52 protein-coding genes (2 of these 52 cut by a window edge) are annotated in these 56,831 nt (G+C 72.0%); 25 read left to right on the forward strand and 27 right to left on the reverse strand.

The features are described 5' to 3' along the window. Positions 1–348: the beginning of a class II fructose-bisphosphate aldolase gene (fbaA, locus tag ACSMXO_RS41875; RefSeq protein ID WP_346258059.1), read on the reverse strand. 681 nt of this gene lie to the left of the window's left edge; the window shows 348 of its 1,029 coding nt (coding positions 1–348); the start codon lies at positions 346–348; its stop codon lies off the left edge, out of view. A 221-nt stretch (positions 349–569) separates the two neighbouring features. Next, the gene (locus tag ACSMXO_RS41880) at positions 570–950 is read right to left on the reverse strand and encodes a phage holin family protein (RefSeq protein WP_346258060.1); all 381 of its coding nucleotides are present in this window, start codon (positions 948–950) and stop codon (positions 570–572) included. Positions 951–1,085: 135 nt separating this feature from the next. Between ACSMXO_RS41880 and ACSMXO_RS41885 the strand changes: the two genes are divergently transcribed. Next, the gene (locus ACSMXO_RS41885; RefSeq protein WP_346258061.1) at positions 1,086–1,301 is read left to right on the forward strand and encodes a hypothetical protein; all 216 of its coding nucleotides are present in this window, start codon (positions 1,086–1,088) and stop codon (positions 1,299–1,301) included. On the opposite strand, the gene ACSMXO_RS41890 is transcribed toward ACSMXO_RS41885, so the two are convergent. The 3 genes from ACSMXO_RS41890 to ACSMXO_RS41900 all read right to left on the reverse strand — a co-directional run bounded on the left by ACSMXO_RS41890 (position 1,292) and on the right by ACSMXO_RS41900 (position 4,713). Next, positions 1,292–2,866 carry a glycosyltransferase family 4 protein gene (locus ACSMXO_RS41890; protein ID WP_455419436.1) on the reverse strand — a complete coding sequence of 525 codons (1,575 nt, stop codon included), beginning with the start codon at positions 2,864–2,866 and terminating at the stop codon, positions 1,292–1,294. The two genes, ACSMXO_RS41885 and ACSMXO_RS41890, sit on opposite strands and share 10 nt — an antisense overlap. Positions 2,867–3,082: 216 nt before the next feature. Further along, entirely contained in the window at positions 3,083–4,231 is a 1,149-nt protein-coding gene (locus ACSMXO_RS41895) for an LCP family protein (protein ID WP_455416152.1), read from the reverse strand. A gap of 2 nt (positions 4,232–4,233) precedes the next feature. After that, positions 4,234–4,713, reverse strand: a complete 480-nt coding sequence (locus ACSMXO_RS41900; RefSeq protein WP_346258184.1) for a SigE family RNA polymerase sigma factor — start codon at positions 4,711–4,713, stop codon at positions 4,234–4,236. A 138-nt stretch (positions 4,714–4,851) separates the two neighbouring features. On the opposite strand from ACSMXO_RS41900, the gene ACSMXO_RS41905 reads away from it, so the two are divergent. The 4 genes from ACSMXO_RS41905 (at position 4,852) to ACSMXO_RS41920 (ending at position 10,137) form a co-directional block, all read left to right on the forward strand. Then, positions 4,852–4,977 (forward strand): hypothetical protein, encoded by a 126-nt coding sequence (locus tag ACSMXO_RS41905; RefSeq protein ID WP_455416153.1) that lies wholly within the window; start codon positions 4,852–4,854, stop codon positions 4,975–4,977. Between the two features lie 41 nt (positions 4,978–5,018). Next, on the forward strand, positions 5,019–6,602 hold the full coding sequence (locus tag ACSMXO_RS41910; protein WP_455419437.1) for a 3' terminal RNA ribose 2'-O-methyltransferase Hen1: 1,584 nt from the start codon (positions 5,019–5,021) through the stop codon (positions 6,600–6,602). Further along, on the forward strand, positions 6,599–9,214 hold the full coding sequence (locus tag ACSMXO_RS41915; RefSeq protein ID WP_455416154.1) for a polynucleotide kinase-phosphatase: 2,616 nt from the start codon (positions 6,599–6,601) through the stop codon (positions 9,212–9,214). Before ACSMXO_RS41910 ends, ACSMXO_RS41915 begins: the two co-directional genes overlap by 4 nt. A gap of 209 nt (positions 9,215–9,423) precedes the next feature. Then, positions 9,424–10,137, forward strand: coding sequence for a DedA family protein (locus tag ACSMXO_RS41920; protein ID WP_455416155.1), 714 nt, complete (start codon positions 9,424–9,426; stop codon positions 10,135–10,137). A gap of 105 nt (positions 10,138–10,242) precedes the next feature. Here the strand turns inward: ACSMXO_RS41920 and ACSMXO_RS41925 are convergent, their stop codons facing one another. From ACSMXO_RS41925 to ACSMXO_RS41960, 8 genes are all read right to left on the reverse strand, one after another. Next, positions 10,243–11,199 carry a class II aldolase/adducin family protein gene (locus ACSMXO_RS41925; protein WP_455416156.1) on the reverse strand — a complete coding sequence of 319 codons (957 nt, stop codon included), beginning with the start codon at positions 11,197–11,199 and terminating at the stop codon, positions 10,243–10,245. A gap of 94 nt (positions 11,200–11,293) precedes the next feature. Then, positions 11,294–11,671: an ArsR/SmtB family transcription factor gene (locus tag ACSMXO_RS41930; protein ID WP_007073957.1), complete on the reverse strand. Its 378-nt coding sequence runs from the start codon at positions 11,669–11,671 to the stop codon at positions 11,294–11,296. A gap of 57 nt (positions 11,672–11,728) precedes the next feature. Then, complete coding sequence (gene pyrE / locus ACSMXO_RS41935; RefSeq protein ID WP_318398966.1) at positions 11,729–12,268, reverse strand: orotate phosphoribosyltransferase; 540 nt, start codon at positions 12,266–12,268, stop codon at positions 11,729–11,731. Positions 12,269–12,450: 182 nt separating this feature from the next. Next, a complete protein-coding gene (locus ACSMXO_RS41940) occupies positions 12,451–13,254 on the reverse strand; it encodes an SDR family NAD(P)-dependent oxidoreductase (protein ID WP_455419438.1) in 804 nt (267 codons plus the stop codon). Positions 13,255–13,613: 359 nt separating this feature from the next. Then, complete coding sequence (locus ACSMXO_RS41945) at positions 13,614–14,354, reverse strand: hypothetical protein (RefSeq protein WP_346258066.1); 741 nt, start codon at positions 14,352–14,354, stop codon at positions 13,614–13,616. Positions 14,355–14,523: 169 nt separating this feature from the next. Next, positions 14,524–14,901, reverse strand: a complete 378-nt coding sequence (locus ACSMXO_RS41950; RefSeq protein WP_455416157.1) for a hypothetical protein — start codon at positions 14,899–14,901, stop codon at positions 14,524–14,526. 129 nt (positions 14,902–15,030) lie between these two features. Then, positions 15,031–17,622: an ATP-dependent chaperone ClpB gene (gene clpB, locus ACSMXO_RS41955; protein ID WP_455416158.1), complete on the reverse strand. Its 2,592-nt coding sequence runs from the start codon at positions 17,620–17,622 to the stop codon at positions 15,031–15,033. 151 nt (positions 17,623–17,773) lie between these two features. Next, positions 17,774–18,907: a hypothetical protein gene (locus ACSMXO_RS41960; RefSeq protein ID WP_455416159.1), complete on the reverse strand. Its 1,134-nt coding sequence runs from the start codon at positions 18,905–18,907 to the stop codon at positions 17,774–17,776. Between the two features lie 118 nt (positions 18,908–19,025). Here ACSMXO_RS41960 and ACSMXO_RS41965 point away from each other — a divergent pair, with 118 nt between their 5' ends. From ACSMXO_RS41965 to ACSMXO_RS41975, 3 genes are all read left to right on the forward strand, one after another. Beyond that, positions 19,026–19,526 carry a cation:proton antiporter regulatory subunit gene (locus ACSMXO_RS41965; protein ID WP_107262611.1) on the forward strand — a complete coding sequence of 167 codons (501 nt, stop codon included), beginning with the start codon at positions 19,026–19,028 and terminating at the stop codon, positions 19,524–19,526. 6 nt (positions 19,527–19,532) lie between these two features. Next, the gene (locus tag ACSMXO_RS41970) at positions 19,533–20,735 is read left to right on the forward strand and encodes a cation:proton antiporter (RefSeq protein WP_455416160.1); all 1,203 of its coding nucleotides are present in this window, start codon (positions 19,533–19,535) and stop codon (positions 20,733–20,735) included. A 200-nt stretch (positions 20,736–20,935) separates the two neighbouring features. Beyond that, a complete protein-coding gene (locus tag ACSMXO_RS41975; RefSeq protein WP_455416161.1) occupies positions 20,936–21,367 on the forward strand; it encodes a hypothetical protein in 432 nt (143 codons plus the stop codon). 360 nt (positions 21,368–21,727) lie between these two features. Here the strand turns inward: ACSMXO_RS41975 and ACSMXO_RS41980 are convergent, their stop codons facing one another. The 7 genes from ACSMXO_RS41980 to dnaK all read right to left on the reverse strand — a co-directional run bounded on the left by ACSMXO_RS41980 (position 21,728) and on the right by dnaK (position 29,237). Next, the gene (locus tag ACSMXO_RS41980; RefSeq protein ID WP_346258072.1) at positions 21,728–22,366 is read right to left on the reverse strand and encodes a DUF4360 domain-containing protein; all 639 of its coding nucleotides are present in this window, start codon (positions 22,364–22,366) and stop codon (positions 21,728–21,730) included. A gap of 188 nt (positions 22,367–22,554) precedes the next feature. After that, positions 22,555–23,199: a DUF4360 domain-containing protein gene (locus ACSMXO_RS41985; protein WP_346258073.1), complete on the reverse strand. Its 645-nt coding sequence runs from the start codon at positions 23,197–23,199 to the stop codon at positions 22,555–22,557. 249 nt (positions 23,200–23,448) lie between these two features. Continuing rightward, positions 23,449–23,994: a DUF4360 domain-containing protein gene (locus ACSMXO_RS41990; RefSeq protein ID WP_346258074.1), complete on the reverse strand. Its 546-nt coding sequence runs from the start codon at positions 23,992–23,994 to the stop codon at positions 23,449–23,451. A 504-nt stretch (positions 23,995–24,498) separates the two neighbouring features. Further along, positions 24,499–24,891 carry a heat shock protein transcriptional repressor HspR gene (locus ACSMXO_RS41995; RefSeq protein ID WP_346258187.1) on the reverse strand — a complete coding sequence of 131 codons (393 nt, stop codon included), beginning with the start codon at positions 24,889–24,891 and terminating at the stop codon, positions 24,499–24,501. 84 nt (positions 24,892–24,975) lie between these two features. Beyond that, complete coding sequence (dnaJ, locus tag ACSMXO_RS42000) at positions 24,976–26,163, reverse strand: molecular chaperone DnaJ (RefSeq protein ID WP_346258075.1); 1,188 nt, start codon at positions 26,161–26,163, stop codon at positions 24,976–24,978. Between the two features lie 140 nt (positions 26,164–26,303). After that, complete coding sequence (grpE, locus tag ACSMXO_RS42005; RefSeq protein WP_455416162.1) at positions 26,304–27,278, reverse strand: nucleotide exchange factor GrpE; 975 nt, start codon at positions 27,276–27,278, stop codon at positions 26,304–26,306. 81 nt (positions 27,279–27,359) lie between these two features. Next, positions 27,360–29,237: a molecular chaperone DnaK gene (gene dnaK / locus ACSMXO_RS42010; RefSeq protein WP_346258077.1), complete on the reverse strand. Its 1,878-nt coding sequence runs from the start codon at positions 29,235–29,237 to the stop codon at positions 27,360–27,362. A gap of 396 nt (positions 29,238–29,633) precedes the next feature. On the opposite strand from dnaK, the gene ACSMXO_RS42015 reads away from it, so the two are divergent. From ACSMXO_RS42015 to ACSMXO_RS42030, 4 genes are read left to right on the forward strand one after another with little or no spacing between them, the layout of a single operon-like run. Next, positions 29,634–31,562 (forward strand): ABC transporter, encoded by a 1,929-nt coding sequence (locus ACSMXO_RS42015; RefSeq protein ID WP_455416163.1) that lies wholly within the window; start codon positions 29,634–29,636, stop codon positions 31,560–31,562. Next, positions 31,559–33,274 (forward strand): GTPase, encoded by a 1,716-nt coding sequence (locus tag ACSMXO_RS42020; RefSeq protein WP_455416164.1) that lies wholly within the window; start codon positions 31,559–31,561, stop codon positions 33,272–33,274. Before ACSMXO_RS42015 ends, ACSMXO_RS42020 begins: the two co-directional genes overlap by 4 nt. Next, complete coding sequence (locus ACSMXO_RS42025; RefSeq protein WP_455416165.1) at positions 33,271–33,732, forward strand: hypothetical protein; 462 nt, start codon at positions 33,271–33,273, stop codon at positions 33,730–33,732. Before ACSMXO_RS42020 ends, ACSMXO_RS42025 begins: the two co-directional genes overlap by 4 nt. Positions 33,733–33,741: 9 nt before the next feature. Next, on the forward strand, positions 33,742–34,971 hold the full coding sequence (locus tag ACSMXO_RS42030; RefSeq protein ID WP_346258080.1) for a hypothetical protein: 1,230 nt from the start codon (positions 33,742–33,744) through the stop codon (positions 34,969–34,971). A gap of 6 nt (positions 34,972–34,977) precedes the next feature. On the opposite strand, the gene ACSMXO_RS42035 is transcribed toward ACSMXO_RS42030, so the two are convergent. Together ACSMXO_RS42035 and ACSMXO_RS42040 are read right to left on the reverse strand one after the other, a co-directional pair. Continuing rightward, on the reverse strand, positions 34,978–35,592 hold the full coding sequence (locus ACSMXO_RS42035) for a Uma2 family endonuclease (protein ID WP_455416166.1): 615 nt from the start codon (positions 35,590–35,592) through the stop codon (positions 34,978–34,980). Between the two features lie 154 nt (positions 35,593–35,746). Next, the gene (locus ACSMXO_RS42040) at positions 35,747–37,279 is read right to left on the reverse strand and encodes a M28 family metallopeptidase (RefSeq protein ID WP_455416167.1); all 1,533 of its coding nucleotides are present in this window, start codon (positions 37,277–37,279) and stop codon (positions 35,747–35,749) included. Positions 37,280–37,671: 392 nt separating this feature from the next. Between ACSMXO_RS42040 and ACSMXO_RS42045 the strand changes: the two genes are divergently transcribed. After that, positions 37,672–38,367, forward strand: coding sequence for an NUDIX hydrolase (locus ACSMXO_RS42045; protein WP_346258083.1), 696 nt, complete (start codon positions 37,672–37,674; stop codon positions 38,365–38,367). A 265-nt stretch (positions 38,368–38,632) separates the two neighbouring features. On the opposite strand, the gene ACSMXO_RS42050 is transcribed toward ACSMXO_RS42045, so the two are convergent. Next, positions 38,633–39,433, reverse strand: coding sequence for a hypothetical protein (locus tag ACSMXO_RS42050; RefSeq protein ID WP_455416168.1), 801 nt, complete (start codon positions 39,431–39,433; stop codon positions 38,633–38,635). 485 nt (positions 39,434–39,918) lie between these two features. Here ACSMXO_RS42050 and pdhA point away from each other — a divergent pair, with 485 nt between their 5' ends. The 5 genes from pdhA (at position 39,919) to ACSMXO_RS42075 (ending at position 47,225) form a co-directional block, all read left to right on the forward strand. After that, positions 39,919–41,103 carry a pyruvate dehydrogenase (acetyl-transferring) E1 component subunit alpha gene (gene pdhA, locus ACSMXO_RS42055; RefSeq protein ID WP_455416169.1) on the forward strand — a complete coding sequence of 395 codons (1,185 nt, stop codon included), beginning with the start codon at positions 39,919–39,921 and terminating at the stop codon, positions 41,101–41,103. Beyond that, entirely contained in the window at positions 41,103–42,092 is a 990-nt protein-coding gene (locus ACSMXO_RS42060; RefSeq protein ID WP_455416170.1) for an alpha-ketoacid dehydrogenase subunit beta, read from the forward strand. Before pdhA ends, ACSMXO_RS42060 begins: the two co-directional genes overlap by 1 nt. A 5-nt stretch (positions 42,093–42,097) precedes the next feature. Then, positions 42,098–43,573, forward strand: coding sequence for a dihydrolipoamide acetyltransferase family protein (locus ACSMXO_RS42065; protein ID WP_455416171.1), 1,476 nt, complete (start codon positions 42,098–42,100; stop codon positions 43,571–43,573). Between the two features lie 237 nt (positions 43,574–43,810). Then, positions 43,811–43,948, forward strand: coding sequence for a hypothetical protein (locus ACSMXO_RS42070; RefSeq protein ID WP_203867450.1), 138 nt, complete (start codon positions 43,811–43,813; stop codon positions 43,946–43,948). Between the two features lie 361 nt (positions 43,949–44,309). Continuing rightward, the gene (locus ACSMXO_RS42075; protein WP_455416172.1) at positions 44,310–47,225 is read left to right on the forward strand and encodes a hypothetical protein; all 2,916 of its coding nucleotides are present in this window, start codon (positions 44,310–44,312) and stop codon (positions 47,223–47,225) included. 95 nt (positions 47,226–47,320) lie between these two features. Here ACSMXO_RS42075 and ACSMXO_RS42080 read toward each other — a convergent pair whose 3' ends face one another. After that, positions 47,321–47,515 carry a winged helix-turn-helix domain-containing protein gene (locus ACSMXO_RS42080; RefSeq protein ID WP_239312855.1) on the reverse strand — a complete coding sequence of 65 codons (195 nt, stop codon included), beginning with the start codon at positions 47,513–47,515 and terminating at the stop codon, positions 47,321–47,323. Positions 47,516–47,868: 353 nt separating this feature from the next. On the opposite strand from ACSMXO_RS42080, the gene ACSMXO_RS42085 reads away from it, so the two are divergent. The 6 genes from ACSMXO_RS42085 to trhA all read left to right on the forward strand — a co-directional run bounded on the left by ACSMXO_RS42085 (position 47,869) and on the right by trhA (position 53,868). Further along, positions 47,869–48,900 (forward strand): ABC transporter substrate-binding protein, encoded by a 1,032-nt coding sequence (locus tag ACSMXO_RS42085; RefSeq protein WP_455416173.1) that lies wholly within the window; start codon positions 47,869–47,871, stop codon positions 48,898–48,900. Between the two features lie 11 nt (positions 48,901–48,911). Next, complete coding sequence (locus ACSMXO_RS42090) at positions 48,912–49,703, forward strand: ABC transporter permease (protein WP_346258090.1); 792 nt, start codon at positions 48,912–48,914, stop codon at positions 49,701–49,703. A gap of 18 nt (positions 49,704–49,721) precedes the next feature. Next, complete coding sequence (locus ACSMXO_RS42095; protein WP_346258091.1) at positions 49,722–50,507, forward strand: class I SAM-dependent methyltransferase; 786 nt, start codon at positions 49,722–49,724, stop codon at positions 50,505–50,507. 278 nt (positions 50,508–50,785) lie between these two features. Continuing rightward, positions 50,786–51,139, forward strand: coding sequence for a hypothetical protein (locus tag ACSMXO_RS42100; protein WP_455416174.1), 354 nt, complete (start codon positions 50,786–50,788; stop codon positions 51,137–51,139). Positions 51,140–51,273: 134 nt separating this feature from the next. Further along, complete coding sequence (locus ACSMXO_RS42105; RefSeq protein ID WP_455416175.1) at positions 51,274–53,112, forward strand: NHL domain-containing thioredoxin family protein; 1,839 nt, start codon at positions 51,274–51,276, stop codon at positions 53,110–53,112. Positions 53,113–53,190: 78 nt separating this feature from the next. Further along, a complete protein-coding gene (gene trhA / locus ACSMXO_RS42110) occupies positions 53,191–53,868 on the forward strand; it encodes a PAQR family membrane homeostasis protein TrhA (protein WP_346258094.1) in 678 nt (225 codons plus the stop codon). A 116-nt stretch (positions 53,869–53,984) separates the two neighbouring features. On the opposite strand, the gene ACSMXO_RS42115 is transcribed toward trhA, so the two are convergent. Continuing rightward, positions 53,985–54,251 carry a DUF6458 family protein gene (locus tag ACSMXO_RS42115; RefSeq protein WP_346258095.1) on the reverse strand — a complete coding sequence of 89 codons (267 nt, stop codon included), beginning with the start codon at positions 54,249–54,251 and terminating at the stop codon, positions 53,985–53,987. A gap of 317 nt (positions 54,252–54,568) precedes the next feature. Here ACSMXO_RS42115 and ACSMXO_RS42120 point away from each other — a divergent pair, with 317 nt between their 5' ends. Then, positions 54,569–55,114: a SixA phosphatase family protein gene (locus ACSMXO_RS42120; protein WP_455419439.1), complete on the forward strand. Its 546-nt coding sequence runs from the start codon at positions 54,569–54,571 to the stop codon at positions 55,112–55,114. Between the two features lie 76 nt (positions 55,115–55,190). Here ACSMXO_RS42120 and ACSMXO_RS42125 read toward each other — a convergent pair whose 3' ends face one another. Both ACSMXO_RS42125 and ACSMXO_RS42130 read right to left on the reverse strand, forming a co-directional pair. Further along, positions 55,191–55,460, reverse strand: a complete 270-nt coding sequence (locus ACSMXO_RS42125) for a DUF6458 family protein (protein WP_455416176.1) — start codon at positions 55,458–55,460, stop codon at positions 55,191–55,193. A 145-nt stretch (positions 55,461–55,605) separates the two neighbouring features. Next, positions 55,606–56,831 carry the 3' portion of an acyl-CoA dehydrogenase gene (locus ACSMXO_RS42130; RefSeq protein ID WP_455416177.1) on the reverse strand. Its footprint extends 664 nt past the window's final position, so only the last 1,226 of its 1,890 coding nucleotides appear in the window; the start codon falls outside the window, past its right edge — the gene reads right to left on this strand; it ends in the stop codon at positions 55,606–55,608.

Raw genomic sequence — 56,831 nt, forward strand, 5'->3', positions numbered from 1 at the left:
CCGCTCCTTGGAGATCGCCATCAGCGGGCGGACGAACTTGTCGAGCTTGTCCTTCGGGCAGTGGTCGGTGTGCAGTGCGATGTTGACCGGGTAGTTCTTGGCCACCTCGCGGGCGTACGCGGCGAAGGCCACCGCGCCGGTCACCATGTTCTTCACCGTCGGGCCGGAGAGGTATTCCGCGCCGCCGGTGGAGACCTGGATGATGCCGTCGCTCTCCGCGTCGGCGAAGCCGCGCAGCGCCGCGTTCAGGGTCTGCGAGGACGTCACGTTGATCGCCGGGTACGCATACCGGCCCGCCTTGGCGCGGTCCAGCATCTCGGCGTAGACCTCGGGGGAAGCGATGGGCATGTGAAACGCTCCTTACTAACCGCTCTCGGCCTGCTCGGCCGCTGTCTGGATGACCTCTTCCCACCTCCCCTCGCGGCCGGTGGTCGCGGGTGAGGGTCGATGCGCGGGCGCCGCGCGGTTCAGGTGGGAAAAGACTCGATGGGTGCGCCCGGACCGCGCTGTCCTCCGCCCCGAAGTATCCCGTAGTCCGCTCGCGCCAATTCAACCCACCCGGCCCCGGCTCAGCGTTCGGACCGGCCCGGCCACGCGACACCGATCAGCCAGCTCACCACCGCCATCACGATCGCCCCGTAGAAGGCCGGCCAGAAGCCGTCGATGTCGAACGGTAGGTCGAACACGTGCGCGATCCAGTCCGTGAGCAGGAAGAGCAGCGCATTGACGACAAGCGCGAAGAGTCCCAGGGTCAGCACGTAGAAAACGCAGCCGACGACGTGGATGATCGGCTTGAGCACCGCGTTGACCACCCCGAAGATGAACGCCACGACGAGTACGGTCAGCGCGTTCTCTCCGGCAGACCGCCCGGTCAGCTCGATACCGGGCACCACCAGGCTGGTGATCCACAGCGCCAACGCACCGATCACCAGCCTGATCAGGAAGCCCACCGCCTCATCGTGGCACGCGTTCCGGAGCCGGACGGGCGGTTTAGTCCGCTCCGGGACCGGGCACGGTGCTCCGGGTACGGACCACCCGATCAGCCCGTACGGTGGAACCAGCGGCACCAATCGGCAGGAGTAGACATGGGCCAGCCCGACGAGGACTTCGCTCCCGGCGACCACCTGACCCCGGATGAGCGCGACCCGGAGGCGCCGGCCGCGGACGCCGTGGAGCAGGCGACCGTCGCGGACCCGAACACCGAGGACCAGCCGGACGTCCAACGCGGGCTGGAGGTCGACGAGTGGGACGCCCTGGAGCAGGCCCGGGTCGTCGGCACCCCGGACGACGACTACCGCTGAGCCGCCGGCACCGGTAACTCTGCCGGACTGTCCGGGACCCCCGAGGGTGGGCTGGGGATTTCCGTCCCCCCGCCCGCCCCGGCGAGCAGCCGCCGGTAGATCCCGGTCAGGATCTCGGCCTGGGCCGCCCAGGTCCAGCCTTCCAGCAGCCCCGGCCGGTCGTACCCGGCCCGGTACCGCTCCCGGTCCGCCAGTACCGCCCGGACCGCCCGGGCGTAGTCGGCGACGTCCCGGGCCCGGAAGACCTCGCCCTGCCCGGTCGACCGGACCGTCTCCGCCATCGTCTTCACGTCGCTGACCACCAACGGCAGCCGGGCGTGCGCGTACTCGAAGAACTTGGTGATCAGCGCGATCTCGTGGTTGGGCCAGTGGTGAATCGGGATCGCCCCGACGTCCGCGCCGGACAGGAACGGCACCACCTGCCAGTGCTCGACGTACGGCAACACGTGCACCCGGTCGGCGACACCGATCCGGTGGGCGCGCGCGACGAGCTTGCGCACGTACTGGAGGTCGGGGTTCACCACCAGCGCGGTGTGCACCCCGGGCAGCTCGGGCAGGGCGTCGACCATGGTGCGCAGGCCACGCTGCTCGGCGGCGCTGCCGCTGTAGACCACCAGCGGAACGTCGGGCCCGATCCCGCAGCGCTGCCGCAGGTCCGGAACGGCACCGTCCGCCCCGTCCGGGGCGTGTTCGGCGGCGGGCGCGTTCAGCACCACCGCCGGCTGCTCGTCGAGGTGGTGCTCGGCGCGGAGCAGGTCGGCGAGCGCGTCGGAGACGGTGACCACGGCGTCGGCGTACGGGGCGTACTCGCGCTCGTGCGCCCGCATGGCGGGTAGCCAGCGGATGTGCGGCTGCCACGGCCGGATGCCCGGCAGGAACTCGTGGGCGTCCCAGACCAGCTTGACCGGCCGGCCGGCGGCCTGCGCCCTGGTCTTGGCCCGGGCACCCACCCCGAGCATCCGGAAGTCGTTGGCGTGGATCAGGTCCGGCGCCAGTTCGTCGACCACCGGCCCGTACGCCAGCTCGTAGTCCCAGAGCCCCGGTTCGAGCCGGCGCCAGGCCCCGTCGCCCATGGTCAACTGCCAGAACAGCGTGTACGCACGATCCCACGGGTTGCGGTAGCGACGGCCGTAGAGGCCCCGGTTGTGCATCTTCGTCCGGACCCAGACCCAGCGGCCGGCCAGGGCGGCCAGCACCAGCCGGAGCCGGAGCCAGAGTTCCGCCGCGCGGTCCCGCCGCCCCGCCCGGGCGGCCAGTTCGAGCTGGGCGCCCCGGAACCGCAGGTCCGCCCGCCAGGCGGCCACCTGCTGGGCCCGGTATTCGGCGATCCCGTTCGGCGGGTAGCCGAGCGGCCAGCGCAGCCAGGCGCGCCGGTACTGGTGACGCTTGCGGAACAGCGGCTCCGGCATCGGCAGCAGCCGGACCTGCGCCCGGCCGAGCTGCCAGCGCTGCGGCGCCCCGGTCGGCGAACGGCCGAGCAGGATCACCTCCCAGCCGGCGTCCGCCGCCGACCGGGCCTGCTTCTGCACCCGGGAGTCCCCGTTGACGCCGTTGTCGACCAGCATGACGATCCGGCCCGGCGAGTGGCGGCCTGCCCCGGCATCGTCAGGCGTCATCTCGGCTCCGTCCCACGCACCGCCCCACGGACCCGGCGAGTGTACGGGCCAACCCCGACGACCAGGGCGGGAACGACATGACGCGGAGGTGAACAGCGCGCGACAGGAACCGGACAGGTCGGGTCAGGTCGGGGTCGGTCGGATCGGATCGGATCGGTGAAAGGTTCAGGGGGTGACCCGTTCCGGGTGCTTGCCGATCCATTCGGCCAGGGCGTCCCGACGGAACGCGTCGAACAGGCTGCGGCTCTGGGCCGGGTCCAGGCTCTCGACCTCGCCCACCGGCCCGCGGTCCGGGTGGTACGTCCAGCCGATCCCCACCGCGTCCGCCGCGGCCACCGTCCGCAGCGTGCCGAACAGTTCCTGCAGGGTCATCCCGTCGAGGTCGAGGGTGAGGTCCCGGCCGAGCGCCCGGACGATCTCCGCGACCCGGACCGGGTTGAGCCCGTCAGCCGGATCGGTGACCTCGTGCAGCAGCGCCTCGGCGAACCGCTGCCCGTTCCGGTCCCGGTCGTGCGCCCCCTGGTCCAGCCGGTACCGCTGGCGGAGCAGGTCCTGCGCGGCGGCGCCGTCGAGCTGCTGGCAGCCGGCCGGGAAGACCCGGGCGGTGTGGTGGGACCGCACCTGCTGCGGCAGGCACACCCGGACCCCGCCGACCGCGTCGGTGAGCTGGCGCAGCCCGGCGTAGGTCAGCGTCGCGGTCGCGTCGAACCGGATCCCGGTCAGCGCGCTGACCGTCCGCTCGGTCAGCGCGGCGCCGGCCGCCAGGTCGGGCCGGCTCCCCGGCCGGTGACTGCCGAGGTAGAACGCGGCACTGAGCTTTCCGAATCCGTGCCCGGGCACCTCGACGCCGAGGTCCCGGGGCATCGAGACGAGATAGAGCCGGTTCCGGTCTGCCGGCACGTGCACCAGCAGCACGGTGTCCGCGCGGTGGCCGTTGCTCCGGCCGTCACCGCCGTCGACGCCGAGGACGAGGAAGTTCAGCGGCTCGGCCGGGCCGGTCGGCCGGGCCGCGAGCGGCGGCGGGGCGACCTCCGGCACCGGCGGCACCCCCACGGTACGGCCGAACGGCGGCACCGCGAGCACGCCGAGCATGGCGAGGGCGACCCCGGCGATCTGGGCGGCGCGCCGCCGGCGGCGTCGGCGTACCACTCGACGGTCGATCGCCGCCCGCAGCGGCCCGGGCTCCGGGGTCAGCGACTCGTACCGGGCGAACGCCGCCCGCAACTCCTGCTCGACCCGCCGTGGGTCCGGGCCGGCACCCGACTCGTCCGACCCCGGCGAGCCGTCGAACACCCGGATGTCGTCGTCGCTCATTCTCAGGCCTCCACGAATTCGGCACGTAGGGTGGCGAGGGCGCGCGAGATGGCCGACCGGACGGTCCCGACCGCGCAGCCGAGCACCTCGGCGATCTCGGCGTCCGGCAGGTCCTCGTAGTAGCGGAGCACCAGTGCGGCCCGCTGCCGGCGCGGCAGCCGGGACAGCCAGCTCCACACCTGGTCCCGGTCCACCGTGCTCTCGGCGTGGTCGGGGCGTACGGCCACCGCCTCGTCGGGCTCCGCGCGCAGCAGCACCCGCCGTACCCAGGAGCCGCGCTGCCAGTCGAGGTACTGGTTGGTCAGCATCCGGCGTACGTACCGTTCGGGCGCGTCGGCCCGGGCCACCCGACGCCAATTGAGCTGGACCCGCACCATCGTCTCCTGCACGAGATCCTGGGCGAGATGGGGATCGCCGGTCAGCATCACCGCGTAGCGCAGCAGCGCGGTGAGTCTGGAGTCGGCGAACTCCTCGTACGTCACGGACACCTCCGGGCCTCTCCTCCTCTATAGACGGAAGCGTGAGACGGGAAGATTGCCTGACTTGGAACTCAGCCGTTCGGCCGGATCCACCACTCGGGACACCCGGCGGCGCGTGCGGCGAGATCCGGTGGATGACCGGTGCCGAGTACGAGGACTCAAGGTCACCGGGAAGAACCCGGCCGACTGGCCGCGACCGGCGCCACCCGGACCGGCATCGTCGCCGGAGCCGGCATCCTGCTGCTCGCGGCCGTGCCGCCGTGGTAATCGACGCGACGGGCGGTCGGTGAACTGTCAGCATGGTCGACGTGTTGATCACCGTGACCACCACCCACCAGCCAGCCACCGACCTGGGCTACCTGCTCGTGAAGCACCCCGACCGGGTGCACACCTTCGAGATGCCCACAGGTACGGCGTACGTGGTGTACCCGGAGGCCGGCACCGCACGCTGCACCGCCGCCCTGCTGCTCGACATCGACCCGCTGGCGCTGCACGGCGGCCGGGCGCGGCGGGGCAAGGCCGGCCGGGGCGGCAACCCGACGCCGGACGGCTTCACCCTCGGCCAGTACGTCAACGACCGCGGGTACGCCGCCTCCAGCCTGCTCTCCTCGGCACTGTCCACCGTGTTCCGGTCGGCGCTGCGCGGGACCTCGAAGGACCGGCCCGAGCTGGCCGCCACCCCGATCCCGCTGGAGCTGCGGGTGCCGGCGCTGCGCTGCCGGGGCGGGGCCGAGCTGGCCGGCAGCCTCTTCGCCCCGCTGGGCTGGACGGTGAACGCCGTCCCGATCCCGCTGGACCCGACCCACCCCGACTGGGGTGACAGCCGGTACGTCGACCTCACCCTGACCGGCACGCTCCGGCTCGCCGACGCGCTCAACCACCTGTACGTGCTGCTGCCGGTGCTGGACGACGCCAAGCACTACTGGGTCGCGCCGGACGAGATCGACAAGCTGCTCCGGGCCGGCGCCGGCTGGCTGGCGGAGCATCCGGAACGAGGGCTGATCACCCGCCGCTACCTGGCCCACCGGCGGGCCCTGGCCGGCGCCGCGCTGGCCCGGCTGGCGGAGCAGCGGCTCGCGGACGAGCCGGGCGACCCGGACACCATCGTGGAGGCGCCCGACGGCGGTGCGGACGAGGAGGCCGGGCTGCCGGCCACCGTCGACCGGCAGCCGCTCGCGGCGCTGCGCCGGGCCGCCGTACTCGACGCGCTGGACCGCTCCGGCGCCACCCGGGTGCTCGACCTCGGCTGCGGTGCCGGCGCGCTCCTGACCGAGCTGGTCAAGAATCGCCGGTACACCGAGATCGTCGGCACCGACGTCTCGTCCCGGACGCTGGCGATGGCGGAGCGGCGGCTGCGGCTGGACCGGCTGCCGCCCCGGCAGCGCGACCGGATCAAGCTGTGGCAGTCCGCGTTGACCTACCGGGACGACCGGCTGCGCGGGTACGACGCCGCCGTGCTGATGGAGGTGGTCGAGCACCTCGACCCGCCGCGCCTGCCGGCGCTGGAGGCGGCCGTCTTCGGGCACGCCCGGCCGGAGACGGTGGTCGTGACGACCCCGAACGTCGAGTACAACGTGCGGTATCCGGGGCTGGCCGCCGGTGGGTTCCGGCACACCGACCACCGGTTCGAGTGGACCCGGGCCGAGTTCGCGGACTGGGCCGGTGCGGTCGGCGCCGGATACGGCTACGCGGTCACGATCAGCGGCGTCGGCGCCGACGACCCCGAGGTGGGCAGCCCGACCCAGCTCGCGGTCTTCGCCCGCACCGCGCCGTCGGGAGGGACACCGACCTGCCCGCCCGGCACGGCACCGCCACCGGCCGGCACCGGCCGCACGACCACCAGGAGTACGACCGGTGACAGCACCGGCGGTGACGGAGGAGACGACCGATGAGCACGCTGGACATTCCCGAACTGGCCCTGGTGGCTCTGGTCGGCGTCTCCGGTTCGGGCAAGTCGACCTTCGCCCGCCGGCACTTCGCGCCGACCCAGGTGCTCTCCTCGGACACCTTCCGGGCGATGGTGGCCGACGACGAGAACGACCAGTCCGCCTCCGGCGACGCGTTCGAGGTCCTGCACCACGTCGCCGGAAAGCGGCTGCGCGCCGGCCGGCTGACCGTGGTGGACGCCACCAACCTCCAGCAGCACGCCCGGGCCGGGCTGGTCACCGTCGCCCGGGAACACGACGTACTGCCGGTGGCGATCGTGCTGGACGTGCCCGAGCCGCTCTGCTGGGAGCGTACGCAGGCCCGCCCGGACCGGACGTTCGGCCGGCAGGTGCTCGGCCGGATGCAGCGGGACCTAAGGCGCAGTGTCGGGCGGCTGGAGCGGGAGGGCTTCCGCAAGGTGCACGTGCTGCGCGGCGTCGAGGAGATCGAGGCCGCCGAGATCCGCTACGAGAAGCTGTTCAACGACCGCCGGGAGCTGACCGGACCGTTCGACATCATCGGCGACGTGCACGGCTGCCGGGCCGAGCTGGAGGCGCTGCTGCTCCGGCTCGGCTGGACGCTGCACCGCGACGGGACCGGGCGGCCGGTGAACGCGACGCACCCGGAGGGTCGTACCGCGATCTTCGTGGGTGACCTCGTCGACCGCGGGCCGGACTCGCCCGGCGTACTCCGGCTGGTGATGGGGATGGTCGGTGCCGGCACCGCGCTCTGCGTGCCCGGCAACCACGAGCAGAAGCTGCTGCGCAAGCTGCGTGGCCGCAACGTCACGGTGTCGCACGGCCTGGCCGAGACGCTGGCCCAGCTCGACGGTGAGGAACCCGGGTTCGTCGCCGAGATCGCCGCGTTCGTCGACGGCCTGGTCAGCCACTACGTGCTGGACGGCGGCCGGCTGGTGGTCGCGCACGCCGGACTCAAGGCCGAATACCACGGTCGGGCGTCCGGCCGGGTCCGGGCGTTCGCGCTCTTCGGCGAGACCACCGGCGAGACCGACGAGTACGGCCTGCCGGTGCGCTACCCGTGGGCCCGGGACTACCGCGGCTCGGCCATGGTCGTCTACGGCCACACCCCCACCCCGGCTCCCGAGTGGGTCAACAACACCATCTGCATCGACACCGGCTGCGTCTTCGGCGGCACGTTGACCGCGCTGCGCTACCCGAGCCGGGAACTCGTCTCGGTACCGGCGGCGAAGGAGTACTACCCGCCGGTCCGGCCGCTGACCCCGACACCGGCTGCGCTGCCGTCGGGGGCCGCGGCCGCCTCGTCCGGCAGCACCGGCGCCGGCGAGCGGGACGACCTCGGGCTGGACCTGCGGGACGTCACCGGGCGCCGGCACCTCGACTACGGCTACGGCACGGTGACCGTACCGGCCGAAAACGCCGCCGCGGCGCTGGAGGTGATGAGCCGGTTCGCCGTCGACCCGCGCTGGCTGCCCTGGCTGCCGCCGACCATGGCGCCCTGCTCCACCTCGACCGTGCAGGGCTTCCTGGAGCATCCCGCGCAGGCGTTCGAGGACTACCGGCGGGCCGGGGTCGACCGGGTGGTCTGCGAGGAGAAGCACATGGGGTCCCGGGCGGTGGTGCTGGTCTGCCGGGACGAGGTCGACCCGGCGGCACCAGCGGGCACAGGCCGGTCCGGCCCGGCCCGGTTCGGCTCGGGCGACGGGGTGGTCTACACCCGCACCGGGCGGCCGTTCTTCGGCGGCACGCTCGACCGGGCGCTGCTGGCCCGGGTACGCGCCGCCGTCGGCGGTGCCGGGCTGTGGGCCGAACTCGACACCGACTGGCTGTTGCTCGACTGTGAACTGCTGCCCTGGTCGGCCAAGGCCGGCGCGCTGATCCGGGAGCAGTACGCCCCGGTCGGCGCGGCGGGCCGGGCCGCGCTGCCGGCCGTGCTGGACGCGCTGGACCGGGCGGCCGGCCGGGACCTGCCGGTCGCCGGCCTGCGGGACCGGATGGCCCGCCGCGCGACCGCCCTCGACCGCTACACCGAGGCGTACCGGAGCTACGTGCGGCCGACCGACGGCCTCGCCGGGGTGACCCTGGCGCCGTTCGCGGTACTCGCCAGCGAGGGCGTCTCGCACGCCGGCCAGGACCACGGCTGGCACCTGGCCCTGGCCGACCGGCTGCACAGCGCCGATCCGGAGCTGTTCACCCCGACCCGGCGCCGGGTGGTGGACCTCGGGGACTCCGCTGCGGAGAAGGCGGCGACGGACTGGTGGCTGGAGCTGACCGGGACCGGCGGCGAGGGGATGGTGGTGAAGCCGTACGCCGGGCTCGGTGCCCGGGACACCGAGGGCCGGCTGCTCCAGCCGGGCCTGAAGTGCCGCGGCCGGGAGTACCTGCGGATCATCTACGGCCCGGAGTACGCCGAACCGGACCAGTTGGCCGTGCTCCGGCAGCGGTCGCTGGGCCGCAAGCGCGGGCTGGCCCTGCGCGAGCACGGGTTGGGCCTGGCCGCGCTGGACCGGCTGGCCGACGGCGCCCCGCTGTGGCGGCGGCACGAGTTGGTCTTCGCGATCCTCGCCTGCGAGTCGGAACCGGTCGATCCCCGACTCTAGGGCGGTCCCCGCCCTGGTCGGCGGCCCGGGTCATTCCGGCGCCGACCAGGGCGCTCGTCCAGAAACCGCCGTCGACGTCCGGTCCGGGTACGGCCGGCGGGCGGCATCGCGCGGCGGCTGCCGGGAAGGTCCGCCTAGACTGCTGTGGTACCCGCCACCATGCTGGCGGCCCCTCACCGCGCCATGCCGAGAGTTCCGGAGGTCTCCTCGTGCCGACGCCCACCACCACGCTGGCCCTGGGTCCGGATTGGCTGGATCCGGAGTGGTTGATCTCCACCTTCGGGCTGCTCGGCATCCTGACCATCGTCTTCGCCGAGTCCGGACTGCTGATCGGCTTCTTCCTGCCCGGCGACTCGCTGCTGTTCACCGCCGGCCTGCTGACCGCCGACGGTGAATACATCACCTACCCGCTGTGGCTGGTCTGCCTGCTGATCACGATCGCGGCGATCGCCGGCGACCAGGTCGGGTACGCGTTCGGCAAGAAGGTCGGTCCCGCGCTGTTCCGCCGCCCCAACTCGCGGCTGTTCAAGCAGGAGAACCTGATCAAGGCGCATGAGTTCTTCGAGAAGTACGGCGCCCGATCGGTGGTACTTGCCCGGTTCGTGCCGATCGTCCGTACCTTCACCCCGATCGTCGCCGGGGTCAGCGGGATGCGCTACCGCACGTTCGTGGTCTACAACGTGATCGGCGGCATCCTCTGGGGCACCGGGGTCACGGTGCTCGGCTTCTTTCTCGGCCAGATCCCGTTCGTCAAGACGAACATCGAGCTGATCCTGATCGCCATCGTCTTCGTCTCGGTGATCCCGATCATCATCGAGCTGCTCCGGGCCCGGATGGCCGCCCGGCGCGGCACCACTGCGGCCGAGCGGGCCGAGCTGGAGCACGCGGCCCAGGAGACGCAGCGGCACCGCCAGGGCTACTAGTCAGCGGGATCGGCGGAGCCGGCAGCAGTCCGCCGACGACTGCCGGCAGCGGCGCGGCTGGCGACACACCGCGCGCGTCACCCCGATCCAGAGCCCGGACTCAGCTCAGACGGTGGTGGCGCCGCCCTCGATCCGGGCCAGGAACTCGGCGGGCAGCTCCGGCAGCTCGGCCAGCCGCCCGGCGGCGAGCGCCCGGTACGTCAGCCGGGCCGCCTCCTCAAGGTTGGCAGCCCGCTTGTGCGCCAGCTCCACGCTGTCGGCCAGCACCGAGCAGCCGTGCCGGCTCAACACCAGACAGTTGGTGCCGTCCCGGGTCGCGTCGGCGGCCAACTCGGCCAGTTCGGTGGTGCCGGGCAGCCGGAACGGCACCCGGGTGACCCGGCGCAGATAGAAGCCGTGGTCGGTGGTGACCAGCCGGACCTCTTCGCCGAGGGCGTCGAGCAGCAACACGGTCTGCGGGTGCAGGTGCACGATCGCGTTCACGTCCGGCCGGGCCCGATAGGTGGCGAGATGCAGCTCGACCTCGCTGGTCGGCGCGGCCGCCGGTCTCGTCGGGCCGCCCGCGGTCTCCGCGCGCGACGGGCCGCCCGCGCCCTGGGCGTGCGGGAGCGCGGAATGCCGCGTTGCGGTAGCACCGGCGCCGGAAGCGGGCACACCGGAGGACGCGGAGGCAGCACCGGCGACCGAGGCTGCGGTGTCCGGGCTCCGGGGTACGGGCAGCGCCGTACCGTCCGGGAGGGCGGCACCGTCCTGGAGTACCTGTCCGGCGGGCCGGCTCGGCTGTGCCGGGCCACCGTCGGCGGCCGGATCTCCAGAGCGGAGCGAAACGTCTGAGTGAGCCGGATAGTCCGTAAGGACGGAACCATCCGAGATGCGCACTCGGACGAAGGATGGACGGTCAAGCCGGTCCAGCCAGGTGCCACCAGCGGTCACCCAGCAGGAATCGCCGTCGGGCAACCGGGCGGACAGGTTGCCGCCGGAACCGACCACGAGACCGGTCCGGACGACGTCCTGCCCGACGTACGCGAGCTGATCCCGCAGGTCTCCCTGGAGATAGTTCACGCCGGAAGCCCGCCCCACCCCACCGCGTCAGCAGCGGTTGGACCGTCTGGCGCCGTCCTGCACAGGGCGGACGCCAGACGGGCCGGCCACTGATTCAGCGGGCCTTCTTCGTGGCCCGCTTACGCGGCGGGGTCAGCAGATCGGCGATCGTGGCGATCGCCGTCGGCACCAGGCGGTAGTAAGCCCACACGCCCCGCTTCTCCCGCTCCAGCAAGCCGGCTTCGGTGAGGATACGGAGGTGGTGGCTGACCGTCGGCTGGGAGAGACCAAGCGGCGCGGTGAGGTCACACACGCACGCTTCGCCCTCCGGTGCCGACTGGATCAGGCTGAGCAGTCGAAGCCGAGCGGGGTCGGCAAGGGCCTTGAGGACCCCCGCCAGCCGCTCAGCGTCGGCGCGCTCGATCGGCTCGCCGGCAAGCGGCGAGATCTGAGGCATAGTCATTTCGGCCAACGCAGTTCCCACGTATTCCATCCTTCCACCAGCAGCATCGACCCGCCTGCATATCAGCAGATCCGAATCGGCAAACTTTTAGGCCACTAGGCCGAGGTCAGCCAACGTATAGGCTGCCCGGTATGGCAATCCGGCGGCTCGTACGGCGTCGCCCGCACCACGATCAACAATAACCGCCACGCCCACGACCTCGGCTCCGGCCTCCCGTAACGCCTCCACTGCGGTCAGCACGCTGCTTCCCGTGGTGGAGGTGTCCTCCACCGCCAACACCCGGCGACCACTCACCTCCGGACCCTCGATCCGGCGCTGCAACCCGTGCGTCTTGCCGGCCTTGCGCACCACGAAAGCGTCGAGTCGACGCGACGTCGCCGAGGCGGCGTGCAGCATCGAGACGGCGATCGGGTCCGCACCCAACGTCAGGCCGCCAACCGCGTCGTAATCCCAGTCCGCCGTGAGGCTGAGCATGATCCGGCCGACCAACGGTGCCGCCGCGTGATGCAGGGTCACGCGCCGCAGATCGACGTACCAGTCCGCCTCACGACCAGAGGACAGCACCACCCGACCGTGCACGACGGCAAGGTCAGTGATGAATTTACGCAGGTCGTCGTGGTCCCCCATGGCCGGTAAGGGTACTGCGCCAAGGTGAGAGCCGAATGGCCGACCCGGCAGGACGGCCGTTCGCGTCGGTCTGACGGTGGCCGATGGGCCGGAAAATCGGCTACTCTCCGCACTGAATCTTGCCTACGTACGCCGCCGTCATCGCGGGCGTAGGAGCGCCGGTACCGCGTCGTGCAGCCGGATCACAACTCTCCGCGACCGGTCCGGCCCCGGGCATCCTTGGCCACCGCCCGCCAGATCCGGCCCGGCGCGTGCCGCAGGCCGAAGACCGCCACCTTGTACCGCCAGTCCGGGACGCTCACCATGCGGTCCCGATCCAGGTCACGAAGGGCGTCCCGCACCACGTCGTCGGCGCGCAGCCACATCCAGTCCGGGGTCTTCGACATGTTGATGCCGGCCCGGTCGTGGAACTCGGTACGGGTGTAGCCGGGGCAGAGCGCCATCACCCGTACGCCCATCGGCCGGACCGACTGGGCCACCGACTCGCTGAAGTTGGTCACCCACGCCTTGCTGGCCGGGTACGTCGACCCGGGCATGACCGGCCCGAAGCCCGCGACGGAAGAGACATTTATCACTGCCCCGTGGCGCCGCTCGGCCATCCCGGGCAGGGCGGCGAGGGTCAGCCGGAGTACGGCGTGCACGTTCAGCCGGAGCAGCCGGGACTCGTCGGAGACGGTCGAGTGCAGGAAGGACCGATTGAGACTGATCCCGGCGCTGTTGACGAGCATGTCGACCGGCGCCGACGCGTCGGAGAGCCGCTCCTCGACCGAGCCGCACCCCTGGTCGGTGGCCAGGTCGGCGGAGAGGACGTCGACCGTGTTGCCGTGCCGGCCGGTCAGCTCGGCGGCGGACTCCGCGAGCCGTTCGCCGTCCCGGGCCACCAGCAGCAGGTCGTACCCGTCAGCGGCGAGCCGTCGGGCGAACGCCGCGCCGATCCCGGCCGTGGCGCCGGTGATCAGGGCGCGGCGGCTTCCGCTCCGGTCCACCCCGGGGCGCTGACCGGCGTCGGAGCCGGCGCCCGACGGGGGAACGGCTTCTGCCACTGGCTTCCTCACCTCGACGACTTCGCTGGCGTACGGCGGAACCGGGCTCTGGTCGAGGCGGACCGCGACGCGGGGCGCACCGTGTGGCCGCACCTGCGGGGCCTACCGCAGCAGCGGTACCGCTCCCACAACGTAGCGGAGCGGCCCGAATCGGAAAAGACCGTCACGGGGCGGGGACAGGCTCCGGCGGCGCGCCCGGACGCCGATTGCCGGACCCGCCGCACACCCGGTCACCGCCGGCCGCCGGACGTGCCGGATCCCCCGGCGGCCGGTGCCGACCGGGGGATCCGTGGTGCGGGAGTTCAGCTCGCCGGCGGGTTGGGAGGCGGGTTCGTCGGCGGGTTGCCCGGCGGATTCGACGGCGGCCCGGCCGGCGGATACTGCGGGTACCCGGGATCGGTGCCGGAGGTCGGCCCCTGGCCCGGGTAGGGCGGTTGGCCCGGGTACGCCGCGCCCGGCACCGGCGGCTCCCAGCCGGCCGGCTGCTTGCGGAAGAACTCGTTCGACGCGGGCAGCGCGAGCAGGATGATCGCGGCGATCAGCGCCAGCAGTGCGACGATCGAGCAGACCAGCGTGAGCGGCCCGCTCCACGAGGGCAACTCCGCCTCGAGCCGGCGCTGGATCTCGGCCGCGTCCGGAAGGTCCCCTGTGGAGCCGCCGCCGGTGCCCATCCCGGAGAGCGCCGTGCCAGCGGCACCGAACCCGGTGCAGCAGACCCCGATCCCGGCGACCACCCAGGTGGCGATCCGGGCGCCGTTGCGGCCCTGGTTGTTCAGCAGAGCCAGCACCACCAGGCCGACGGCGATCAGCAGTTGCAGCACGGCGCTGAACACGGTGGCGCCGACGGCGAAGCCCTCGGTGCCCTCGGCGGAGGTGCCGGCGTACTCCTCACGGAAGACGGTCGAGACGGTGCCGAGCGTGGCGAGGCTGACCGCCGCCGAGACGGCGATCAGGGCGGCCGCCAGATAGAGCAGATAGCTGGCGTTGGTGACGGTGCCCGGGCGCGGCCTCGCGGTCGGCGCGGGATTGGCTGGTTCCGACACGGCTCTCCTTTCCTGGCTCGGGTCCCCGGCTCGGGGTCCCGGGATCGGTTTGTGCGGGTCGAGTGTTCCCGGATCGAAAATCCCAGATTCCGGACCACCGTATCGGTATCGGTCCCGTCGGCCCGGGGTGAACCGCCGCCGGTGCGGTGTGGAGCCGGCCGGACCGCCGTCAGTCCTGGTCGAGCCGGGCGGCGGCGTACTCGCCCAGGGTGGTCTGGTCCATCAGGCAGCCGCTGAAGGTGGTCAGCTCGGCCGGGTCACCGAGCAGTCCCCGCCAGGCATTCCGGGCGGCCGCCGGGTCCAGCCGGTCGAGCAGCGTCGCCGCGTACGCCTTGCCGGCGGCCGAGCCGTTCGCCAGCAACCACGTCAGCCGGGGACGGATCTCCTCGGCCCGGCCGGGCAGTGCCGCCTCGACGGTCCGGTACGCCTCGGTCGGCACCAGCACCTGACCGGCGAGGCCCACCCCGCCGAACGCGACGACGTCGGCGCCGGCCAGTTCGCGTACCGCCGTCGTCAGGTCGTCGACCTGTCCCGGAAACTCGGTCATGCCACCAATGGTGACCCGGCCCGGCTCGGAGCGCTCGCCGGCAGGGCGCCGGGGCGCTCGGGCTCATCGACGGACGGCGGGGCCGGCCCGATCCGCCATGGGATCGGGCCGGCCCCGCCGGAGATGTCCTCAGACCCGGACGACGGTCAGCGACTCCTTGCTGTCCGCCAGGTCGACCCGGACGGTGTCGCCGTCCCGCACCTCGCCGGCCAGCAGCGCCCTGGCCAGCCGGTCCCCGATCGCCGACTGCACCAGCCGGCGCAGCGGCCGGGCACCGTAGATCGGGTCGTACCCGTGCTCGGCCAGCCAACTCCGGGCCGCGTCGGTGACGTCCAGGCCCAGCCGCCGGTCGGCGAGCCGCCGCCGCAGCCTGTCGAGCTGGATGTCCACGATCCCGCGCAGCTCCTGCCCGGTGAGCGAGGCGAAGACCACGATGTCGTCGAGCCGGTTGAGGAACTCCGGCTTGAAGTGCGAGCGGACCACCGCCAGCACCGCCTCCCGGCGTTCCTCCTCGCCGAGGGTCAGGTCGGAGACGACCGCCGTGCCGAGGTTGGAGGTGAGGATCAGGATGGCGTTGCGGAAGTCGACCGTACGCCCCTGGCCGTCGGTGAGCCGGCCGTCGTCGAGCACCTGGAGCAGTACGTCGAAGACGTCCGGATGCGCCTTCTCCACCTCGTCGAGCAGGATCACCGAGTACGGCCGGCGGCGCACCGCCTCGGTGAGCTGCCCGCCCTCCTCGTACCCGACGTAGCCGGGCGGGGCGCCGACGAGCCGGGCCACCGAGTGCTTCTCGGCGTACTCGCTCATGTCGATCCGGACCATGGCCCGCTCGTCGTCGAAGAGGAACTCGGCGAGCGCCTTGCCCAGCTCGGTCTTGCCGACACCGGTGGGGCCGAGGAAGAGGAAGCTGCCGGTGGGGCGGTCCGGGTCGGCGACCCCGGCGCGGGCCCGGCGTACCGCATCGGAGACCGCGGCGACCGCCTCGGCCTGGCCGACCACCCGGGCGCCGAGCGACGACTCCATCCGGAGCAGCTTGGCGGTCTCGCCCTCCATCAGCCGGCCGGCCGGGATGCCGGTCCAGGAGGCGACCACCGCGGCGATGTCGTCGGCGCCGACCTCCTCCTTGAGCATCGCCCCGTCGGCCTGCAACCCGGCGAGTTCGCCCTCGGCCCGGGTCAGCGCGGCCTTCAGCTCCGGGATCCGGCCGTAGCGCAGCTCGGCGGCGCGTTCCAGCTCGCCGTCCCGCTCGGCCCGCTCGGCCTCGCCGCCGAGCCGCTCCAGCTCCTCCTTGGCGGTGGAGATCCGGGTGATGTGCTCCTTCTCCAGCCGCCACCGCTCGCTGAGCGCGGTGAGCTGCTCGCGCTTGTCGGCCAGCTCCTTGCGGAGCCGCATCAGCCGCTCGGCCGAGGCCGGGTCGGGCTCCTTGGCCAGCGCCATCTCCTCGATCTCCAGCCGGCGTACCGCCCGCTCGATCTCGTCCACCTCGGTGGGCCGGGAGTCGATCTCCATCCGGAGCCGGGAGGCGGACTCGTCGACCAGGTCGATCGCCTTGTCCGGCAGGAACCGTTCGGTGATGTACCGGTCGGAGAGGCTGGCGGCGGCGACCAGCGCGGCGTCGGTGATGCGTACGCCGTGGTGTACCTCGTAGCGCTCCTTGAGCCCGCGCAGGATGCCGATGGTGTCCTCGATGGTCGGCTCGCCGACCAGCACCGGCTGGAAGCGCCGCTCCAGCGCCGGATCCTTCTCGATGTGCTCGCGGTACTCGTCGAGGGTGGTCGCGCCGACCATCCGCAGCTCGCCCCGGGCCAGCATCGGCTTGAGCATGTTGCCGGCGTCCATCGAGCCCTCGCCCCGGCCGGCGCCGACCACGGTGTGCAGCTCGTCGAGGAACGTGATGACCTGGCCGTCGGAGTTCTTGATCTCCTCCAGCACCGACTTGAGCCGCTCCTCGAACTGCCCCCGGTACTGTGCACCGGCGACCATCGCGCCGAGGTCGAGCGAGACCAGCTTCTTGTCCCGGAGCGACTCGGGGACGTCACCGGCGACGATCCGCTGGGCCAGCCCCTCGACGATCGCGGTCTTGCCGACGCCGGGCTCGCCGATCAGCACCGGGTTGTTCTTGGTACGCCGGGAGAGCACCTGGACCACCCGGCGGATCTCGGCGTCCCGGCCGATCACCGGGTCGATCTTGCCGTCCCGGGCGCTCGCGGTCAGGTCGACGCCGTACTTCTCCAGCGCCTGGTAGGTCTGCTCGGGGTCGGCGGTGGTGACCCGGCGGTCGCCGCCGCGTACCGCCGGGAAGGCGGCGATCAGGTTCTCCTCGGTGGCGCCGGCCTGCTTGAGGGTGTTCGCGACCGCGCCGCCGACCCGGGCCAGCCCGGCCAGCAGGTGCTCGGTCGAGGTGTACTCGTCGCCCAGCGGCCGGGCGATCTGCTCGGCCGCGCCGATCGCGTTGACGAACTCGCGGGACAGGCTCGGCTCGGCGACACTGGATCCCCGGGCGGCCGGCTGGTTCTCCACGGCCCGGGCGGCGGCCCGCCGGATGTCGGCCGGATTCGCCCCGACCGCCCGCAGCAGCCCGGCGGCGGTGGACCCGCCGGTGTCCAGCAGGGACAGCAGCAGGTGCCACGGTTCGACGGTGGCGTGGCCGCGCTGGTTCGCCGTCGCGACGGCGCCGGTGATGACTTCGCGGCTCTTCGTGGTGAGACGTTCGGCGTTCATGGGCTCCCAATACGGTCCGCCGGCCGTGGGCACGGGCCGGCATCGGCAGCGTGGCGGGCGGTGACGCCGCGGCCCGGCGACACCACCTCCAGTACGAACGACACAACCAGAGTTGAGTCTATTCCACTCAACTCCAACGTCGTGACGTCGGTCACATTCCGGCCAACCGCACCTCGACCCACCGCCGCTCGGTACCGGAGCCGAGCCCCAGCCACGCCCCGCCGCCGGGCGGATGCGCGGCGAACAGCGTGCCGTCGTCCAGCATCCGCAGGTAGTGCTCCCCGACCGGCCAGGCCAGGTCCACGTAGCGGCCGTCCGCGACCAGCCCGGTGCCCTGGGGCGACGAGACCACCAGCCGGCCGTCGCCGAGCGGCACCACCGAGGTGAACCGGTCGGGCCTGCCCGACGGATCCACCGCTACCCAGCGGGACGGGACCTCGGCACCGACCCGCCGCCACAGTCGGGGGAACCGGGTCCGGTCCTCGGCGTGGTAGCCGACCAGCCAGGCGTCGCCGTCGGCCGCCAACACCGGCAGCACGGCCCCGAGGTCGCCGTCGACCTCGGGCAACGCCGTCGTCCGCCAGCTCCGCCCGCCGTCCGGCGAGACCGACGCGTACGGGCGACCGTCCGCCAGCCCGCTGGCGAGCAGCCGGTCACCGCTGTCCGCCACTCCGGAGATCCCGGGCAGACGCGGCTGGGTCGGCACGTCCCGGCGCTCCTCCCCGATCCACCGCACCACCCTCGGCGGATCGTCACCGTCGCAGCAGACCTGGTAGCTCCCCTGCGTCGGCTGGTACGCGGCCGGCGGCTGCTCGCCCCGGTAGTGCCGGAACGTCCGGCCGGCGTCGACGGAGACGTACCAGTCCACCGGCTCGACCCAGAGCACCAGCCGGCCATTGCCGGTATAGAGCTGGTGGAGGCCGGCCGGGTGCGGATGCCGGAGCCGCTGCCAGGAACGCCCGCCGTCGGCGGTGCCGAAGAGCAGGTTGGTCGAGTTCGGCCCGGGCGGTCCGGGAGTCGGCGTGCCCGTGCCGGTGCCGTCGTCGACGAAGAGCGCGTAGCCGCGCGCGGCGTCCACGAACTCGAGCTGGTGCAGCACCGCGCCGGGCGGGACGGCGAGCCGCGGGTGGCGCGGCTCCACCGGCGGGCCCGGGTCCACCGGCCGGCTCGGCGGCGGAGCGGTGCGCCGGATCTCCCCGATCGGGCCGGCGGTGCAGCCGGCGACGAGTGCGACGGCGAGGGCCACCGCCGACACCGATCCGGTACGCCCTTCGGAAACGCGCATCGGTCACCTCCACGAAGCACCGATCCCCCGACCGACGGTACGGTTCCGGACCGATCGGCCACCGGGGGCGGGTCTGGCCCTTTCAGCCCTCGATCGACAAACGGGTACGGTTGGTTACGTGCGAGTACGTGTGGAGCAGACGGCGTTGCCCGGGATCGGCGTACGCCACGACGTGGTCACCGCCTCCGGACGCCGGCTCGGTGTGGTCACGCACCGCAACGGCCGACGGGATCTGGTGCTGTACGACCCCGACGATCCGGACTCCTGCACCGCCGACGTCCCGCTCACCGACGACGAGGCGGAGGCGCTGGCCGACATCCTCGGCGCCTCGCTGATGCTGGGCCAGCTCTCCGGGCTTCGCCAGCAGGCCGCCGGGCTGCTCACCGAGCAGATCGCCATCCCGGCCGGCTCGCGGTACGTCGGCCGGCGGCTGGGCGACACGCAGACCCGTACCCGTACCGGCGCATCCATCGTCGCGGTCCTCCGGGAACGCGAGGTGATCGCCTCACCCGATCCGACCTTCCGGTTCGAGGCCGGCGATGTCGTGGTCGTGGTCGGCACCCGCCAGGGACTCGACGGTGTCACCGCGATCCTCGCCGAGACCGACCCGGACGGCTGACGGGAGATGCATCACACCACTGTCCTGCTCATTGAGGTCGGTGCGCTGCTCTTCGTCCTCGGACTGCTCAGCCGGCTCAGCCGGCGGATCGGGCTCTCACCGATCACGCTCTATCTGCTCGCCGGGCTCGCCTTCGGGCACGGCGGGCTGGTGCCGCTCTCGGCCAGCGAGGAGTTCTTCGAGGTCGGCGCCGAGATCGGTGTGATCCTGCTGCTGGTCATGCTGGGCCTGGAATACTCCGCCAGCGAACTGGTCGGCAACCTGCGCGCCGCAGCCCCGGCCGGGCTGGTCGACGGCCTGCTCAACGCGCTGCCGGGGGCGGCCTTCGGGCTGCTGCTCGGCTGGGGCTGGGTCGGTGCGATCGTACTCGCCGGGGTCACCTGGGTCTCCTCGTCCGGCGTCATCGCCAAGGTGCTGGCCGACCTCGGCCGGGTCGGTAACCGGGAGACCCCGGTAATCCTGTCGGTGCTGGTCATCGAGGACCTCGCGATGGCGCTCTACCTGCCGCTGGTCACCGCGATCCTCAGCGGTCAGAGCCTGCTCGGCGGCGGCATCGCGCTGGCAATCGCGGTCTTCACCGTGGTCCTGGTGCTGGTGGTGGCGATCCGGTACGGCAACTTCATCTCCCGGATGCTCTCCGCCCGGGATCCGGAGGCACTGCTGCTCGGCGTATTCGGGCTGACCCTGCTGGTCGCCGGCCTCGCTGCCGGGCTCCAGGTGTCGGCGGCGGTCGGTGCGTTCCTGGTCGGCATCGCCCTCTCGGGACCGGTGGCACACAACGCGACGGAGCTGCTCTCGCCGCTGCGGGACCTCTTCGCCGCCGTCTTCTTCGTCTTCTTCGGCCTGAACACCGACCCCCGGGCGATCCCGCCGGTGCTGCTGCCGGCGCTGGCGCTGGCCGTGGTCACCATGGCCACCAAGGTGCTGACCGGTTACCTGGCGGCGAAACGGGTCGGGATCGGGCTGCCGGGTCGGTGGCGGGCCGGGCTCGCCCTGTCGCCGCGCGGGGAGTTCTCCATCGTCATCGCCGGGCTGGCCGTCACCACCAGCGTGGTCAACCCGCAACTCGGCCCGCTGGCCACCGCGTATGTGCTCATCACCGTGGTGACCGGCCCGATGTTGGCCCGGCTGCCCGACTCCGGCTGGTTCAAGCGGTGGCTGCGCCGGTCCGCCGCCGGTGGCCCGACACCGGCTCCCGCGACGGAGTGAGCCGGGGCGCGGCGGGTGCCGCGCTCCACATACCGGGATCACCGTTCGGCCGGTTCCACCAACGCGTAACGGGTTGATGAAATAGCACTTGGCGGCCCTTTCGCAGGTTGGCAACAGCGCGTTACCGTGTCGCCGCAGTAGCCACAGGTCTTGCGGGGGCCGGGGGAGCCCGGCAGCCGCGCGAGCGGAAAGGCGGCCCGTTGAGCGTGCAGGACTCTGCGTTCCGGGGCTTTGCCAACCCGGTGGATCCATCCCCCGCCGAGCTTCGAGCCTGGGCCTACGAGCCGGACTCGGTTCCGCTGCATACGATGCCGAAGGACTGGGACCTGCTGGTCTCCGGCGACCGGCTGATCGGCACGCTGTTCGATCTGGCGATGGACCCGTCGTGTCCGGCCCGCCGGTTCGCGCTGCACTGCCTCTACATCTATGCCGCGGACGGCATCCGGACCAAGTTCCAGGCCCATCCGAAGCGGCGGTTGCGGAAGCTGGTCGAGCAGGCCGAGCGGCTCGGCGACGAGCCGATGGTCATCTGGGCGCACAACACCCGGATGCTCCAGGCGAGGCCGGAGCTGTTCGACTACCGCGACTGGTGCGAGGGCGGCCTGGTCCGGCAGTCCCGCCGGCTGGGCTGACCCGGGTCGGCCGGCGGCCGGACGAGCGGCGGGCCGGGACCCCCCGTGGACCCCGGACCACCGGAGCACGGGACCTGACCTGCGTACCGGAGGACCGCGATCTGCGGGAGCCGCACCACCAGTCAGGTTACTGATCTCACCGGTCCCGCGTGCCGGAAACCGGGCAGCGGGTCGGGAGCGGGACCCTTCGGGGGCACTGCCCCGGGGTCCGGCAGGAAGAGCTGGCGCTCGAAGCACCTCTCGACGAGCGCCAGCCGAGTTCTTCGCTTGAACCGTCGCGACGCCGGACGGCGGATGCCGTACCGGTGTGCGTGGATGTCGCCCTGGCTCGGGCACGCCGGGACCCGGTCCCGGCGGGGTCTACTCGCACCGCATCCAGTTGAAGTGGTACGTCGTGCTGACGCCGCCGTCGGTGGAATCCATCATCATGAAGCTGGTCGTCTTCGGGTCCGAGGTACCCCGATTCACCCGCAGCTCCGTGTTGATGTTGAACAGCCGCACCTCGCCACAGGGGGCGTAGACCAGCGAGGCCACGTCCGTGACGTCGGTCGTCTGCCAACTGTCACTGACCGGGCCGGCGAAGGAGTGCGACTCGGCCGCCGTCGGCGACGTGCCCTGGATGTAGTAGCTCGCCCGCTGCATGCCGGTGGCACCGCGTTCGAGGTGGGCGAAGCCACGGTAGTCGGCCTGCCCGATCGCGTACGTGAAGCCACCCGGAACGTTCACCTTGAGGACCAGTTGGCAGTTCTTCCGGAAGTCGGTCGGCGCGGTACCCGCGCCGGCCTGGGCGAGGTAGTCGCTGTAGGTCACGGTGAAGGCCGTGTTGTCCGGCGCCGTGGCGACCGCCGCCGTGCCGAGCCGGCAACCCGACCCGTTGACCGTCACGATCTCGATCGTGATGCGCTCGGCCGGCGGATTCGTGGTCGGTACGGGATCGGCGAGTACCGGCAGACCCATTAACGACGCCGCCAGGCTGCCGATGACTAATGTGTGCAACATTTCCGGGGCTCCCTTCGGTCACCGTCGCGCGAGCCGTTGCCCGCGCGATGTATCAAACGTCATCCATCGATCGGATGGCCCTCTTCGCCGGTGCCCGCACGGCCCGGACAACGCCGACCGGGCGGGCCCCCGCCTCCAGGGCCGGGATGCCGGAGCAGATTCCCGCATCCCAACCCGGAGGTCTCACGTCAGGACTCTTCGCACTTCTTCCATGCGAAGTGGTAGATGGTGTTGATGCCACCATCAGTCGAGTCCATCGCCATGAAGCTGGTGGTGGTCGCCGGGTTGGACGTCCCGACGTTCACCCGCAGTTCGGTGTTGATGTTGAGGAAGCGCATCTCGCCGCAGGGCGCGTAGCTCACCGAAGTGAGCTCGGAGGTGTCGGTCGTCTGCCAACTGTCGTCCAGCGGGCCGCTGAAGTTGTGGTTCTTGTACGTCGTCGGCGAGGAGCCCTGGAAGTAGTAGTTCGCCCGCGACACCGCGGTCGCACCGTTCGCCAGGTAGGCGTAGCCGCGGTAGTCGGCCTGGAGAATGGCGTAGGTGAAGCCCTCCGGGACGTGCACCTGCAGGGCCAACTGGCAGTTCTTCCGGGCGTCGGTCGGCCGCGCCCCCACGCCGACCTGGGCGAGATAGTCGCTATAGGTCACCGTGAAGGCGGTGTTGTCGGGGGCGACCGCGACGGCCGCGGTCCCGGCCGGGCAACCCGAACCATTGATGGTAATGACCTCGATGACAATCTGCTCGTCCGGAGGCTCCACGGGCGGATCCGTCGGGATGACAATCCCGCCGAGCATCGAGGCAACGAGACTGCCAATGGCCAGCACACTGATCATGGGTTCCCTCCCGATCGTGGCGATAATGTCGCGCGCGCAGGCACACCTTAACTCTATTTATTGATGTTCGTCAATGTCTTAAAGTTGAATGCGCGGGGCGCGAAAAGTGCTACAACGATCCGCTACCGAAAACGCAGGGGCCCCCGGGTCAGGCGCGATGGACATTCACATTCCATCGACAGACCCAGGGGCCCCAATTCGCGCTAATCCCACAGACCGCCGTCAGGGGATGCGTTTACGGCGGCGCGATCAGCACTCTTTCCAGCTGAGGTGGTAGACACTGCGCACACTGCCCCGGCTTGAGTCCATCGTCATGAAGCTCGTGCCGTTGTCGGCGTCGCCGCCGTCGACCCGCAGTTCGGTGTTGACGTTGAGGTTGCGCGTCTCACCGCAGGGTGCGTAGACCAGGGCAGCCGCCCGGTCGGAGGTGCGCCAGCCGCCGCTGTACGGCCCGGTGAACTCGTGGCTGGTCTGCGCGGTCGACGAACTGCCCATCCAGTAGTAGTGCGAGTGCTGCGAGCCGCTGGCTCCCCGCTGGAGGTACGCGAAGCCCTGCAGGTCCACCTGGGCCACCGCGAAGGTGAGCCCCTGTGGGATGTTGACCCGCAGATTGAGCTGACAGTTCTTCCTGAACTCGGTCGGCTTCGCCCCGGCACCGGCCAGCACGAAGTAGTCGCTGTAGCTCACCGTGAAGGCCGTGTTGTCGGCTGCGGTGCTCACCTCGGCCGTCCCCGCCGGGCAGCCCGATCCATTGACGGTCTCCACGCTGATGGTGACCCTCTCGGCAGGAGTCACCAAAGGCTCGGTAGCTACCGTCGAGGCAAACAATGCCGCGAGTACGCCGCCGACAGCCATCACGTTGGACATGGTAGTTCCCTTCCGGTCGTCGCGATGCGGTCGCGCCCGCAGCCCACCATAGTCAGAACATTGATAGCCGTCAATTAAACAATCTTGTAACCGTGCACATTCCGGAAACTGTTGATCAATTTCCTTCTCGGGTCACAAGCATCCGCAGAGCCGCGTCATAGCGCGGCACCAAGACACGGCTCGGCGGCCCGCCACCCCTTACCCAGACCCAGGTCGGATGGACAAGACGCTTCATGACCTTCACCGGAGGCGCACGGAGAAAGATGCCGGAGACCGGCGGTACAACGGGCTCCGACGCCACCGCTATGTACGGTGAAGCCTCCCGGGCTCCCCGGGGTAATGGTTTCCGAGCCTTCTGGCAAACGGATTCCGAGAATCGGGCGTAATGTTCCCGAAACACCCGGGGTAGTGGTTTCGGATCACCCGGAGAGGTCAGGCCGACGGGTCGGTGGTGCGGCGGGGGCGCCAGACCACCAGCGCGGTCGAGGGCCGGCTGGTCGGCACCAGGTCCCGGCGGGGCAGCCCGCCGAGCGCCTCCAACTCGGCCACCCGGCGGTAGGCGGCCTCCAACTCGGCCTGTAGGCCGGCGACCCGCTGCTGAAGTTCGTCGACCATCTGCTCCAGCACGATGATCCGCTTGATGCCGGCCAGGTTGACACCGTCGTCCTGGCTGAGCCGCTGCACCTCGCGGAGGAGCGCGACGTCCCGGGCGCTGTACCGGCGGCCGCCGCCCGGGGCCCGACCGGGCTGCACCAGCCCCATCCGGTCGTACTGGCGCAGGGTCTGCGGGTGCATGCCGGCCATCCGGGCCGCGACCGAGATCATCAAAACCTTGGCGTCGGACGCCTGCTCGATCGAGACGACGACGTACTCCTCGGCCACCTTGATCACCTCCGCGTTGCCAACAGCTCAGTTGAAACGACGCACCCGGGCGTCGAGATGTTCCCGTGCCGCCGCCGGAGTCTGCGCGGCGAACTCCTCCAGCGCCTTCCTGGCCTCCGGGGAGAGCTGCTCGGGAACGGCGATCTCCACGGTCACCAGCAGATCACCGGCCTGGCCGTCCCGCCTCACCACACCCCTGCCCCGGGCCCGCAGCGTACGGCCGCTCGGGGTGCCCGGCGGCACCCGCAGGGTCACCGACGAGTCCAGCGTGGGCACCCGCAGGTCCGTCCCGAGCACCGCCTCCGCGATGGTGATCGGCACGGTCAGGGTCAGGTCGTCGCCGCTGCGCCCGAAGAGATCGTCCTCGCGGACGTTGACCAGGACATACAGGTCGCCGGGCGGGCCACCGCGGTCACCGGGCTCACCCCGGCCGGCGAGCCGGATTCGCTGGCCGTCCGCGACCCCGGCCGGAAACCGCACGTTGAGCGTGCGGGACTTGGTCACCCCGCCGGTGCCCCGGCACTCCGGGCACTTCTCGTCCACGATCGTGCCGACGCCCTGGCACTCCCGGCACGGCTCGGAGAAGCTGAACGAGCCCTGGTTGCGGGTGACGACTCCGGCGCCCCGGCACTGCGGGCACGTCCGGGGCAGCGTCCCCGGCTTGGCGCCGTCACCGTGGCAGGTGTCGCAGACGCCGGGAGCGCGCAGCGTCAACGGCACCGTCACCCCGCGTACGGCGTCGCCGAAGTCGAGCATGACCTCGGCCTCCACGTCGCGACCACGGGCCGGGCCACGGGTCCGGGTGGGACCGCCGCCGGAGAAGATCGAGCTGAACAGGTCGGAGAACCCCGCCCCGCCGAACCGGCGATCCCCGCCGGCCGCACCGCCCGGCTGGCCGACCCCGCCGAAGAGGTCCGAGACGTCGAACGGATATCCGCCGGGGCCGCCCGACCGGGCGTTGCGGCGGAACGCGCCCGAGCCGAAGAGCGAGCGCATCTCGTCGTACTCCTTGCGCTTGCGCGCGTCGGCGAGCACGTCGTACGCCTCGGAGACGGCTTTGAACCGCTCCTCGGCCTGGGCGTCACCCGGGTTGTGGTCCGGGTGCGATTCCCTGGCCAGCTTGCGGTAGGCCTTCTTGATCTCGTCAGGAGAGGCGGACCTTGCCACCCCCAGTACGGCGTAGAAGTCCTTCTCCAGCCAGTCTTTGGAACTCATCGGTCGTCCACCTCCTTCCCCTGTGGCGCGGTCGAGGTGCCGCCCGCACCCCATCCGACGGACGGCGTACGGGTGGCACCTCGACCGCGACGCACCGGCTCAACCTCGCTCCGACCCGGTTTTCTCCGGCGCAGGAACGCTCACCCCGGCTCCGGATCGGCCACCGCGACCAGCGCGGGCCGCAGCAGCGAGTCGTTGACCTGGTAGCCGCGGCGCAGCACCTCGACACAGGTCGGCTCGGTGACCTCGGTCGAGGTCTGGTGCGCGACCGCCTCGTGCTGGTTCGGGTCGAACGGGTCGCCCTTCTCGCCGAACGGGGTCAGCCCGAACTTGGCCAGGGCGGTGTTCAACTGCTCCGCCACCGTGCCGAACGGCCCGACCAGGTCGCCGTGCTCGCGGGCCCGGTCCAGGTCGTCGAGTACGGGCAGCAGCGCGGCCAGTACGACCCGGGTGGCCCGGTCCGCGTCCCTGGCCCGCTCCCGGTCCATCCGCTTGCGGTAGTTGGCGAACTCCGCGGTCACCCGCTGGAGGTCCCTGGTCCGCTCGTCCAACTCGGCCCGCAGCGCGGCGAGTTCGGCGCCGAGCGGGCCCGGCCCGTCGACGTCGGCGGTGGCCTCGGTGACCGGCGTGGCCGGGGCGTCCACCACCGGCCCGTCCGTGCCGGATGGCCGCTCCGCCGCCAGCACCTCGGCGAGTTCGGTGTCGTCGACCACCGGGGTGGCCGGGTCGGTGGTCGCCACACCGGAGTCGTCGACGGTCACGTCCCCCGGGTCGGTGGTCGCGTCGTCCGCCACCTCCGGCCCGCCCTCGGCCGACTTCGCGTCGTCGACCGAGGCCGCGGCACCGGTCGACGCGGTGTCGTCCACCTCTCCGGCGGCCACCACCGGCTCGGCGTCACCCGGCGGCTCCGGATCCGGGTTCGGATCCTTCGCCGCCAGGGTGGTCCCGTCGGTCGTACCGCCCGAGCCCGGCTGGTCGCCGGTCAGGTTGATCTTCCGGTTGTTCCGGATGACGACGCCCTCGCCGTCCGTGCCCGAGGCAGGGCCGGCGGGCGCGGAGCCACCCGGCGCCGATCCGGTGGACTCCGGCTCGGCGGCTCGTGGCTTGTCCGTCATTCAGCTACCTCGATCCGTTGTGCTTACGGCCAGCCCGGGTACGCGGGGAGCGCGTCGTCACTGAACCTTTTTCAAGAAGGTTCACTTCTTGTCGTCCTCGTCGACGATCTCCGCGTCCACCACGTCGTCGGCGCCGCCCTTGGCACCGGTCGGCCCGGCCTCCGGGCCCGCGCCGGCGGCACCCGGCTGCCCCGGCTCGGCCTGCTGCTGCGCGTAGAGCAGCGAGCCGGCCTCCTGGGAGATCTTGAGCAGCTTCTCGTGGGCCGACTTGACGTTCTCCAGGTCGGTCCCGCCGAGCGCGGAGCGCAGGTCGCCGAGGGCCTCGTTGATCTTGTCACGCGGCTCGGCCGGCAGCTTGTCCCCGCTCTCGGCGAGGAACTTCTCGGTCTGCCACTGGAGCTGCTCGGCCTGGTTGCGGGTCTCCGCCTCGTCCCGGCGCCGCTTGTCCTCGTCGGCGTGGTCCTGGGCGTCCCGCATCATCCGCTCGATGTCGTCCTTCGGCAGCGCCGAGCCGCCGGTGATCGTCATCGACTGCTCCTTGCCGGTGCCGAGGTCCTTCGCGTTGACGTGCACGATGCCGTTCGCGTCGATGTCGAAGGTGACCTCGATCTGCGGCACACCGCGCGGCGCCGGCGGCAGGCCGGTCAGCTCGAAGGTGCCGAGCTTCTTGTTGTACGCCGCGATGTCCCGCTCGCCCTGGAAGACCTGGATCAGCACCGACGGCTGGTTGTCGTCGGCCGTGGTGAAGACCTCGGAGCGCTTGGTCGGGATGGTCGTGTTGCGCTCGATCAGCTTGGTGAAGATGCCGCCCTTGGTCTCGATGCCCAGCGACAGCGGGGTCACGTCGAGCAGCAGGACGTCCTTCACCTCGCCCTTGAGCACGCCGGCCTGGAGCGCGGCACCGACCGCGACGACCTCGTCCGGGTTGACGCCCTTGTTGGGCTCCCGGCCGGTGAGCTGCTTGACGAGCTCGGAGACGGCCGGCATCCGGGTCGAGCCGCCGACCAGGATCACGTGGTCGACGTCGGAGACCTTGACCCCGGCGTCCTTGATGGCCTGGTCGAACGGGCCCTTGCAGCGGTCGAGCAGGTCCTGCGTCATCCGCTGGAACTCCGCCCGGGTCAGCGTCACGTCGAGGTGCAGCGGCGCCGACGGGGCACCGTCGCCACCCGACGGACCGGCGGTGATGTACGGCAGGTTGATGCTGGTGGTGGTGGCGGCGGAAAGCTCGATCTTGGCCTTCTCGGCCGCCTCGCGCAGCCGCTGCATCGCCATCTTGTCCTGGGACAGGTCGACCCCGTGCTGGCCCCGGAAGGTCTTCACCAGGTGGTCGATGATCCGCTCGTCCCAGTCGTCGCCACCGAGGTGGTTGTCACCGCTGGTCGACTTGACCTCGATGACCCCTTCGGCCAGCTCCAGCAGCGACACGTCGAAGGTGCCGCCGCCGAGGTCGAAGACCAGGACGGTCTGCTCCTTGGAGCCCTTGTCCAGCCCGTACGCCAGCGCCGCCGCGGTCGGCTCGTTCACGATCCGCAGCACGTTGAAGCCGGCGATCTCCCCGGCCTCCTTGGTGGCGGTCCGCTGAGCGTCGCTGAAGTACGCCGGGACGGTGATCACGGCGTCGGTGATCCGCTCGCCCAGGTACGCCTCGGCGTCCCGCTTGAGCTTCATCAGCGTCCGGGCGGAGATCTCCTGTGAGGTGTACTTCTTACCGTCGATGTCGACGGACCAGTTGGTGCCCATCTCCCGCTTGACCGACCGGATGGTCCGGTCCGGGTTGGTCACCGCCTGACGCTTGGCGACCTCACCGACGAGCACCTCGCCGTTGCGGGCGAACGCGACGATCGAAGGAGTCGTCCGCGAGCCCTCGGCGTTCGCGATGACGGTGGGCTCACCGCCTTCGAGAACGCTGACGCAGGAATTCGTCGTGCCGAGGTCGATTCCGACCGCACGTGCCATCTTCGCTTCCTCGCTTCGTTACAAGGCAGGTGACGGGCACCGCCCGCAGCGCACCCACCGCAAGTTGAGTGGACCGGACTCAATAGTGCCACGATCTGCCGTACGCGCAAAGTCGGACTTGAGTCACATCGACGCAACCCGTGTCAGGGCTTCCACCACCGCGAATGCCTCGGCACGGCAGGGCATCGACAGTGAACCTTTTTCAACCTCCCCTTGCGGTCCGACGGACCGCAAGGTCGGACGCCGTGCGTGAGCGCCGCGCGGTCCAGGTTGAAAAAGGTTCAGTGGTCGTGGGGATCCGGACAGCCGGCCAGGAAACCGGCGGCGGGCTGTGCGTTGATCCGCGAGCAACGGTGCCTGTTGTCTGTGTTGCAGGGATCGGGCAGTCTTTACCCCGTGACGACCCACGGCGAACCGGCCACCGGCCTCGGCACGCCCCTGGTCGGCCCGGAAAACCCCATCGCCGACGCGGATCGCGAGCAGGCCGATACCACCCTCCTGGACCCACCGGCCGGCGACCCGGCCGGCCCGGCGGACCGGGTGCCCCCGACCGTCCCCACGCCGCCCGAGACCGTCCCCGCCGCGGAGGGTCGGCCCCCGGCCGGCGACGCCGCCGCTGACCTGCGCTGGGCGCTCACCCGGCTGCGGGCCGCGATCGACGTCACCGCCTATCCACTGGCCCTGCCGGGAGCGGACGAGGCCCGCCAACTCGGCTCGGCGCTGCGGGCCCAGCTCGCCGACTACCTGCTACCCCGACTCGCCCGGCTCGACGCGCCGCTGCTGGTGGTCGTCGGCGGTTCGACCGGCGCCGGCAAGTCCACCCTGGTCAACAGCCTGGTCCAGGCCCGGGTCAGCAGTGTCGGCGTGCTCCGGCCGACCACCCGCTCGCCGGTGCTGGTCTGCAGCCCGCTCGACGCGGCCTGGTTCCGGCAGGGCGAGCTGCTGCCCGGGCTGACCCGGACCACCGCCCCCGGCGACCAGCCGGACACCCTGCACCTGGTCACCGCACCCGCCCTGCCCGCCGGGCTGGCCTTCCTGGACGCCCCGGACATCGACTCGGTGGTGGACGCCAACCGGGCGCTCGCCGCCCAACTGCTCGCCGCCGCCGACCTGTGGCTCTTCGTCACCACCGCCGCCCGGTACGCCGACGCGGTGCCCTGGGAACTGCTGCACACCGCCCGACTCCGCGGTACGGCGATCGCGCTGGTCCTCGACCGGGTGCCGCCGGCCGCCACCGACGAGGTGACCGCGCACCTGGTCGAGATGCTGGCCGAACACCAGCTCGGCGCCGCGCCGCTGTTCGTACTCCCGGAGACGGTGGTCGACGGCCAGGGGCTGCTGCCGGGGCGGCTGACCGAGCCGCTGCGCTCCTGGTTCGGTCGGCTCGCCGCCGACTCGGAGGCCCGGGCGGCGGTGATCCGGCAGACCCTGGACGGTGCCGTCGCCGCGCTCGGCCCGGCCGTCGACAGCCTGGCCACCACCGCCGACCAGCAGGCGAACGCCGCACAGGCGCTGGACGAACGGGTCCGGAGCGGCTACCGGGGCGCCCGCCGCTCGGTCGAGGAGGCCCTCCGGGACGGCCGGCTGCTCCGCGGCGAGGTGCTGGCCCGCTGGCAGGAGTTCGTCGGCACCGGTGAACTCTTCCGCACCCTGGAGGCCCGGGTCGGCCAGCTCCGTGACCGGCTCGTCGCCGCGGTGACCGGTCGCCCCGCCCCCAACGCCCAGCTCCGGAGCGCGATCGAGTCGCAGCTCGTCACGCTGCTGCGGGAGTCCGCCGCCACGGCCGCCGAGCAGACCGCCGCGGCCTGGCAGACCCATCCGGCCGGCGCCGCGCTGCTCACCAGCGAGCTGTCCCGACCCGGAGAGGACCTGCCGGAGCGGGCCGAGCGGCTGGTCCGGGACTGGCAGCGCGGCGTGTTGGAGCTGGTCCGCGCCCAGGGCGGCGACAAGCGTTTCGTGGCCCGCAGCGCGGCGTACGCGGTGAACGCCACCGGACTGGCGGTGATGATCGCGGTCTTCGCCTCCACCGCGTTCATCCCGACCGGGCTGGAGGTGGCAGCGGCCGGCGGCACCACGGTCGCCGCGCAGAAGGTACTGGAAGCGATCTTCGGCGACCAGGCGACCCGCAACCTGGCCACCCGGGCCCGGGCCGAGCTGCTCGGTATGGTCGACCGGCTGTTCGACGAGGAGGCGGCCCGCTACCTGGCCCGCACCGCGACGGCCGGTGTCGATGCCGGCCACGGCGACCAACTCCGCGAGGCGGCCCGGCTGGTCGACGCCGCGCGGGCCGGCGCCGCCGAGACCGCCGGAGCGGAGGCCCGATGACCGACATCCTGGGCAGGGTCCGGGACGCGTTCCGTCCCGACCAGCGGGCCGACCCGGACCGGCTGGTCGAGCGCCTGCACGCGGTCAACCGGTTCCTCGGCGCCGTCGACGGCCACCTGCCCGACGAGCGGCTGGTCCCGGCGCACACCCTGATCGAGCGGGCCGGCACCCGGCTGGCACTCTCGCTGAACCACACCGTGGTGGCACTGGCCGGTGCCACCGGCAGCGGCAAGTCCAGCCTCTTCAACTCGCTGGCCCGGTTCGAGATGTCACCGGTCGGGGTACGCCGGCCGACCACCGGGGTCACCCATGCCTGCGTCTGGGGGCCGCTGGACGGCGCGATCCGGCTGCTCGACTGGGTCGGCGTACTGCCCCGGCACCGGTTCGTCCGGGAGAGCGCGCTGGACGGTACGGACGAGGCGGCGCTGCACGGCCTGGTCCTGCTCGACCTGCCCGACTTCGACTCGGTGGAGTGGTCGCACCGCTCCGAGGTGGACCGGCTGCTCGGCCTGGTCGACCTGGTCGTCTGGGTGGTCGACCCGCAGAAGTACGCCGACAAGGTGCTGCACCGCAGCTACCTGCGCGAGCTCCACCGGCACCGGGACGTCACCGTGGTGGTGCTCAACCAGGCCGACCGGCTGTCCCCGGACGAGCTGCCCCGGGTGCTCGCCGACCTGCGCCGGCTGGTCGACGCCGACCAGCTCACCGGGGTACCGGTGCTCGCCACCTCGGCGCTCGGCGACGCCGGTACGGCACCGCTGCGAGCCGCCCTGGAGCAGGCGGTCGCGCAGCGGCAGGCGGCGCTGCGGCGGCTCTCCGGAGACGTGGACACGGTCGTCGAGGGGCTAGCCGGGCTCGTCGACCCCGGACGGGCCGACGACGACGTGGACCGGCCGACGATCCGCCGGCTGATCGACGCGCTGGCCGCCGCAGCCGGCGTACCGGCGGTGGCCGAGGCGACCGAGCAGGCGTACCGGCACCGGGCGGTGGCCGCGACCGGCTGGCCGCTGGCCCGGGGCCTACGACGGCTCCGCCCCGACCCGCTCCGCCGGCTGCACCTGACCGGGGCACCCGCCGAGCCGGAACGTCCGCCGGAGCCCGGTGGGCTGCTGGGCATCGAGCGCCCGCCGGTCGCGGCGACCTCGGTACCCGAGCCGAGCGCGGCACAGCGCTCCGCCGTCGGGCTGGCCGTCCGGGCGGTCGCCGACCGGGCCGGGGCGACGCTGCCGAGTCCCTGGCCGGCGGCGGTGACCGCGGCGGCCCGGTCCCGGCTGGCCGACCTGCCCGACGCGCTCGACCGGGCCGTCGCCACCACCGACCTCGGGGTGGACCGCCAGCCGGTCTGGTGGCGGCTGGTCAACGCGGTGCAGTGGCTGGTCACCGTCACCGCGGTCATCGGCCTGGGCTGGCTGCTCCTCGGCTACGCGGTACGCGCCCTCGGGCTGCCGGAACTGGACTATCCGATGGTCGGGGTGGCGCCACTGCCCACCGTCGGGCTGCTCGGCGGCCTGCTCTGCGGTGCACTGCTCTCGCTGCTGGTCAAGCCCGTGATCAGGTGGGCCGCCCGGCGGGCCCGGTGGCGGGCCGAGGGCCGGATGCACGACGCGGTGGCCGAGGCCGCCCGGGGGTACGTGGTGACCCCGGTCCGCGAGGTGCTGCGGGCGTACGCCGAGGCACGTTCCGCGCTGGGCGTCGCCGCCGGGCGCCGATGAGCCGCCGCGCCCTCGGCGAGCGGCACACCGGGACGGCCACGGGCAGGTGGCGGCCGGTACTGGTGCGGGGCGGGCTGGTGCTGCTCGGCGTACTGCACGTCTCCTGGGGGGTGCCCGCCGTGCTGGCACCGCGCTGGTTCTTCGACAACTTCCCCGGCTTCGGGCTCTCCTGGACGGCCGGCTACCCGCCGTACAACTCGCACCTGATGACCGACGTCGGGGCGGCGTTCCTGACCCTGGGCGCGATGCTGCTGGCCGCCGCCTGGTTCGACGACCGGCGGGTCACCGCCGTGGTGCTGAGCGGGCTGCTGATCTTCAGTACCGTGCACCTGGTCTTCCACCTGGCGCACATCGGCACGCTGAGCAGCGCCGATCTGCTCGCCAGCCGGGGCACGCTGCTGCTCGGCGTGCTCGGCCCCGGCGCGCTGCTCGTGCTGGATCGGCGTCCTCGGGCGTAGGGTCGGTCCATGGCCTCGCCTCGGACCCCCTTTGAAGCCGTGCTGCATGCCGCCCGCGACGTGACCAAGCTCGACTGCGCGCTCGACGCCGAGATGCTCGGCACCGCACTGCTGGGCAGCGTCTATGCGATCGCGGAGGAAGATCGCAACAGCGCCGTCCGGGACTTCGTGGGCGACTTCCTCTCCGCGACGTCCCGTCGGCGTACCGCCGCCGCGACCACGATCCGGACCGTCTTCGCGGCCCTGGTGCCGGACGCCGACGGCGCCGCCTCGGTCAAACCGGGCGCGCAGGCGCCGTCCTGGTCGGGCCAGCTCGGCAAGGTACGCCTGACCGGCAGCTACGCCTACGGCGACGTGTACGGCGACCAGACCTCCTACCTCGCCACCTTCGCCTACGACGACAGCGCGTCGGGTGGCCCGGAGCACGCCGTGGTGGCCCTGGTGGACCACAACATCGGCATCACCAAGGACGTCTTCGTCGGCGGTCCCGCCGAGCGGATCCTCGGTCAGGTCCGGGAGATGTGTGCCGGCGACGCGCTGACCTGGTTCCGCGAGGAGGATCCGGCCCGGCTGCGCGGCGAGGTGGCCCGGCATCTGGTCATCACCGACGAGCTGGGGGACCTGCCCGACGAGGGCTCGCTGGCCACCGACCGGACCCTGGTCGGCGCCCGGCTGGCACTGCTGCCCCCGCCCGCGCCGGCCACCACCGTCGCCGACGAGCCGGAGCCGCTCTCCACGGCCGAGCGGGACCGGCTGGTCCGGTCCTTCCTCGCCTCGCCCGAGGCCGCCCGGTTCGGGCTGCCCGAGGTGCCCGAAGCCGACCTCGCCTCGCTGCACTTCTGCCTCAGCCTGGTGTTGGACCACTCGGCGACCTTCTCCGACCCGGACCCGTTGCGCTGGAGCCCGGCGGTGGCCGGCCTGTTCCTGCTGGACTGGGTGCACCGGCGGGCGGTACTCGACATGGACGACGCGGCGATGCTGCCCCGGGTGGTCCGGAGCTGGGCCGCGTACGCCGCCCGGCTGCGGGGGCTGCCGGCCGAGGCGGCGTCCCAGACCGACACCTCGATCGAGGAGATGGTGCCGGAGTTCGTCCGGCTCTACACCACCGGGGAGCGGCGCAGCCCGGCGACGGCGGCGGTGGCCCAGCTCATCGCCGACGGCGTCGACCCGAACGACCCGGCGGCGCTGGACGCCTGGATCGAGGCGAACCGGCAGCGCATGGACGACGAGCCGGCATAGCGGCCGTCAGCCCTGCTCGACCGGCTGGCCCAGCAGCTTGGCCCGGCGGGCGGTCAGCGCGGGCAGGTCAACCCGGACCGGCCACGGCTGCGCGGTCGCGAACGGCTCGGTGGTGTAGTGGGTGACGTACCGGTATCTCCGGCTGCCCTGGTCGAGCACCAGCTCGGCGAGGGAGATCGTCGGCTTCTCCTCCTCCGGCACCACGATCCAGTACGCCGGTACCCCGGCCCGGGCGTAGAGCGCCCGCTTGGTCTCGGTGTCCCGCAGCGCCGAGGTCGGTGACACCACCTCGACCACCAGCAGCGCGTCGGTGATCGGGAACGGGGTACGCCGCAGGTGCTCCGCCCGGGTCACCACCACGTCCGGCCGGGGCTCGTTGTGCGCGTCGACCGTGGTCGACTGGTCGGTGCCGACCACGTACTCATCGGAGGGATTGGAATCCCACAGGATGGTCGCGATCCACAAGGCGATGGTGTTGTGGTCGATCGTGGCCGAGGGGGACACGATGATGCTCCCGTCAATCAGCTCGTAGCGCCGGCCGTCATCGGGCAGGGCGTGCAGGTCTGCCGTGGTGTAGCCGTGCGGGCCGGGCCGGTCGAGGGCGATCGGGGCGGCACTCATCGGAGAACCTCCGGGATCGGTCGGGGAAGCCACGAGGTCAAGGCTACGGGTGGGACGTTCACGGGCGCCACGCTAACGGAGAGCACCGACAGGTTCACGTACCGGACGACGGGGCGGCGCATTCGCGCCGCCCCGTCGTCCGGTACCCGATGGATCAGATCGCGACCTCGTGGTCGTCGTGCAGGCCGCCGCCACCACCGGCCGGCGCGGTGGTGCCGCGGGTCGGGCCGGTCAGCGGGGTGGTGAGGCTGCGGGTGTCGTAGGCGTACGTGATGAGCGCGTGCGCGACCGCGTCGGACATCTCGTCGATCGCCTTCAGGCTGATGTTGTCGATGTCGTCGCACCGCTGGTGGTAGCAGGGGTCGTAGGGTTGGCCGGCGGTGCCGCCGTAGACCCGGGCCTCCTCGGCCGTCTTGACCAGCTCGGCCCCGGTGAAGAGGCCGCCGGACGGGATGTCCACCCCGGCCGCGATGAACGGCCCGTAGTCACTACGCCCGGAGAACGGCGTCTCGGCCGAGGCCAGCCGCTGCGACCGGAAGTAGTCGTGGAAGAGCTTCTCGATCGCTCCCGAGCCGGGCGGGCCGGCCGCGGACCCGGTGCCGGGCGGGAAGGCCGAGTTGTCGCCGTCGTAGACGAACCGGACGTAGTTCGGCGAGCCGACCATGTCGAAGTTCAGGTAGAGGGCGATCTTGTCCCGCTCCGCCTGCGGCAGGTTGGCGATGTAGTACGTCGAGCCGACCAGGTTGGCCTCCTCGGCGCCCCAGAGCGCGAACCGGACCTTGTTCCTGGTGGGGAACCAGCGCATCTGCTCGGCGATCTCCAGCAGGGCCCCGCTGCCGCTGCCGTTGTCGTTGATGCCCGGACCCTCCGGCACGGAATCGAGGTGCGCACCCGCCATCACCACGTTGCCCGGGTCGCCCCAGCGCGACTCGGCGAAGATGTTCTCGGTGGTGGCCTGGCCCCGGAAGGTGTCGGTGAAGACCCGCAGGGTCAGACCGCTGGCGACCTGGCCGACCAACTCCTGGCCGAGCGCCTGCGAGACGCCGAGGGCGGCGAAGTCCAGGGTGTACGCGTTGCCGAGGGTCCCGGAGAGGTCACCCGGGATGTTGTTGTAGATGACCACCGCCGCCGCGCCGGCCGCCGCCGCCGTGCTGGCCTTCTGCCCGAACGGGCAGGTGCCCCGGCTGATCACGACGATCGTGCCGACGTTCGCCGGGCCGAAGTCGCCCGGGTTGCAACCCTGCGAGTCGCCGGCCGGCACGCTGGCCGGAGCGGTCACGTCGGCGCTGCCCGAGTAGCTCATGATCCGATGTGGCAGGTCGCCGGCGGGCGCCGAGACCCGTTCCAGTTCGGACGGAGTGTTGATCAGGAAGGTCTGGAAGTCGAACGCCTGCCGGGTAACCCGGTATCCGGCGTTCCGGAACACCTTTTCCGCGTAGTCGACCGACTTGTCATATCCGGGCGCGCCCGAGGCGCGGTTGCCGTTGTTGCGGTCCGCGATTTTCTGCAGCTCTTTGAGATGCTTGTGTACGCCCTTGGCCGTGACGGCCTTGCGCAGCACCCAGGAGCCGAGGCTCCCGAGGCCGGAGCTGGCCTGTGCCGGCGCGGGCGCCGCCACCACCGCGAGCGCTGTCACGAGGGTGGTGGCCAGTAGGCCACGGCTCCACCGATTGCGGGTGCGACCCACGCTGCCTCCCTGTCGGGTCACCGGGGTTACCGGTCTTATCGAGGGAGGTCAGCATAGCTATGCGTCACTGGCCGGTGAATAGTCCACACGAGTGTGCTTACCGCCCGGTAGTGCGGGACTTCCGCCGACGATCGGCCATCGACGGCCGGCGGGCCACGACCTGGGGGAGCAGGTCGGTCCCGCCGACACCACCGGTGAGCGGCCTGGCCCCCCGCCAGCCGATCGAGGCGGCGGCGCTGGCCCGAGGGCCAGCGCCGCCGAAGGCCGTCGTTGCCGGTCGACGACCTTGTCCCGGTAGTTCGGTCCGGCCGGTGAGTGCGGGACCGAATCCTTTCTCGTCCTACTGACGATAACCACTGTGATAGCTTCTCGTCAAGGTGGTGATAATTCAGATGGCCGAATTTCCGCCGTTTGCCGTGACCGTCGACCTGGTGGTCCTCACCGTGCGGGCGGACGAACTCTGCATCCTGCTGGTACGCCGGGGCGTGCCGCCGTACCACGATCGTTGGGCGCTGCCTGGCGGGTTCGTCGGTTTCGACGAGGACCTGCCGGACGCCGCCGCCCGGGAACTGACCGAGGAGACCGGAGTTCCCGAGCCGATCGGCCATCTCGAACAGTTGGGCACGTACGGGTCGCCGAAGCGGGACCCGCGGGGTCGGGTGGTCACCGTGGCGTACCTGGCACTGCTGCCGGACCTACCCCCGCCGGTGGCCGGTACGGACGCGGCGGCGGCGGACTGGCTGCCGGTGTCCCGGGTCGCCGACGCCCAACTCGCGTTCGACCACGACGTCATCCTGGCCGACGGGCTCGAACGGGCCCGGGCGAAGCTGGAGTACACCCCGCTGGCCACCGCGTTCTGCCCGCCGGAGTTCACCATCGCCCGGCTGCGCACGGTCTACGAGACCGTCTGGGGCAGCCGCTTGGACCCGCGCAACTTCCATCGCAAGGTCACCAGTACCCCCGGATTCGTGGAGCCGGCCGGCCGGGTCACCGAGGGCGACCGCGGACGGCCCGCCCAGCTCTTCCGACGCGGTCCGGCCGAGCTGTTGCACCCACCGATGCTCCGCCCGTCGGTCACCCGGAGCTGAACTCCGGCCCGCCCTCACCGCATCCGTCACCGGACCGCCCAGGTGGGCGCACGGACGGGGCAGCTCGACAGCGCTCGCGCCGGCTGGGTCCGGGCCGCCGGACGGCTACCCCGACAGGCAACTCGACGGCGGTCCCGCCCGGCTGGGTCCGGTCCGCCGGACGGCTACCCCGACAGGCAACTCGACGGCGGTCCCGCCCGGCTGGGTCCGGTCCGCCGGGCGGCTACCGCGAGGGGCGGTTCGACGGCGTCCTCCCGGGGGCGGCTCAGGACGCGGTGCCACCGGGCGGGGTGCTGGGTACCGGCGCGGGAGTCGGTGCGGGGGTGGCCGGATGGCCGGTCGGTCCCGGGGTGGCGGTCGGTCCCGCCGAGGCCGTAGCGCCCGGCGTGGGCACCGGGCTGGTCGGCAGCGAGGGGGACGGCACCGGTGCGGCGGGGACGGACGGCGCACCCGTCGGCGCGGGTGACCTGGTCGGCGCGGCGGACGGCGCCCCGGTCGAGGAGCCGGACGACGGCGACGGCACCGGAGACGGCGACGTCACCGGTGGCGGGGTCGGAGCGGGCGACTGGGCCGGCGGTCGGACGGTCGGCGGCAGCGGTGTACCCGGCCCGTTCGCACCGGGCAGGTCGATCTCCGGCGGCACCCATCCGGGTTCGCTCGCGGACAGGGACGGCGGGTCGGGCACGGCGCCGGTCGGGACGGGGAACGGCAGCCAGCCGGTCTGCTCGGATCTGGCCCCCGTACCGGCCGGTCCCGGTTCCACCAGCGGCGGGACGGTCGGGTAGCTCGGCAGTACCCCCGGCGAGGGCGGGACGAACGGGGTGGCGTCGGCCGGGCGCATCCCGTCGGAGACGGTCGCCGAGCCGCTGCCGATGGCGGCCAGGATCGGCAACGAGGAGGTACCGGCCAGCAGTGCGACCGTGAACAGGTACCGGCGGGCCGGGCCTCCGAGCCCTTCCGCCCGGTGCACCCCGGTCACCCTCCGATATCCGACGTGCGCGCCGCCGGACCGGCGGTGCCGGGCCAGCAGCACGGGAGCCGGGGGCTCGTAACCGTGGTTGGGCACGGAAAACTCCTCGTCGTCACCGGCGCGGGCCAGGCGGCGGCCGGGTGGTACACGGATCGCGGCGAGGGTGACACCGCTGCTACCTACAGTGGCCGAGTAACCCTGCGTTGGCCAGCGTTACACAGCGTGTCAGCAATCGAGTTTCGGTCGACTCGGTGTTCGTACCCGATCAAATCGGTTGATGTGGTGCGAAGCCGGCGGCGGCCCGGATCCGACCGAGGCCGAGCTGTAGCGGTACCGACCTGCTCTGCGAATATGGAGCCGACGGCAACGCGGCCGCGACCTTCGCGCACCCCCGCGGCAGGCAGGACGTGGTGCCGGCGCTCGATGGACCAGGCTCGGCAGAATCTGGTCCATGCCGCGTGGCTACCCCTACCGGGGACAGGCGCGGCAGCCACCCCCGGTCCGGCAGCAGCCGGACGGGCGCACCAGCTGCGCGGTCGGGACACCCCCGGTGCCGACGCACGAACGACAGGGAGATAGGGATGGCGAAGGGCGATCCCGCGGGTACGGCCCGCGGCAGGCGAGCCACACCCCGGTCCGCACGGTCTGGCGGGAAATCCCCCGGCACCGGTGACCTGGTGCAACTACTCACGCCTGAGGGCGACCGGATCGACAAGGTCACCTGGTCCGACGGCACGGAGTACCGCGTCGACTTCACCGACGAGGAATACCGCGGCCTCTACCGGGACCTGGTGCTGGTCCGCCGGCTGGACGCCGAGGCGACCGCGTTGCAGCGGCAGGGCGAGCTGGGCATCTGGGCCAGCCTGCTCGGCCAGGAGGCGGCGCAGGTCGGCTCGGGCCGGGCGCTGCGGCCGCAGGACATGGCCTTCCCGACCTACCGGGAACACGGCGTGCTCTACTGCCGGGGCATCGACCCGATCATGCCGCTGGGCCTGTTCCGCGGCGTCGACCTGGGCGGCTGGGACCCGAACGAGTTCAAGTTCAACATGTACACGATCGTCATCGGGGCGCAGACGCTGCACGCCACCGGCTACGCGATGGGCGTGAACATGGACGGCCGGACCGGCACCGACGACGGCGAGGCGGTGATCGCCTACTTCGGCGACGGCGCCTCCGCGCAGGGCGACGTGAACGAGGCCTTCATCTGGTCGGCCGTCTTCAACGCCCCGATCGTCTTCTTCTGCCAGAACAACCAGTACGCCATCTCCGAGCCCCTCGAACGGCAGACCCGGATCCCGCTCTACCAGCGGGCCGCCGGCTTCGGCTTCCCCGGCGTACGGGTGGACGGCAACGACGTGCTGGCCACGTACGCGGTGACCCGGGCGGCGCTGGACAACGCGCGTCACGGTCAGGGCCCCACCCTGATCGAGGCGTACACCTACCGGATGGGCGCGCACACCACCACGGACGACCCGACGCGCTACCGGATCGCCAGCGAGGTCGAGGCATGGCAGGCCAAGGACCCGATCGCACGGGTACGGGCATTCCTCACCAAGCAGGGCATCGCGGACGACGCCTTCCTGGCCGAGGTGGAGGAGCAGGCCAAGCAGGAGGCGCTGCGGCTGCGGGAACGGGTGCTGGAGATGCCCGACCCCGAGCCACTGACCCTCTTCGAGCACGTGTTCCCGAACGGCTCGCCCGAGGTGGACGCGCAGCGCGAGTTCACCGCCCGTTACCTGGACTCGTTCGAGGGGAGCGTGCACTGATGGCCACCGAGACCCTCACCCTGGGCAAGGCGATCAACCGCGGCCTGCGCCGCGCACTGGAGCACGACCCCAAGGTCGTGATCATGGGCGAGGACGTCGGCAAGCTCGGCGGCGTCTTCCGGATCACCGACGGGCTCCAGAAGGACTTCGGCGAGAACCGGGTGATCGACACCCCGCTCGCCGAGTCCGGCATCATCGGCACCGCGGTCGGGCTCTCCATCCGGGGGTACCGGCCGATCTGCGAAATCCAGTTCGACGGTTTCGTCTACCCGGCGTACGACCAGATCGTGTCGCAGGTGGCGAAGATGCACTACCGCTCGCAGGGCAAGGTCAGGGTGCCGATGGTCATCCGCATCCCGTTCGGGGGCGGCATCGGCGCGGTCGAGCACCACTCGGAGTCCCCGGAGGCGTACTTCGCGCACACCGCCGGGCTGAAGGTGGTCGCCTGCTCGTCGCCGCAGGACGCGTACACGATGATCCAGCAGGCGGTCGCCTCCGACGACCCGATCGTCTTCTTCGAGCCGAAGCGGCGCTACCACGAGAAGGGGCAGGTGGACCTGGACGCCCCGCTCGGCGACGCGTACCCGCTGCACGCCGCCCGGGTGGTCCGGCCGGGCCGGGACGCCACGCTGCTGGCGTACGGGCCGATGGTGCGTACCGCGCTGGAGGCGGCCTCCGCCGCCGAGGAGGACGGTCGGGACCTTGAGGTGATCGACCTGCGTACCCTCTCCCCGCTGGACCTCGGCCCGGTCTACGAGTCGGTGAAGCGCACCGGGCGGTGCGTGGTGGTGCACGAGGCCCCCGGCAACCTCGGCCTGGGCGCCGAGATCGCGGCCCGGATCACCGAGGAGTGCTTCTACTCCCTGGAGGCCCCGGTACTCCGGGTGACCGGCTTCGACACGCCCTATCCGGCCGCCCGGCTGGAGGAGGACTACCTGCCCAACCTCGACCGGGTGCTCGACGGCGTCGACCGCACCTTCGGGTGGTGAGCGGGATGTCGCGCGTCAGGGAGTTCCCCCTGCCGGACCTCGGCGAGGGGCTGACCGAGGGCGAGATCCTCAAGTGGCTGGTCGCGGTCGGCGACACCGTCGAGCTGAACCAGCCGGTCGTCGAGGTCGAGACGGCGAAGGCGGCCGTCGAGATCCCGGCCAAGTGGGCCGGCAAGATCACCGCGATCTTCCACGACGAGGGCACGGTGGTCGACGTCGGCACGCCGATCTTCGCCGTGGACACCGACCCGGGCGCCGGTGACCTGCCGGAGCCGTCGGCGGCGTCGCTGGCCGCCGTCGAGATCGCGCCCGCCGAGGGCGCCGTCGAACCCGGCCTGATCGGCGGGCCCGCTCCGGGTGGCCGGACGGCGGTGCTGGTCGGGTACGGCCCGCGCACCGGTGCCGCGAAGCGCCGCCCTCGCAAGGGCGCCGGGGTACCCGCCTCGAACGGTGTGCCGGTGGCAGCTTCGGCGCCGGCTCCGGTGACGGCTCCGGCGCCCGAGCCGGTACGGCCGGCCGCAGCCGAGCCGGTGCGTCCGGCGGCTGCCGCCCCGGCACCCCGGACCGGCGGGAGTGCCGCCACACCGGGTGGACTGGTGCTGGCGAAGCCGCCGGTGCGCAAACTCGCCAAGGATCTCGGGGTCGACCTGCGTACCCTGACCGGGTCGGGGCCGCTCGGCTCGATCACCCGGGACGACGTACACCTGGCGGCGGCGGGCACGGCGACGGCGGCCGAGCCGGCGCTGGCGACCGGGACCGCGACGGCGCCGGCCTTCGGGCCGGACCGGGAGCAGCGGATCCCGGTCAAGGGCGTACGCAAGCTCACCGCGCAGAACATGGCCGCGTCGGCGTTCACCGCGCCGCACGTCACCGAGTTCCTGACGGTCGACGTGACCCGCTCGATGAAGGCGCTCGACCGGCTGCGCAAGCGCCGGGAGTGGCAGGACGTCCGGGTCTCCCCGCTGCTGCTGGTCGCCAAGGCCGTGCTGCTGGCGGTCGGCCGGCACCCGATGGTCAACTCGACCTGGGCCGGCGAGGAGATCGTCGTCAAGGAGTACGTCAACCTGGGCATCGCGGCGGCGACCGAGCGCGGCCTGATCGTGCCGAACATCAAGGACGCCGGCCGGCTCAGTCTGCGCGAGCTGGCCGACGCGATGACGGCACTGGTGCAGACCGCCAAGGCGGGGAAGACGGCTCCGGCGGACATGTCCGGCGGCACGCTCACCATCACCAACGTCGGCGTCTTCGGTGTCGACACCGGTACCCCGATCCTGCCCCCGGGCGAGTCGGCGATCCTGGCGTTCGGGGCGATCCGGGAGATGCCCTGGGTGCACAAGGGCAAGGTCAAGGTCCGCCAGGTGACCACGCTCGGGCTCTCCTTCGACCACCGGATCATCGACGGAGAGTTGGGGTCGAAGTTCCTGCGCGACGTGGGTGACTTCCTGGCCGATCCGGAGGCGGCGCTGCTCGGCTGGACCTGACCTCCACCACACGGCGACACCTGATCACGGCAACGGCCGGTGTGCCCCGGGTTACTCCCGGGCACACCGGCCGTTCCCGTAAGGTTACGAAGAACCGTCGCCTCGGTGGCCATCAAACCTTCGATTCTTCGGCTGGTGTCTCAGCTCACCTACTAATCGGTGGCAGACGCCGCGCTTGCGAGGTTCAATGGACACATCAGACGCGGTCACAACCGAATAGCCAGGGGGCGCAACACCATGAGCATGCTCAATCGACTTCGTAACCGCCGGGACAGCGCGCGTCGCGCGCGGGCGATCGAGCGGGCGCTGCGGGCGACGAGTTCGCCGGCCGTCCGGGACGAGATCCTGATCGCCGCGCAGCGTTACTACGGCTGACCTCGACAGACTCCTCACCTCCTCCGCACCACACCGACGGCCCGTCCGGAGCGCTCCGGACGGGCCGTCGGTGTTTCCCACCCGCACGCCACCGGAGTACCGCCCCCACGACACCGCCCGGTACGGTGGGGCTCGGTCGCCGCCCCGACCGGCCGGTAGGACGTGCGCCGAGCAGATGTCAGTTCGGCTCACCCTGGACGACCGGGCCCGGCGACCCGCGCTGCCCGGGCGGTGCCGGCCTGGACCGGCTACCGTGCGGGGAGCTTGCCCAGCCCGGTGTCACGCCGGAGTCGCCGGCAACCTGGCTGGCGATCGGCGCGTGAGACCGGCGCGGCCTACATGTGATGGAGGAGGCGCGCGCATGACGTCCGAGGATCCGCAGCAACCCGGCCGGTGGCCGGACGAGGCTGCGCCGGGCGCCGCAGGCCCAGCCCCGTACGGCAACCCCGCACCACACCACGACGACCGGTTCCCGCCCCAGGGTTCCGTTGGTACGCCACCGGCCGATTTCGGCTGGGCTCCGCCGCCGCCCACCGGGCGGGCCAGTACGCCGGTGGCCTGGAACGAATCACCGGGCGGAGCCCCCGGCCACCCCGGCCCGGCCGGCTGGGCGACGCCGGGCGACGACCCGGGTAGGCCCGGCCCCCGCCCGGACGGCCCGTGGGGCCCGCCCCCGGAGTCCGCCGGCACACCGCCGACGCCCTCGGAGGGCTCGGGCTTCCCGCCGGAGTGGGGAAGCCCGCCGAACCAGTCCGGTCCACCGCGCTGGACCGGCGCCGGCCAACCCGCCGAGCCGTCGGGTGGCCCGCCCGGATATCCGCCCGCGCCCGGCCCGCAGGGTTATCCCGACCAGCCCGGCTCGCCCGCCGGAGCGCCCGGCTACCCGGACCCGTCGGCCGGCGGTGCCCCGAGCTACCCCGGCCAGCAGTACGGTGCCCCGGCGTACCCGTCGGCGGCACCGGGCAGCCCCGCCCAGCCGGCCGAGCCGCCGAGCTATCCGCCGGTCAACCGCCCGGCCATTCCCGAGGGTGAGCCGTGGCCGGCATCCGAGGTATGGGGTGCCGCATCGTCCCGCGCGGATTCCGGGTCCCGCCCGGACTCCGGCGCAGCGCCGAGCGACTATCCACAGCACCCCGCCGACCGTCCCCACCCGGCCGAGCCGGACGCGGCGCACGGCGGTGCGGCGCAATCCTCCGCCTGGGCACCCCAGGCGCCGACCTGGTCGACGGGACCTGGCGACGACAGGCCCGGCCCGTTCGAGCCGTCCCGACCCGAGTTCGACCGCCAGGAACCCGAGTTCGAGCGGCGTGAGCCCGACTTCGAGCGGCGTGAGCCGGCGTTCGACCGGCGCGAGCCCGACGTCGACCGGCGCGAGCCGGACGGGCCGGCGTACCAGCCACGTCCGGCGCCGGGGATCTCGCCCGGGAACGCCGTACCGCTGCCGCCGCAGGAGACCCGGATCCCCGGTGCCAGCCTGGCGGCGGCACCGCCGGCCGACTTCCCCCCGTCCGCCGGTCGCCAGACGCCGGGCGAGTACGGCTCGCCGGCCCGGGAACAGGGTGGCTGGGCGCCCGGGGTGCCCGAGGCGGCACCGCAGTCGCCCGCGCCCGGTGCCGCACCGGTCGTACCGCAGCCGCGGGTTCCGACCGATTCGGCGGCGGCCGGCCGGGTCTCCGTACCCGGCGTACCGGGGCAGCCGGAGTCGGCGGGTTCACCCGACCGGCCCACCGGCCGCGCCGTGGCCGGGAGTGCGTCCGTACCGGCGGCGAGCCGGGTACTGCCCCCCGCCGACCTCGCCGCTGCGGCCTCGGTACCGGCGCCCAAGCCTCGGGTGTACGGCCGCCCGGCCGCCGCGGACGAGCCTGACCAGCAGCCGGCGCCGGCCGGCGGACCGGGCGGCTGGGACGCCGGCCAGCCAGGGTCGCCGGCCGGTCCTGCCGGCTGGGACGGCGACCGGCCGGGTGGGGTACCCGGTGGTGGCTGGGACGGCGACCGGCCGGGTGGCGCCGACGCGCGTCGGGCCGGCCCGACGGTCTACGGTGCGCCACCGGCCCAACCAGGGCCGGGCGAGCGCGGCGACGGCTTCTCCGACGACCCACCGGCGACTCGGGTAGCGGTTCCTGGCGCCCGGACACCACAACCCGACGCCCCGAACCACCCGTCGAGCGGGTCGCCCTTCGCCGATCTGATCGGCCCCGGCGGCATGCCCGGCCAGGGCGGGGTCGGGGTGGACGGACCTGGTCCGAATGCGCCGGCCCCGTTCGACGGAGACCGCTTCGGCGGTCCCGGCCAGGGCGAGCCGGACCGATTCGGCGGCCCTGGCCAGGCTGGACAGGACCGATTCGGTGGCCCTGACCGGGCTGGACAGGACCGGTTCGGCGGACCCGGCCAGGCTGGGCAGGACCGGTTCGGCGGATCCGCCCCGTTCGACGGGGATCGGTTCGGCGGCGGGCCCGGACAGGGCGAGCCGGACCGGTTCGGCGGCCCCGGACCGGCCGGTAGCGGCCAGTTCGGCCCCGGTCCCGCCGGTGGTGGCCCTGCCCCCTTCGACGGGGACCGCTTCGGTGGACCTGGCCCGGCCGGCCCCGGCCAGTTCGGCGCGTCCGCCCCGCCCGGCACCGACCGGTTCGGCGGGCCGCCCGACTTCGGGCCACCCCCCGGGCAACCGGGCTTCGGGCCACCGCCCGGGCAACCGGGCTTCGGTCCGCCGCCGGACGGGGACGGTCCCGGGTTCGGCCGGCCCGGTGCCGCGGGTACGGCACCGACGCCGTACGGAGCGCCCGGGGCGGGACCGGGGACGTACGGGGCACCGCCTGGCGGTGCGCCTCCGTACGGGTCACCCGCGTCCGCCGGCCCGGGCTGGGGCGGCTCGAACGACGGCGAGCAGGGCCGATTCGACTCGTTCAAGCCGGAGGCGGCAGAGTCGGAGACCAAGACCGAGCCGCCGACGCCGCAGGTACGCAACGGCAAGGTGCTGTTCCTGGTGCTGGTCGCGGCGATACTGCTGCTGGCGATCCCGCTGGGCACGCTCTGGTTGCTCGGCAAGATCGGCGGCGAGGACGCGGCACCCCCGTTCAACCCGGCGGTCGGCGCCTGTGTCAAGGATTCCGGCGGCACGCCGGTGATCGCGGACTGTGCCGAGCAGGGCGTCTTCAAGGTCGCCTCGAAGGTGACCGACAAGAACGAGTGCCCGGCGGACACCCCGCAGACGATCGTCGTACCGGACCGCAAGGAAGTGCTCTGCCTGCAACCGGCGGCGGCTCCCGCCGGCGGATAGCAGCCCGAACGGCTGACCCGGTTCAGCGCCCCGCCTGGCTTCCAGGCGGGGCGCTGGTCGTCGCTGTGCCGTTCCGGCGCCCCCGGTCGCCGGGGTCAGTCGGGAGCGGGGGTCACGTACACGCCCCTGCCTTGATGCCCCTGGAGCACACCCCGCTCCTGTAGCCGTGCCAACGCCTGCTTGATGGTCGGCGCCGAGCACTTGTACTGCTCCCGGAGCTGGCTGATCGAGGGTAGTTGGTCGCCCGGCCGAAGCTCGCCACTCGCGATCTTGGCCTCTACGTCTCGCATGACGCGGCGGTACACCGGCTCGGCCGGCGAGGCAGGTGCAGGCATATGAGGTCCCCTTGTGTAGTCAACCAAGATCGGACCACGACTGACCTGGCGACACAAGCAAGCCTAGACATCGACGTTGACTTGGCTTACCTGGCAATCTAAGTTGGCTGGGCAGGTCCGGGTGATCTCCACGGCAGGCGGCTCCTCCGAGTCCGTCCGCACCCGCTCCTCCGTCGTGCCACCACAACGGCCCGACCATGACCCGCATCGCATGCCATCCGCGCCCAGCCACGGCGGGGCGTCCCCTTGGCCGGAGGATCCCGACCACCGACTTGGCTTACCAAGCTTTACAAGTGTGAGGAGATCAGATGACGCTCGTACTGACCCGCCGCCGCCTGCTGGCCGGTGCGGCGGTTACCGCCACCGCGGCGATAGCGGCCTGCAACGACGGCGACGGCGACGGCAGCGGCGGTAGTGAACTGCCGGTGGAGAAGGTTTCGATCCTGAGCGGGGCGGGCTTCCAGGGCCGCGAGGCACCGATCTTCGTGTCCCGGGCCAAGGGCTGGTTCACCGAGGTCGGACTGGAGGTGCAGGTGCTGCCGGGCAAGGGCACCACGAGCAACCTACAGACCCTGGCCGGCGGCCAGGCCACCTTCGCGACGGTGGACGTGAACGGCGCGATGATCGAATTCACGCGTAGCGGCGGCATCAAGAACTTCAGGCTGACCTCCGTGCTGCATCAGCGGAACCTGGCCTGCTTCGTCGCGCTCAAGTCGAGCGGTATCGCCACGCCGCGCGACCTCGCCGGTAGAACGCTCTCCTACCTTCCCGGCGGGATCAACTACCTCCTCTTCAGCACCTATGCCCGACTGGCCGGCTTCGACCCTTCCAAGGTCAAGTGGGTGAGCAACCCGATCGCGACCCAGCACGCGGCGATGCTGGCCCAGAAGAAGGTCGACGCGATCAGCCAGTTCGTCCCGGCGGTGGAGTCGGTCCGGACAGTGGCGAAGCAGGATCTCGTGACCCTGCCCTTCACGGACTACATCGGCGACCTGCACGGTTCCGCCATCGGCGTCACCACGGAGACCGCACAGAAGAAGCCGGATCTGGTCCGCCGCTTCAACCGGGCGCTGCTTCGGGGACTGGAGTACGCGATCAACCATCCCGAAGAGGCGGGCCAGATCTACGCGTCGGAGAAGGAGACTCAGGGACAGCCGCCCGCGGCGGCGGTCGCCGAGGTCAAGGCCCTGCGGGCGTACGTCGAGGGCATCTCGGACGGCCCGCTCGGCCAGTTCAGCGAGACACGGATGGCCAAGAACATCGCGATCCTCCAGGCTGCCGGCACGATTCCGGTGGGCCTCACCCCGAGCGACATCATCGCGTCCGACCTGGTCGGGTAGGCCGGATCGGCATGCCAAGCCGCGCAGGCTCCGCGCGCCTCCCCCGCTGGCGGACCGTGCTGTCCGCCGTCGGAACACCGCTGGTGGGCGTTGCCGGGTTCGTCGCCGCCTGGTGGGCGGCGGTTGTCGCCCTGGACGTCGCGCCGTACATCGTGCCGGGGCCACCGGCGGTGGCCGCGGCGATCTGGGACGAGCCGGGCTATCTGCTGCGGAACGCAGCCGTCACCCTCGGCGAGGCGATGGCGGGATTCGCTCTCGCGATCGCCTCCGCCGTGCTGCTCGGAACCGTCCTCGCGGCATCACGCCGGCTCGAACGGGCCCTGTACCCGATGCTGTTGACCCTCAGCAGCACACCGAAACCGGTCTTCGCGCCGCTGCTCATCACCATCGGCGGGTTCGGAGCGGGACCGAAGGTGGTGCTGGTCTGGCTGATGTGTTTCTTCCCCATCGCCCTGGCCACGAGTACCGGGCTCACCGCCACCTCCGCAGAGTTCGTGGAGCTGGCCAAGTCCCTCAACGCCTCGCGGTGGACCACCTTTCTGAAATTCCGGGTGCCCGCCGCGCTGCCGCACATCTTCGGTGGTCTCCGGATCGCCCTACCGCTCGCGCTCATCGGCGCGACCGTCGCCGAGTTGTTCGGCGCGACCGAGGGGCTCGGCGTCGTCATCCAGAACGCCGGCACCAACGCGGCCCTGGCCTGGGCGGCGATCGTCGTGCTCGCCGCGATGAGCATCAACCTCTTCTACGCCCTCACCGCCACCCTGCGGGCGCTCGCCCCCTGGATCCGGCACACCACCGCCTGACAGCGACGAGGAGACACCGTGACAAGCACATACATATTCCAGGACGCCGAGACTGACAACGACGTGATGCTCCGGGCGCTGGCGGGCATGTACGACCCGTTCAGCGAACGCCGGCTTCGCGATGCGGGAATTGCCGAGGACGCCCGCTGTCTGGTGGTCGCGGTGGGCGCGAGCAGCATAGCCACTACGATCGCTGGGCTGGCACCGCGCGGCGAGGTGATCGCCACCGATGTCGACCTGCGCCCCTGTCAGCGGGATCCCCGGGTCGATGTGCGCGAGCACAATGTCGTGACCGAGCCCCTGCCCGGGATGTTCGACCTCATCCACGTCCGGCTCCTACTCGGACACCTGCCGCAGCGGCTCGACGTCCTCAGGAAACTCGTCGACGCCCTCAACCCGCACGGCATCCTGGCCGTCGAGGAATTCGAGCCGACCTGGCGTACGAGTGTGCTGGCCGCGCCGGACCCCGACGAGGCCGACCGGCTGTTCGGCGCCTATCACGACGCGTTCCAGACCGCGTTGCAGGACGCCGGAAACCGCTCGAAGTGGAGCCGCCGGGTACACGGCGCGATGCTCGACCTCGGCCTGACGGAGTGCGACACCGTCGGGCACACCGGGACCTGGGCCGGCGGCAGCCACGGATGCCTGCTCCCGTGGGGGACCGCTGGTGCCATCCGCCAGAAGCTGATCGACGCCGGTATGTCGCCGACGGACCTCGACGCCTTCCGGCAACTGCTCCTCGTCCCCGAACTGAGGGTCAAGAGCAATCTCGCGCTCTCCACCATCGGGCGGCGCCCGCGTTGAACACGGCTCGGGTGACCGGAATCGTAGGCCGGATCGGCGAGCAGACAATCGCATCGAATACCGGCAACCTGCCCGACACCTGACCGAGTGGTGGCAGCACACATTGGATAGGGTCTATCCGGCGCTGCCGACCGACGCCATCGAGTCACGCAGCGTAACGCCCGCTACGGCAGCGGACCGGCACGACGTGACGTCGTGGTGTCCGTCGCGCTGGGGACCTCACCACGACAGCCACGCACTTCCGCGTCCCACCCTGACAGTTTCGCAAGGAGCCGCCGATGGCCACCGATCCGCATCCGGGCTGGTGCGACCCGGGCGAATGCACCGCGAGCTTTCGCGGCGTCCACCCCGATGCCTCACCCCCGACCCACGCCAGCCGGTGGTACGACTGCAATCCGCAGGATGACCGGCAGGCGGTCGAGGTCAGGGCTCAGCTCGTGCAGTACATCGACGACCCCCAGCCCCGACCCTTCATCCGGTTCGCCCGGACCGACTTCGAGGACCGGCAGGTCTTCCACATCACCGTCGAGCAGGGCGGTGCCCTGGCGGAGGCGCTGACCGACATGCTCCGCCGTACCGGCACCGCCGCCCCGGCCACCAGGGCACGGCCACGGGTCAACTCGTTGCCGTAGCCGCCGGCCCGGTCCCGCTGGTCGGGCGCTGCGGCCCTGCCCCGCTGGGTGGGGGCCGGGGCGCGGCCGGTTCGGCGCACCACAATGCGCGGGGCCCGGGACCGTTCTCGGCGACGACATGGCAGGGTGGCCGTATGGCTACTTCGCCCCGCGTCCGTGCACCCGAACTGAGGGGCCGCCGGTGGCTCAACACCGGCGGAGCAGATCTGACACTATCGGACCTTCGCGGCAAGATAGTCATTCTGGACTTCTGGACCTTCTGTTGCATCAACTGCCTGCACGTGCTGGACGAGCTGCGCCCGCTGGAGGAGAAGTACGGCGACGCCCTGGTGGTGATCGGGGTGCACTCGCCGAAGTTCGAGCACGAGCGCGACCCGGACGCCCTGGCCGCCGCCGTCGAGCGGTACGGCGTCGCCCACCCCGTACTCGACGACGCGGAGATGGCCGTCTGGCAGCAGTACGCCGCGAAGGCGTGGCCGACGCTGAACGTGATCGACCCGGAGGGCTACGTGGTCGCCTCGATGGCCGGCGAGGGGCACGCCGAGGGGCTCTCCCGGCTGCTCGACGAGTTGATCGCCACGCACGAGGCGAAGGGCACGCTGCACCGGGGCGACGGCCCGTACGTGCCACCGGCCGAGCCGGAGACCGCGCTGCGATTCCCCGGCAAGGCGATCGTGCTGGACGGCGGAAACCTGCTGGTCTCGGACTCGGCCCGGCACTCCGTGGTCGAGCTGGCCCCGGACGGCGAGACGGTGCTGCGCCGGATCGGCTCCGGCGAGCGGGGCCGGTCGGACGGCCCGGCCGAGGCGGCCCGGTTCGCCGAGCCGCAGGGCCTGTGCCGGTTGCCCGAACACGCCGCCGAGGTCGCCGGCTACGACATCGTGGTCGCGGACACCGTCAACCACCTGCTCCGGGGCGTACGGCTGGCGACCGGCGAGGTGATCACCGTGGCCGGTACCGGCCGGCAGTGGCGCTCCACGGTGGACGACCACGCGCACGACGCGCTCGCCGCCGACCTCTCCTCCCCGTGGGACCTGGCCTGGTACGACGACCGGGTCATCGTGGCGATGGCCGGCATCCACCAGCTCTGGTGGTTCGACCCGATCAAGCGGACCGTCGGTGTCTACGCCGGCACCACCGTGGAGGCACTCCGGGACGGGCCGCTGCCGGACGTCTGGATGGCCCAGCCGTCCGGACTCTCGACCTCCGCCGACGGTCACCGGCTGTGGGTCGCCGACAGTGAGACCAGCGCGCTGCGGTTCGTCTCGGACGGGGTGCTGAGCACCGCCGTCGGGCAGGGGCTCTTCGACTTCGGCCACGTCGACGGCCCGGCCGAGCAGGCGCTGTTCCAGCATCCGCTCGGGGTCGGCGCGCTGCCGGACGGTTCGGTGCTGGTGGCCGACACCTACAACGGCGCGGTCCGGCGGTTCGACCCGGAGACCGGGGCCGTCTCGACGGTCGCCTCCGGGTTGGCCGAGCCGAGTGACGTGGTGCTGACCCCGGACGGCGAGGTGCTGGTGGTCGAGTCCGCCGGGCACCGGCTGAGCCGGCTGGCGCCGGGCGCGCTCTCCGCGGCCGGGGCCAGCACGATCGCCGGGAGTCGACACCGTACGGAGCGCCCGCCGACCGATCTCGCCGCAGGTGAACTGAGCCTGGACGTCATCTTCGAGCCGCCGCCCGGGCAGAAGCTGGACTCCTCGTTCGGCCCCTCCACCCGGCTGGAGGTCTCCGCCTCCCCGCCGGAACTGCTGCTCGACGGTGCCGGGGTGGGCACCGAGCTGTCCCGCCGGCTGGTGCTGAACGACCAGGTCGGCTCCGGGGTGCTCCAGGTGGTCGCGCAGGCCGCCACCTGCGACGCCGAGGCCGAGCACGCCGCCTGCCACCTGAGCCGCCAGGACTGGGGCGTGCCGGTCCGCGTCACCCCGGACGGGGTACGCCGGCTGCCGCTCATCCTGCGCGGCCTGGACAGCTGACCCTCGACCGGGTACGTGACCGGAACCACTGCCCGAATCACTACCCCCGAGTAACCTACGGTGCCGTAACCTGGTCGGGTGAGTACCTCCGCCCCGATCCGGCTGCGCCCCGTCGACCTGGGCAAACCGCGGATGCGAGGCTGGCTGCACGCGTACGCCTTCTTCGTCGCGGTGGTGGCCGGCGTCGTGCTCTGCGCGATCGCCGCCACCCGGCCGGGCTGGACGCCCCTGGTCAGTTGCGTCGTCTACAGCGTGACGGTCTGCGGCCTCTTCGGCACCAGCGCGCTCTACCACCGGCGGGTCTGGTCCGAACGCGGTTACCGGGTGATGCGCCGGCTCGACCACTCGATGATCTTCGTGTTCATCGCCGGCACGTACACCCCGTTCTGCCTGCTGGTGCTCTCGGCGACGAGCGCGGCCGTACTGCTGCTGATCGTCTGGTCCGGCGCGGTGGCCGGGGTGGCGATGAAGTTGGTCTGGCCGCACGCGCCCCGCTGGGTCTCCGCGCCGCTGTATCTCGCACTGGGCTGGGTGGCCGTCGCGGTCCTGCCGGACATCCTGGACCGGGGCGGGGTCACCGTGCTCGCGCTGCTGGTCGCCGGAGGCGCGGCCTACAGCGTCGGCGCCGTCTGCTACGCGCTACGCCGCCCCAACCCGTGGCCGACCGTCTTCGGGCACCACGAACTGTTCCACGCCTGCACGCTGGTCGCGGCGATCTGCCACCACGTCGCGATCTACTTCGCCCTGTTCGCCTGACCGTCCCCGGGTCCGGCCGACCCGTCGGCGGAACGGCCCGGACCGGCCGCCAGCCGGCGCAGTGCGATCGGGGCGGCGCCGACGCGCCGGGCGGTCGGCGGTCCGGTCCGGCCGGGTCAGAGCGGGGGGCCGGGGCGCCGCACGTCGTGGTATTCCTCGACGATCTGCTCCTCCCGCCCTGGCACGCGCGGGTCGACCACCGGGGTGACGACGGTACGGCGGCGGTTGCGCCAGAGGTAGCTGGTCATGATCAGCCCGACCAGGCCGGCGAGCATCAGTACCCAGCCGACGACGTTCAGGTCGAGCCAGCCCGTCTCGACGTTCACCGCGAAGGCGAGGATCGCGCCGAGAGCGATGAGAAAGATGCTTCCACCGATGCCCACTGTGCCGCCCTCCTAGGCTGTCGACTGGTGGTCGTGCCGGTCCCGGCTACGGTCGCGGCATCCATCGACATACCCAGGCGTTTCAAATCCGAATCCGGCAAGCTGGGAAGAGCGTCGCTGTCGGTGCCGAACCGGCAGGACGGCGGCCGGACCGGACGGCCGGACCGGACGGGCCGCGCCAGCCGGGGCCGGACCGACGGGACGCACACGCCACGCGACCCAGGGAGACCAACGTGACGGATACCAGCGCGGCCGGCCGGACCGGCGGACACAGCGACCCGGGCGGCGCGGCGCGGCCGGACGTACCCGGGCGGAGCCTGGTGCTGCTCCGGCACGCCAAGGCCGAGCGGCCCACGACCGCGCCGGACGCCGACCGCCCGCTCACCGCCCGTGGGCACGCGGATGCCGCCGCCGCGGGTGCCTGGCTCGGTCACGGCGGCTACCTGCCGACGGTGGTCGTCTGCTCGCCCGCCAAGCGCACCCGGCAGACCTGGCACGACGTGGCGCTGGGCATGGCCGCACCGCCGATCCGCCCGCTCGGCGTCCCGGCCGGACAGACCGCCCCCGCCGGCCTGTCCGGCGACAGTGATGTGCCGTCGGTCCGGTACGACCAGCGGATCTACCACGGGCACGCGGCGGACCTGCTCGAACTCGTCCGTGCCACGGATCCGGAGGCGAGCACCCTGCTGCTGATCGGGCACAACCCGACCATCTCGGAACTGTCCACTCTGCTCGATCCGGTGCATGCCGACCCGGAAGGGCTGCGTACCAGCGGAATCGTGATCCACCGGATCGCCGGCGAGTGGACGGACGTATGCGCCCAGGCGGGACCGATCGTGAAGTGGCACACCGCCCGGGGCTGATCGACCATCGAATCGCGTACCGGGACGGGTCGGTGCCCGGCCGGTGACATCGCCACCAGGCCGGGCACCGGGTACGTCAGGTGGGTGGTGCGCTCGGCGGCGGCGGATCCGGCGGCGGTGGAATCATCGCCGTCGGATGCGACAGCCGGTTCTCCTCGACGATCAGGGTCCGCGCCCGCTTCTTGCGGTCCTGCCAGTACCACATCGTGGTGGCCAGCACCGCGACCCCGGCCAGGATGAAGACCCAGCCGACCGCCCGAAGATCGAGCCACCAGACGTTCGCCCTGACCGCGAACGTCAGGATGGCTCCCAGGGTGATGAGGAAAATTCCCGTACCGATGCCCATGTCCGCTGCACTCCCCCGTGCGATGGGTCGTGGGCTTTCATGACAAATCAGGTCAAACTGCTCCTAGCACCGCCTCAACAATAGCGCGGCGGCCGGGGAGCAACAGCTCCACCGGCCGCCGGAGATCAGCGCTCGACGCGCCCGACTAGAAGGCGTCCTCGGGCAGGTCCATCAACTCCAGGTCGGCGCCCTGCACGATCCGCCGGTCGGCACCGATCCGGGGCAGTACCTCCCGGGCAAAGAACCGGGCGGCGGCCAGCTTGCCGGTGTAGAACGCCTTGTCGGCCGCGCTCACCTCGCCGCCGAGCGCCCGCAGCGCCACCTCTGCCTGCCGTTGCAGCAGCCAGCCGACCACCAGGTCGCCGACGGCGAGCAGGAAGCGCCGGCTGCTCAGTCCGACCTTGTAGAGCGCCCGGGCCTCACCGCCCTGCGCGTCGCCGACCCACCCGGTCATGGTGCCGAGCATCGCCTGCACCTCGCCGAGCGCCCGACCCAGCGCGGCCCGCTCCTCCTTGAGCTGCCCGTCGCCCGGCTCGGTCGAGTCCGCGCCGGCCGGCTCCCCGCCGCCGGACTCCACGAACGCCGCGATCTCGCCGGCCACCGCCATCAGGCTGGTGCCGCGATCCCGGACGATCTTCCGGAAGAACAGGTCGAGGCTCTGGATCGCGGTCGTACCCTCGTAGAGGGTGTCGATCTTCGCGTCCCGGACGTACTGCTCCAGCGGGTAGTCCTGGAGGAAACCGGAGCCGCCGAACGTCTGCAACGACTCGTGGCCGAGCAGCTCGTAGGCGCGTTCCGAGCCGACACCCTTGACCAGCGGCAGCAACAGGTCGTTGACGCCCTTCGCCAGCTTGGCGGCCGACTCGTCGCCGTTCGCCTCGGCGATGTTGATCCGGTCCTGCCAGGTCGCGGTGTAGCAGACCAGCGCCCGCAGGCCCTCGGCGTACGCCTTCTGGAGCATCAGCGAACGGCGCACGTCCGGGTGGTGCGTGATCGTCACTCGGGGCGCGTTCTTGTCCGTCGAGCGGAGCAGGTCGGCGCCCTGCACCCGGCTCTTCGCGTATTCCAGTGCGTTGAGGTAGCCGGTGGAGAGGGTGGCGATCGCCTTGGTACCGACCATCATCCGGGCGTACTCGATGATCAGGAACATCTGCCGGATGCCGTCGTGCACGTCGCCCAGCAGCCAGCCCTTGGCCGGTACGCCGTGCTCGCCGAAGGTCATCTCGCAGGTGTTCGAGACCTTCAGCCCCATCTTGTGCTCGAGGTTGGTCGCGTAGACGCCGTTGCGCTCGCCCAGCTCGCCGGTCTGCTCGTCGAAGTGGAACTTGGGGACCACGAACAGCGACAGCCCCTTGGTGCCCGGGCCGCCGG

The sequence above is a fragment of the Plantactinospora sp. DSM 117369 genome (genome assembly GCF_053764795.1).

Excerpts from the sequence above, each read along its gene's own strand:
- grpE (WP_455416162.1), bottom strand. The coding sequence starts at position 27,278 with ATGACGGACAAGCCACGAGCCGCCGAGCCGGAGTCCACCGGATCGGCG.
- ACSMXO_RS42125 (WP_455416176.1), bottom strand. The coding sequence starts at position 55,460 with ATGGGCATCGGTACGGGAATTTTCCTCATCACCCTGGGAGCCATCCTG.
- ACSMXO_RS42020 (WP_455416164.1), top strand. The coding sequence starts at position 31,559 with ATGACCGACATCCTGGGCAGGGTCCGGGACGCGTTCCGTCCCGACCAG.
- ACSMXO_RS41915 (WP_455416154.1), top strand. The coding sequence starts at position 6,599 with ATGAGCACGCTGGACATTCCCGAACTGGCCCTGGTGGCTCTGGTCGGC.
- ACSMXO_RS42065 (WP_455416171.1), top strand. The coding sequence starts at position 42,098 with ATGTCGCGCGTCAGGGAGTTCCCCCTGCCGGACCTCGGCGAGGGGCTG.
- ACSMXO_RS42070 (WP_203867450.1), top strand. The coding sequence starts at position 43,811 with ATGAGCATGCTCAATCGACTTCGTAACCGCCGGGACAGCGCGCGTCGC.
- ACSMXO_RS41980 (WP_346258072.1), bottom strand. The coding sequence starts at position 22,366 with ATGTTGCACACATTAGTCATCGGCAGCCTGGCGGCGTCGTTAATGGGT.
- dnaJ (WP_346258075.1), bottom strand. The coding sequence starts at position 26,163 with ATGAGTTCCAAAGACTGGCTGGAGAAGGACTTCTACGCCGTACTGGGG.
- ACSMXO_RS41970 (WP_455416160.1), top strand. The coding sequence starts at position 19,533 with ATGCATCACACCACTGTCCTGCTCATTGAGGTCGGTGCGCTGCTCTTC.
- ACSMXO_RS42090 (WP_346258090.1), top strand. The coding sequence starts at position 48,912 with ATGCCAAGCCGCGCAGGCTCCGCGCGCCTCCCCCGCTGGCGGACCGTG.
- ACSMXO_RS41985 (WP_346258073.1), bottom strand. The coding sequence starts at position 23,199 with ATGATCAGTGTGCTGGCCATTGGCAGTCTCGTTGCCTCGATGCTCGGC.
- ACSMXO_RS42105 (WP_455416175.1), top strand. The coding sequence starts at position 51,274 with ATGGCTACTTCGCCCCGCGTCCGTGCACCCGAACTGAGGGGCCGCCGG.
- ACSMXO_RS41885 (WP_346258061.1), top strand. The coding sequence starts at position 1,086 with ATGGGCCAGCCCGACGAGGACTTCGCTCCCGGCGACCACCTGACCCCG.
- ACSMXO_RS42030 (WP_346258080.1), top strand. The coding sequence starts at position 33,742 with ATGGCCTCGCCTCGGACCCCCTTTGAAGCCGTGCTGCATGCCGCCCGC.
- ACSMXO_RS41895 (WP_455416152.1), bottom strand. The coding sequence starts at position 4,231 with ATGAGCGACGACGACATCCGGGTGTTCGACGGCTCGCCGGGGTCGGAC.
- ACSMXO_RS41995 (WP_346258187.1), bottom strand. The coding sequence starts at position 24,891 with ATGATCTCGGTCGCGGCCCGGATGGCCGGCATGCACCCGCAGACCCTG.
- dnaK (WP_346258077.1), bottom strand. The coding sequence starts at position 29,237 with ATGGCACGTGCGGTCGGAATCGACCTCGGCACGACGAATTCCTGCGTC.
- pdhA (WP_455416169.1), top strand. The coding sequence starts at position 39,919 with ATGGCGAAGGGCGATCCCGCGGGTACGGCCCGCGGCAGGCGAGCCACA.
- ACSMXO_RS42035 (WP_455416166.1), bottom strand. The coding sequence starts at position 35,592 with ATGAGTGCCGCCCCGATCGCCCTCGACCGGCCCGGCCCGCACGGCTAC.
- ACSMXO_RS42045 (WP_346258083.1), top strand. The coding sequence starts at position 37,672 with ATGGCCGAATTTCCGCCGTTTGCCGTGACCGTCGACCTGGTGGTCCTC.
- pyrE (WP_318398966.1), bottom strand. The coding sequence starts at position 12,268 with ATGGGGGACCACGACGACCTGCGTAAATTCATCACTGACCTTGCCGTC.
- ACSMXO_RS42060 (WP_455416170.1), top strand. The coding sequence starts at position 41,103 with ATGGCCACCGAGACCCTCACCCTGGGCAAGGCGATCAACCGCGGCCTG.
- ACSMXO_RS41960 (WP_455416159.1), bottom strand. The coding sequence starts at position 18,907 with ATGCGCGTTTCCGAAGGGCGTACCGGATCGGTGTCGGCGGTGGCCCTC.
- ACSMXO_RS41890 (WP_455419436.1), bottom strand. The coding sequence starts at position 2,866 with ATGCTGGTCGACAACGGCGTCAACGGGGACTCCCGGGTGCAGAAGCAG.
- ACSMXO_RS41950 (WP_455416157.1), bottom strand. The coding sequence starts at position 14,901 with ATGACCGAGTTTCCGGGACAGGTCGACGACCTGACGACGGCGGTACGC.
- ACSMXO_RS42080 (WP_239312855.1), bottom strand. The coding sequence starts at position 47,515 with ATGCGAGACGTAGAGGCCAAGATCGCGAGTGGCGAGCTTCGGCCGGGC.
- clpB (WP_455416158.1), bottom strand. The coding sequence starts at position 17,622 with ATGAACGCCGAACGTCTCACCACGAAGAGCCGCGAAGTCATCACCGGC.
- ACSMXO_RS42025 (WP_455416165.1), top strand. The coding sequence starts at position 33,271 with ATGAGCCGCCGCGCCCTCGGCGAGCGGCACACCGGGACGGCCACGGGC.
- ACSMXO_RS41930 (WP_007073957.1), bottom strand. The coding sequence starts at position 11,671 with ATGGAATACGTGGGAACTGCGTTGGCCGAAATGACTATGCCTCAGATC.
- ACSMXO_RS42100 (WP_455416174.1), top strand. The coding sequence starts at position 50,786 with ATGGCCACCGATCCGCATCCGGGCTGGTGCGACCCGGGCGAATGCACC.
- ACSMXO_RS42085 (WP_455416173.1), top strand. The coding sequence starts at position 47,869 with ATGACGCTCGTACTGACCCGCCGCCGCCTGCTGGCCGGTGCGGCGGTT.
- ACSMXO_RS42075 (WP_455416172.1), top strand. The coding sequence starts at position 44,310 with ATGACGTCCGAGGATCCGCAGCAACCCGGCCGGTGGCCGGACGAGGCT.